48 protein-coding genes and 1 pseudogene (1 of these 49 running past the window's edge) are annotated in these 57170 nt (G+C 68.3%); 28 read left to right on the top strand and 21 right to left on the bottom strand.

What is annotated here, in order from left to right:
* The 3 genes in view from ML01_RS16570 to purE are tightly spaced (each overlapping or abutting the next) and all read left to right on the top strand, a layout consistent with a single transcriptional unit that may run on beyond the window.
* Positions 1-100: the final stretch of a LysR family transcriptional regulator gene (locus ML01_RS16570; RefSeq protein ID WP_058556513.1), read on the top strand. 932 nt of this gene lie to the left of the window's left edge; only the last 100 of its 1032 coding nucleotides appear in the window; its start codon lies beyond the left edge, outside the window; its stop codon occupies positions 98-100.
* The gene (gene purK, locus ML01_RS16565) at positions 97-1263 is read left to right on the top strand and encodes a 5-(carboxyamino)imidazole ribonucleotide synthase (protein ID WP_058556512.1); all 1167 of its coding nucleotides are present in this window, start codon (positions 97-99) and stop codon (positions 1261-1263) included. The genes ML01_RS16570 and purK overlap by 4 nt, the downstream gene beginning before the upstream one ends.
* Positions 1260-1808, top strand: a complete 549-nt coding sequence (purE, locus tag ML01_RS16560; RefSeq protein WP_058556511.1) for a 5-(carboxyamino)imidazole ribonucleotide mutase — start codon at positions 1260-1262, stop codon at positions 1806-1808. Before purK ends, purE begins: the two co-directional genes overlap by 4 nt.
* An 88-nt stretch (positions 1809-1896) precedes the next feature.
* Here the strand turns inward: purE and ML01_RS16555 are convergent, their stop codons facing one another.
* The gene (locus ML01_RS16555; protein ID WP_058556510.1) at positions 1897-2307 is read right to left on the bottom strand and encodes a DUF6858 family protein; all 411 of its coding nucleotides are present in this window, start codon (positions 2305-2307) and stop codon (positions 1897-1899) included.
* Positions 2308-2499: 192 nt separating this feature from the next.
* Here ML01_RS16555 and ML01_RS16550 point away from each other — a divergent pair, with 192 nt between their 5' ends.
* Together ML01_RS16550 and ML01_RS16545 are read left to right on the top strand one after the other, a co-directional pair.
* Positions 2500-3174 carry a cysteine hydrolase family protein gene (locus tag ML01_RS16550; RefSeq protein WP_058556509.1) on the top strand — a complete coding sequence of 225 codons (675 nt, stop codon included), beginning with the start codon at positions 2500-2502 and terminating at the stop codon, positions 3172-3174.
* Between the two features lie 12 nt (positions 3175-3186).
* A complete protein-coding gene (locus ML01_RS16545) occupies positions 3187-3747 on the top strand; it encodes a hypothetical protein (protein WP_058556508.1) in 561 nt (186 codons plus the stop codon).
* Between the two features lie 93 nt (positions 3748-3840).
* On the opposite strand, the gene ML01_RS16540 is transcribed toward ML01_RS16545, so the two are convergent.
* Positions 3841-5019, bottom strand: coding sequence for an ATP-binding protein (locus ML01_RS16540; protein WP_058556507.1), 1179 nt, complete (start codon positions 5017-5019; stop codon positions 3841-3843).
* Between the two features lie 429 nt (positions 5020-5448).
* Here ML01_RS16540 and ML01_RS16535 point away from each other — a divergent pair, with 429 nt between their 5' ends.
* The gene (locus ML01_RS16535) at positions 5449-6594 is read left to right on the top strand and encodes a DNA methyltransferase (RefSeq protein WP_173865188.1); all 1146 of its coding nucleotides are present in this window, start codon (positions 5449-5451) and stop codon (positions 6592-6594) included.
* A gap of 27 nt (positions 6595-6621) precedes the next feature.
* Here ML01_RS16535 and ML01_RS28905 read toward each other — a convergent pair whose 3' ends face one another.
* Positions 6622-6765 carry a hypothetical protein gene (locus tag ML01_RS28905; RefSeq protein ID WP_156427783.1) on the bottom strand — a complete coding sequence of 48 codons (144 nt, stop codon included), beginning with the start codon at positions 6763-6765 and terminating at the stop codon, positions 6622-6624.
* Between the two features lie 256 nt (positions 6766-7021).
* Positions 7022-8662, bottom strand: coding sequence for an MFS transporter (locus ML01_RS16530; protein ID WP_216819208.1), 1641 nt, complete (start codon positions 8660-8662; stop codon positions 7022-7024).
* A gap of 245 nt (positions 8663-8907) precedes the next feature.
* Here ML01_RS16530 and ML01_RS16525 point away from each other — a divergent pair, with 245 nt between their 5' ends.
* A complete protein-coding gene (locus tag ML01_RS16525; RefSeq protein ID WP_058556506.1) occupies positions 8908-10242 on the top strand; it encodes an alpha/beta hydrolase in 1335 nt (444 codons plus the stop codon).
* A gap of 268 nt (positions 10243-10510) precedes the next feature.
* Here ML01_RS16525 and ML01_RS27485 read toward each other — a convergent pair.
* Positions 10511-10848: pseudogene (locus ML01_RS27485) on the bottom strand (integrase core domain-containing protein); the annotation flags it as partial.
* 187 nt (positions 10849-11035) lie between these two features.
* Between ML01_RS27485 and ML01_RS16515 the strand changes: the two are divergent.
* From ML01_RS16515 to ML01_RS16505, 3 genes are all read left to right on the top strand, one after another.
* Positions 11036-11290 (top strand): type II toxin-antitoxin system VapB family antitoxin, encoded by a 255-nt coding sequence (locus ML01_RS16515; RefSeq protein WP_058556504.1) that lies wholly within the window; start codon positions 11036-11038, stop codon positions 11288-11290.
* Positions 11287-11667, top strand: coding sequence for a type II toxin-antitoxin system VapC family toxin (locus tag ML01_RS16510; protein WP_058556503.1), 381 nt, complete (start codon positions 11287-11289; stop codon positions 11665-11667). Before ML01_RS16515 ends, ML01_RS16510 begins: the two co-directional genes overlap by 4 nt.
* A 477-nt stretch (positions 11668-12144) precedes the next feature.
* On the top strand, positions 12145-12393 hold the full coding sequence (locus ML01_RS16505; protein ID WP_058556502.1) for a hypothetical protein: 249 nt from the start codon (positions 12145-12147) through the stop codon (positions 12391-12393).
* 46 nt (positions 12394-12439) lie between these two features.
* Here the strand turns inward: ML01_RS16505 and ML01_RS16500 are convergent, their stop codons facing one another.
* Together ML01_RS16500 and ML01_RS16495 are read right to left on the bottom strand one after the other, a co-directional pair.
* A complete protein-coding gene (locus ML01_RS16500; protein WP_082674354.1) occupies positions 12440-13048 on the bottom strand; it encodes a YceI family protein in 609 nt (202 codons plus the stop codon).
* Between the two features lie 82 nt (positions 13049-13130).
* Positions 13131-14702 carry a mechanosensitive ion channel family protein gene (locus tag ML01_RS16495; RefSeq protein ID WP_082674353.1) on the bottom strand — a complete coding sequence of 524 codons (1572 nt, stop codon included), beginning with the start codon at positions 14700-14702 and terminating at the stop codon, positions 13131-13133.
* Between the two features lie 193 nt (positions 14703-14895).
* On the opposite strand from ML01_RS16495, the gene ML01_RS16490 reads away from it, so the two are divergent.
* The 5 genes from ML01_RS16490 to ML01_RS16470 all read left to right on the top strand — a co-directional run bounded on the left by ML01_RS16490 (position 14896) and on the right by ML01_RS16470 (position 21740).
* The gene (locus ML01_RS16490; protein WP_058556501.1) at positions 14896-16374 is read left to right on the top strand and encodes a hypothetical protein; all 1479 of its coding nucleotides are present in this window, start codon (positions 14896-14898) and stop codon (positions 16372-16374) included.
* A gap of 308 nt (positions 16375-16682) precedes the next feature.
* Entirely contained in the window at positions 16683-17867 is a 1185-nt protein-coding gene (gene proV / locus ML01_RS16485; RefSeq protein ID WP_058556500.1) for a glycine betaine/L-proline ABC transporter ATP-binding protein ProV, read from the top strand.
* 442 nt (positions 17868-18309) lie between these two features.
* Positions 18310-19347, top strand: a complete 1038-nt coding sequence (gene proW, locus ML01_RS16480) for a glycine betaine/L-proline ABC transporter permease ProW (RefSeq protein ID WP_058556499.1) — start codon at positions 18310-18312, stop codon at positions 19345-19347.
* Between the two features lie 251 nt (positions 19348-19598).
* On the top strand, positions 19599-20615 hold the full coding sequence (gene proX / locus ML01_RS16475; RefSeq protein ID WP_058556498.1) for a glycine betaine/L-proline ABC transporter substrate-binding protein ProX: 1017 nt from the start codon (positions 19599-19601) through the stop codon (positions 20613-20615).
* 402 nt (positions 20616-21017) lie between these two features.
* Positions 21018-21740: a hypothetical protein gene (locus tag ML01_RS16470; RefSeq protein ID WP_058556497.1), complete on the top strand. Its 723-nt coding sequence runs from the start codon at positions 21018-21020 to the stop codon at positions 21738-21740.
* A gap of 17 nt (positions 21741-21757) precedes the next feature.
* Here ML01_RS16470 and ML01_RS16465 read toward each other — a convergent pair whose 3' ends face one another.
* The 4 genes from ML01_RS16465 to ML01_RS16450 are packed head-to-tail and all read right to left on the bottom strand — an operon-like array spanning position 21758 to position 30054.
* Positions 21758-27988 carry a PAS domain S-box protein gene (locus tag ML01_RS16465; RefSeq protein WP_058556496.1) on the bottom strand — a complete coding sequence of 2077 codons (6231 nt, stop codon included), beginning with the start codon at positions 27986-27988 and terminating at the stop codon, positions 21758-21760.
* Between the two features lie 19 nt (positions 27989-28007).
* The gene (locus ML01_RS16460) at positions 28008-28445 is read right to left on the bottom strand and encodes a response regulator (RefSeq protein WP_058556495.1); all 438 of its coding nucleotides are present in this window, start codon (positions 28443-28445) and stop codon (positions 28008-28010) included.
* Positions 28446-28481: 36 nt separating this feature from the next.
* Entirely contained in the window at positions 28482-29642 is a 1161-nt protein-coding gene (locus tag ML01_RS16455; RefSeq protein ID WP_058556494.1) for an EAL domain-containing response regulator, read from the bottom strand.
* 31 nt (positions 29643-29673) lie between these two features.
* Positions 29674-30054, bottom strand: a complete 381-nt coding sequence (locus ML01_RS16450; protein WP_156427781.1) for a hypothetical protein — start codon at positions 30052-30054, stop codon at positions 29674-29676.
* A gap of 492 nt (positions 30055-30546) precedes the next feature.
* Here ML01_RS16450 and ML01_RS16445 point away from each other — a divergent pair, with 492 nt between their 5' ends.
* Complete coding sequence (locus tag ML01_RS16445; RefSeq protein ID WP_058556492.1) at positions 30547-31272, top strand: response regulator transcription factor; 726 nt, start codon at positions 30547-30549, stop codon at positions 31270-31272.
* Between the two features lie 46 nt (positions 31273-31318).
* Here ML01_RS16445 and ML01_RS16440 read toward each other — a convergent pair whose 3' ends face one another.
* From ML01_RS16440 to ML01_RS16430, 3 genes are all read right to left on the bottom strand, one after another.
* Positions 31319-32869: a HAMP domain-containing sensor histidine kinase gene (locus ML01_RS16440; RefSeq protein WP_082674351.1), complete on the bottom strand. Its 1551-nt coding sequence runs from the start codon at positions 32867-32869 to the stop codon at positions 31319-31321.
* A 387-nt stretch (positions 32870-33256) separates the two neighbouring features.
* Positions 33257-33934, bottom strand: a complete 678-nt coding sequence (locus tag ML01_RS16435) for a response regulator transcription factor (protein ID WP_058556491.1) — start codon at positions 33932-33934, stop codon at positions 33257-33259.
* A 77-nt stretch (positions 33935-34011) separates the two neighbouring features.
* Positions 34012-35592 (bottom strand): Do family serine endopeptidase, encoded by a 1581-nt coding sequence (locus ML01_RS16430; RefSeq protein ID WP_156427779.1) that lies wholly within the window; start codon positions 35590-35592, stop codon positions 34012-34014.
* A 315-nt stretch (positions 35593-35907) separates the two neighbouring features.
* On the opposite strand from ML01_RS16430, the gene ML01_RS16425 reads away from it, so the two are divergent.
* The 3 genes from ML01_RS16425 to ML01_RS16415 all read left to right on the top strand — a co-directional run bounded on the left by ML01_RS16425 (position 35908) and on the right by ML01_RS16415 (position 37567).
* Positions 35908-36093, top strand: coding sequence for a hypothetical protein (locus tag ML01_RS16425; RefSeq protein ID WP_058556489.1), 186 nt, complete (start codon positions 35908-35910; stop codon positions 36091-36093).
* A 250-nt stretch (positions 36094-36343) separates the two neighbouring features.
* Complete coding sequence (locus tag ML01_RS16420) at positions 36344-36844, top strand: DUF1269 domain-containing protein (RefSeq protein WP_058556488.1); 501 nt, start codon at positions 36344-36346, stop codon at positions 36842-36844.
* Between the two features lie 66 nt (positions 36845-36910).
* On the top strand, positions 36911-37567 hold the full coding sequence (locus ML01_RS16415; RefSeq protein WP_058556487.1) for a MarC family protein: 657 nt from the start codon (positions 36911-36913) through the stop codon (positions 37565-37567).
* Between the two features lie 95 nt (positions 37568-37662).
* Here the strand turns inward: ML01_RS16415 and ML01_RS16410 are convergent, their stop codons facing one another.
* From ML01_RS16410 to hisI, 4 genes are read right to left on the bottom strand one after another with little or no spacing between them, the layout of a single operon-like run.
* Entirely contained in the window at positions 37663-38148 is a 486-nt protein-coding gene (locus tag ML01_RS16410) for a DUF3368 domain-containing protein (RefSeq protein WP_058556486.1), read from the bottom strand.
* The gene (locus ML01_RS16405) at positions 38141-38392 is read right to left on the bottom strand and encodes a UPF0175 family protein (protein WP_058556485.1); all 252 of its coding nucleotides are present in this window, start codon (positions 38390-38392) and stop codon (positions 38141-38143) included. Before ML01_RS16405 ends, ML01_RS16410 begins: the two co-directional genes overlap by 8 nt.
* Positions 38393-38398: 6 nt before the next feature.
* On the bottom strand, positions 38399-38611 hold the full coding sequence (locus ML01_RS16400) for a DUF433 domain-containing protein (protein ID WP_173865187.1): 213 nt from the start codon (positions 38609-38611) through the stop codon (positions 38399-38401).
* 43 nt (positions 38612-38654) lie between these two features.
* Positions 38655-39116 (bottom strand): phosphoribosyl-AMP cyclohydrolase, encoded by a 462-nt coding sequence (gene hisI / locus ML01_RS16395; RefSeq protein WP_058556484.1) that lies wholly within the window; start codon positions 39114-39116, stop codon positions 38655-38657.
* Positions 39117-39349: 233 nt separating this feature from the next.
* On the opposite strand from hisI, the gene ML01_RS16390 reads away from it, so the two are divergent.
* The 8 genes from ML01_RS16390 (at position 39350) to ML01_RS16365 (ending at position 50292) form a co-directional block, all read left to right on the top strand.
* Positions 39350-40690: a dihydroorotase gene (locus tag ML01_RS16390; RefSeq protein WP_058556483.1), complete on the top strand. Its 1341-nt coding sequence runs from the start codon at positions 39350-39352 to the stop codon at positions 40688-40690.
* Positions 40691-40849: 159 nt separating this feature from the next.
* Positions 40850-41449, top strand: coding sequence for a hypothetical protein (locus ML01_RS16385; RefSeq protein ID WP_058556482.1), 600 nt, complete (start codon positions 40850-40852; stop codon positions 41447-41449).
* A gap of 1018 nt (positions 41450-42467) precedes the next feature.
* Positions 42468-44009: a class I SAM-dependent DNA methyltransferase gene (locus ML01_RS16380; protein ID WP_058556481.1), complete on the top strand. Its 1542-nt coding sequence runs from the start codon at positions 42468-42470 to the stop codon at positions 44007-44009.
* Between the two features lie 530 nt (positions 44010-44539).
* Entirely contained in the window at positions 44540-44863 is a 324-nt protein-coding gene (locus ML01_RS16375; RefSeq protein WP_058556480.1) for a HigA family addiction module antitoxin, read from the top strand.
* An 85-nt stretch (positions 44864-44948) separates the two neighbouring features.
* Positions 44949-46118: a restriction endonuclease subunit S gene (locus ML01_RS27480; RefSeq protein WP_082674350.1), complete on the top strand. Its 1170-nt coding sequence runs from the start codon at positions 44949-44951 to the stop codon at positions 46116-46118.
* Positions 46119-46121: 3 nt separating this feature from the next.
* Complete coding sequence (locus ML01_RS28895) at positions 46122-46505, top strand: hypothetical protein (protein ID WP_156427778.1); 384 nt, start codon at positions 46122-46124, stop codon at positions 46503-46505.
* 171 nt (positions 46506-46676) lie between these two features.
* Complete coding sequence (locus ML01_RS16370; RefSeq protein WP_058556479.1) at positions 46677-46874, top strand: DUF2283 domain-containing protein; 198 nt, start codon at positions 46677-46679, stop codon at positions 46872-46874.
* A gap of 16 nt (positions 46875-46890) precedes the next feature.
* Positions 46891-50292 (top strand): DEAD/DEAH box helicase family protein, encoded by a 3402-nt coding sequence (locus ML01_RS16365; protein WP_058556529.1) that lies wholly within the window; start codon positions 46891-46893, stop codon positions 50290-50292.
* A 131-nt stretch (positions 50293-50423) separates the two neighbouring features.
* On the opposite strand, the gene ML01_RS16360 is transcribed toward ML01_RS16365, so the two are convergent.
* From ML01_RS16360 to ML01_RS16350, 3 genes are all read right to left on the bottom strand, one after another.
* Complete coding sequence (locus ML01_RS16360; RefSeq protein ID WP_058556478.1) at positions 50424-52475, bottom strand: DUF3488 and transglutaminase-like domain-containing protein; 2052 nt, start codon at positions 52473-52475, stop codon at positions 50424-50426.
* A gap of 5 nt (positions 52476-52480) precedes the next feature.
* A complete protein-coding gene (locus ML01_RS16355; protein WP_058556477.1) occupies positions 52481-53506 on the bottom strand; it encodes a DUF58 domain-containing protein in 1026 nt (341 codons plus the stop codon).
* Positions 53507-53578: 72 nt separating this feature from the next.
* Complete coding sequence (locus tag ML01_RS16350) at positions 53579-54523, bottom strand: MoxR family ATPase (RefSeq protein ID WP_058556476.1); 945 nt, start codon at positions 54521-54523, stop codon at positions 53579-53581.
* Positions 54524-54657: 134 nt separating this feature from the next.
* On the opposite strand from ML01_RS16350, the gene mnmG reads away from it, so the two are divergent.
* Positions 54658-56583 carry a tRNA uridine-5-carboxymethylaminomethyl(34) synthesis enzyme MnmG gene (gene mnmG, locus ML01_RS16345; RefSeq protein WP_058556475.1) on the top strand — a complete coding sequence of 642 codons (1926 nt, stop codon included), beginning with the start codon at positions 54658-54660 and terminating at the stop codon, positions 56581-56583.
* Positions 56584-57170: the final 587 nt, after the last annotated feature.

The raw sequence follows: 57170 nt of genomic DNA, 5'->3' as shown, positions 1-57170 counted from the left end.
CGCCTACGAGCCGGAGATCCAGGTCCGGCTCGCCATGGCCAAGGCCGCCTTCGAGGAGACCCGCGAGCGCCTGCGGCGCGAGGCGGGCGCCAGCACATGAGCATCGGCGAAGATCGCTACCCCTACCCCGTCGCGCATATCGGCATCATCGGCGGCGGCCAGCTCGGGCGCATGCTGGTGGCCGCCGCCAAGCGCATCGGCTGCGTCTGCACCGTGCTCGACCCCTACCCGAACAGCCCGGCGGGGCAGCTCTCCGGCCAGCAGATCGTCGGCACCTACCACGACCCGGCGGCGCTGCGCGAGCTGGTCACGGCCTGCGACGTGACGACCTTCGACATCGAGGATATCGACACCGACGTGCTGGCCGAGCTGTTGCGCGAGGGCCATCGCATCTACCCCTGCCCCGGGCTGCTCGCGGACATCCAGGACAAGCTGCGCCAGAAGCAGGTGCTGGCCGACGCCGGCATCCCGAGCGCCGGGTTCGAGGCCGCGGATGCGCCGTCGGCCGAAGCCTTCGCGGCCTTCGGCTATCCGCTGGTGCAAAAGGCCCGTCGCGGCGGCTACGACGGCCGCGGCGTGCAGGTGATGCGCGAGGCCGCCGATTTCGCCAAGCATCTGCCGGTGCCGTCGCTGGTGGAGCGCTTCGTGCCGGCGCGGCTCGAGCTGGCCGTCATGGTCGCCCGCGGGCAGGACGGCGGCACCGTCGCCTATCCGGTGGTGGAAATGTGCATGCGCCCGGCCGAGAACGTGCTGGACCTGCTCATCGCGCCGGCGCGCATCGATGCCGCCACCGCGGCGGCGGCCCGGCGGCTCGCGGTGGACACCGTGGAGGCGCTGATGGGGGTCGGCATCTTCGGCGTCGAGATGTTCCTGACCGAGGCCGGCGAGCTGCTGGTCAATGAGGTCGCGCCGCGCACGCACAACTCCGGCCACTACACCATCGAGGCTTGCACCACGGACCAGTTCGAGCAGCACCTGCGCGCGATCGCCGGCCTGCCGCTCGGCGCGACGGACCTGCTCTGCCCGGCGGCGATGCTGAACCTACTCGGCGAGCCCGGCTTCAAGGGCCGGCCCGTCATCCGCGGGCTGCGCGCGGCGCTCGCGATCCCGGGCGTCTCGGTGCACCTGTACGGCAAGGCCGAGACCCGCGCCCATCGCAAGATGGGCCACGTCACCGTGCTCGACGCCGACGTCGAGCAGGCCCGCGCGAAGGCCGAACAGGTGCGCGCGCTGATCCGCATCGAAGGAGAGGAGATCGCATGAGCGACCCCGCAGCATCGGCCCCGCTGGTGGGCATCATCATGGGCAGCGACTCCGACCTGCCGGTCATGCAGGCCGCCGCCGACGCGCTGACGGAGCTCGGCGTGCCCTTCGAGATGACCATCGTCTCCGCGCACCGCACCCCAAAGCGGCTCTACGACTATGCCGCGAGCGCCATGGACCGCGGGCTCAAGGTCATCATCGCCGGCGCCGGCGGCGCCGCCCATCTGCCGGGTATGGCCGCGGCCATCTCGCCGCTGCCGGTCATCGGCGTGCCGGTGAAGAGCAAGGCCCTGTCCGGGCAGGACTCGCTCCTGTCCATCGTGCAGATGCCGCCCGGCGTGCCGGTGGCGACCGTCGCCATCGACGGCGCCCGCAACGCGGGGCTCTTGGCGGCGCAGATCCTCGCCGTCGGCGACGCGGCGCTGCTCGCGCGCGTCGCGCAGTTCAAGCGCGACCTGGAAGCCCAGGTGCTCGCGAAGGTGGAGCGGATGGCGGCGGGGGAGATTACCGCCGAGACCGTGGCGAAGGGGCGCGTCGGGGCCTGATCGGCGGCGGGCGCGGGATTGCTCGCGTCCAGTCTCGATTCCGATCTCGGTCCGGGTGCGGCTGAGGCCGCACCGGTTTGGCCGGTGGTCAGGCTGCGGCCACGTCGGCCTGCGACACCATGGCCTTCACCCACGACTCCATGGCGTTGTTCGCGAGCGGCATCGGCGCCTCCAGGAAGCTCAAGACGAAACGATCGCCCATGTCCGCGACGCCGATAGAGCGCGGGCGCACGGCCATCACGTGCGGGTTCGGCAGGTGCGTGCCGAAGCAAAACACGACGTGCTTGGCGGCCTTGATGTCGCCTGCGATCTCGCCCTCCGGCAGCGCGCTGGTGTGGGCGTGATGGTCAAACTCGGCGATCATCTGCGCCACCGGGTGCGCCTCGACGCAGTCGCGCAGATAGGTCAGGATCGCGTCGACGTCGGCATAGCGGCACTCCTCCTTCGGCACTTCCAGCGTGTAGACGGGGTACTTCTCTTGGAGCAGGGTCTGTTTCATCGTCGTTCTCGTCGGAGCTTTGGTCGCATGGGTGATAGTGCAGCGGAATTCTAGGGATTCGCGCACCGAAGGCATTGAAGATTCGCAGCGCTCGCGAGCCGCATGCCGGCGGCGTGTGACCGGCGCCCTGTGCCCGCCGCGCGCAATCTGGCACAGTGGGGCGCTCCCGAAGCCCGCGCACAGGAGACGCCCATGTCCTGGAAAACCCGCCACCGCTCCTTCTACTACCAGGGCGCACCAGAGCCCGAGGAGCTGCACCTGCCGCCGGCCGAGACCGCGCTGCTCTGCATCGATGTGCAGAACTACGGCATGGCGCTGCATGATGATCCCGCCGAGCGCGCGCGCTGGGCGCCGTTCCACGAGCGCATGCGCGGCACCGTCATCCCGCGCCTGCGCGCGTTGCAGGACAGCTTCCGTGCCAATGGCATCGACGTGATCCATGCGCGCATCGCCTGCCTGCTGGAGGACGGTCGCGACCGCTCCTTGAGCCAGAAGATGCCGGGCTGGAACAACCTGCTGATGCCGCTCACCACGGAGGCATCGCAGATCGTGCCGGAGCTCGCGCCCGCGCCCGGCGAGATCGTCGTCACCAAGACCACGGACAGCGCGCTCACCGGCACCAATCTGCGGCTCGTGCTCGGCAACATGGGCATCCGCAACGTCATCGTCGCCGGCATCTACACCGATCAGTGCGTGAGCTCCACGGTGCGCAGCCTCGCCGACGAGAGCTTCAACGTCGTGCTGGTGGAGGACTGCTGCGCCGCCGGCACCGACGCGCTGCATGAGCAGGAGCTGGCCATCATCAACATGATCTACTGCCACGTGGTCACCAGCGCGGAGCTTCGCGCCATCATGGGCCTCGCCTGAGGAGCCGCCGCCATGCCCAGCACCAACCTCGGACGCTCTCTGCCCGCCCTGCTGCTCGCCGGCGCCTTTGCCGTGGCGGGCCTTGCCGTCGGCGCCGGAGACCTTGCCCGCTTCGAGCTTGACGACGGCAGCGTCGTCGTCGGCGAGCCGCTCAGCCTTGCCGACGGCGTCTATCGCATCCGCACCCCCGCGCTTGGTGAGGTCACCGTCGACGCCTCCCGCGTGCGGCGCATGAGCCGCGCCGACGATACGGGTGGTGGTGCCGCGGGTGCTTGGGGGGCTGCGCCCGGCGCACCGACGGGCGCCGATCCGGCCGCGGCCGTCTCGGCGGCCGACATCGAGGGTCTGCAACGCCGCCTCATCGGCGATCAGGGTGTGATGGAGTCCATCATGGCCTTGCAGCAGGATCCCCAGCTTAAAGCCGCGCTCGCCGACCCCGAGCTCATGGGGCTCGTCATGTCCGGCAACATCGAGGCCCTGCGCAACCATCCCGCCTTCGGGCGGCTCATGAACCACGAAGGCATCCGCGCCATCATCGAGCAGGTCGTCGGCCCCGACGGCCAACTGCGCTGACCCCGGGTACGCCGGCTTCAGCCGGCCCGCGCGGGCAGGAGCCGCGCCCATCTCGGTCCTCGGCACCAGCTTCCGTACGCGCCCCGGCGGCCATCAGCTCTCGGTCGTCCCCCCACTCAACAGTCCAACCATCTCCCGCAGCCCGACCGCCTCGACACTCTCCGCGATCGGATAACGGTCCTCGCCGGCATGAATGACGAAGGCCTTCGCCGGTTGGATGTCCTCGACCGCGTTGTAGAAGCCGCGCTGGGGCTTGGCCGCGAGGCTGCGCTTGATCTCGACCGCCCAAGTGCCCCGGCTGCCGCCAAGCTCCAGGAGCAGGTCGATCTCGGCGCCGGCTGCCGTGCGGTAGAAGCTGGTCTGGGTTCGGCTTGGGGCAGCCGTGACCAGGTTCTCGATGACGAAACCCTCCCAGCTCGGGCCGGACACGGGGTGCCCGAGCAGATCCTCGACAGTCTCGATGTTGAGTAGTGCATGCGTCAGGCCGCTGTCCCGGACATAGGTCTTCGGGGATTTGACCAGACGTTTGCCCACATTGGCATGGAACGGCGGCAGTCGGCGTACCAGAAGCAGGTCCACCAGCAGGTCGATGTAACTGCTGACGGTTGGCGCCGACACACTCAGGCTCGAGGCCAGGCGTGAGGCGTTGAGCAGGGTGCCCTGGTTGTGCGCCAGCATGGTCCAGAGGCGTCTCAGGGTCTCCGCCGGGATGCGCGGTCCGAACATCGGCACATCGCGTTCCAGATAGGTGCGGACAAAGCTCTCGCGCAGCGCCAGGCTGTCGTCGTCGGTGGCCGCCAAGAAGCTGTCGGGGAATCCGCCGCGCAGCCAAAGCTGCTCGAGGTCGCCGCGGTCTACTTCGTCAACCGTCAGCGGGGCGAGATCCACATAGGTGATTCGACCGGCCAAGCTTTCCCCGGACTGGCGCAGCAGGTCGATGGTCGCCGATCCCAGGATGAGGAAGCGTCCTGTACGGCGTCCGGCGCGCCGGCCGGCGTCGATGATCCCGCGGAGCGCCTCGAACAGGGCAGGCACCCGGTGGATCTCGTCGAGAATGACGAGCTTGTCGACGTGTCTATCCAGGAAGAGCACCGGCTCGGAGAGCTTGTCCCGGTCCGCCGCGGCCTCGAGGTCCAGGTAGATGGACGGCCGAGTCTTGGCGATCTCGTGGGCGAGGGTGGTCTTGCCGACCTGGCGCGGCCCGATGAGGGCGACCGCGGCCTGGCGTGCCAGGGCAGCTTCGACTTTTGAGCGAACGGCGCGAGGTATCATTGTTGCAAACTAAAAGTAACGTTTTAGATATACAAGGATACCCGCCGACATCGATTCTTTCACATGCGAGATTTTCCGGAGTTTTCGCGTCTCCCAAGGGTCGGGCTGGCACCACCGGATACTGCGGCTCCTGCATCAGCGCCCGCAGCAAGCCGGAAGCAGTTCCCCGGGCCGCCGCTCCGCCACGCCTTCGGGCCGGACATGAGCCACGCGGGCATCCGCGCCATCATCGAGCAGGTCGTCGGCCCCGACGGCCAACTGCGCTGACCCTGGGTACGCCGGCCTCAGCCGGCCCGCGCGGCGGCCCGCCGCGCTCATGCCGGCGAATTGGCCGGCGCCTTCCCATTCGCGCCGCACCCCGATCGCAGCACAATTTCGCGGTCGATGTTCCCTGTTGACCCTAGACGTCCCGACGTCTAGACTCCCGCCATGAGCGAAACGCTACCCAGAAAAGCCCCCGGCACGGTCCGCGACGCCATCGTCTACGTGATGGCGCTGACCTCGAAGCCCCTGACCGTGCAAGAGATCGAAGCGCGCGTCCGGAAGATTACAGGGGATACGCCGCCGTCATCGATTCGCTCCTATCTCCGGTTGAATACGCCGGAGTTGTTCGTGCGCGAAGAGCGCGGCGTCTACCGGCTGCGTCACTCGCCGCAAACCCCGGTCCAGCGCGAGCTGCCGGCAATCGATGACTGGGCACCGCCGTGTGACCTCGGCGGAGTCATGCTGCACCATGCGGACTGTTTCGACTGGATCGAGAGCCGGGAACCGAACAGCCTGCATGCGGTGGTCACCGACCCGCCCTACGGCCTGCACGAATACTCCCCGGAACAGCAGGCCAAGCTGCGCTCGGGCAAGGGCGGTGTGTGGCGAATTCCTCCGTCATTCGATGGCCATCAGCGCTCGCCGCTGCCGCGCTTCACAACGCTGACGCAGGACCAGCTTGAAGAGCTGCACGGCTTCTTCTTCACCTGGGGGCGTCTGCTCTTGCCCAAGCTCGTGCCCGGCGCGCACGTGGTGGTTGCCTCCAATCCCCTCGTGTCCTACATCGTGTCGCAGGCACTGTCCGGCGCGGGCTTTGAGCGAAGGGCCGAGATCGTCCGGCTGACCATGACCATGCGCGGCGGCGACCGACCGAAAGCGGCGCACGAAGAATTCAGCCAAGTCAGTGTCATGCCGCGCTCCATGTGGGAGCCCTGGGTGGTGTTTCGCAGGCCGATCGAGGGCAGGGTGCAGGACAACCTTCGCAAGTGGAAGACGGGTGGCTTTCGGCGTCCGTCCAAAGACAAGCCGTTTGGTGATGTCATCGCGTCCGCACCGACCCGCAAGCAAGAAAGAGCGCTCGCGCCCCACCCGAGCCTGAAGCCGCAGCACTTCATGCGCCAAGTGGTTCGCGCGGTTCTGCCACTGGGGGAAGGTGTTGTCCTCGACCCTTTCGCAGGGGCCGGATCCACTCTGGCCGCCGCGTTGTCGCTGGGCTATGACTGTATCGGTGTCGAGAAAGACCGACATTATTTCGACGTCGCCTGTGTGGCGGTTCCGAAGCTCGCGCAGCTCGCACAAGCGAAGGACTGACGCGACGGAGAGATGCGACCGACTGAATCAGGCGCGATAGATCCAGTTCTCGCGGAGCTTCTTGATGCCGTCCTTGTGAAGGGTGGCAGTTCTTGTGCCAAGCTCCCCGCGCGGGTTTCTTCTGAAGTCGTCGATACTGACGTGGCCTAGATAGAGCTCGGTGAAGCTCATAGGGCGTCTGTTGGTTGAATGCTCAGAGGAAACGGAGTTTCTTTCTATAGCCATCGGCGGGCGTCCTGTCTTTCAACGATGGGGTGATCAATGGCGAAGCGTAATCGAAAGTGAGTGACGCCCGCCCCAGCCAGGCGAGTTCCAGGCACGGGCGGCAGCAGCAACGTATCGCAAGCAAACCACCGTCTGGGCGATCGAAATCGCGGCTCGCGCCGCGGAACGCCGAGGGGAGTCGGCGCTCCCGTCCGTGCCCGGCTCAGCCGGCGGTGGCCGCATCCCGAATCGCGAGCTTCTTGCCGGCCAGCCACACCAGCACCAGCACCGGCACGCCGATGAGGGTGGTGAAGATGAAGAAGCCGGGGTAGCCGATACCGTCCACGATGCTGCCGGAATAGCCGCCGAGGGTCTTGGGCAGCAGCGTCATCAGGGACGAGAAGATGGCGTACTGAACAGCCGTGAACTGGACGTTGGTGAGGCTGGACAGGAAGGCGACGAAGGCGGCGCTGGCGAGCCCTGCGGCGAGGTTGTCGGCGAACACCGTCGCGTACATCAGCGGCACGTTATGGCCGGCGTAGGCGAGGCCGACGAAGGCGAGGTTCGTCGCCGCCGATAGGACCGCGCCGAGCATCAGGATGCGCATGACGCCGAAGCGGGTGGCCAGGATGCCGCCGAGGAAGCCGCCGACGATGCTGACCAGCACGCCGAAGGTGTTCACGGCCTTGGCGATCTCGGGCTTGGTGAAGCCGAGATCCTGATAAAAGACATTGGCGATGACGCCGAGCACGATGTCCGAGATCCGGTACAGCCCCACCAGCGCGAGCAGCAACAGCGCGGTGGCGAGCCCGTAGCGGCGGAAGAAGTCGAGCACCGGCGCGATCCAGGTCTCGGCGGCCATGGCGCGGTCTACGGTGCCTAAGCTCACGAGCCCCCAGCCCACGAGCCCGGCGACGCCGATGGCGAGCGCGAGCCGCACCGCCTCCACCAGCAGGGTCGCGAAGGCGCCGCCACCGACGGCGGCCTTGAGCGCGGCGGCGGCACCGGCGCTGAAGAAGAAGGTGCCCGCGAAGGCGGCCGCGGCGCACAGAAACACCAATACCAGCCGCGCGTAGCTCGACGCGGGATAGGGGTAGGCGAGCTTGCGGCTGCGCTCGGGCTCCGGCACCACCAGGGTGGTGACGATACCCACCAGCATGGTGCCGGCCATGATGTTGTAGGTCAGGCTCCAGGCGGTGAACGAGTAGGACTCCGCGGACGATAGAAACGCCGCCGCCAGAAACAGCGCGCCGGCGCCGCTGGTGACCATGCCGATGCGATAGCCGACGATGTAGGCCGCGGACAGCGTGCCCTGCAGTTCCGGCGGTGCGGACTCGATGCGATAGGCGTCGATGCAGATGTCCTGCGTCGCCGCCGAGAAGCCGAGCATCACCGCGGCCAGCGCCATGCGCACCAGCGCATCGCCGCCCTGGGCGGGATCCACCGACGCCATGAGCAGAATCGCCGCCACGATGGCGAGCTGCGCCAACAGCAGCCAGCCGCGCCGGCGCCCGTAGCGTCGCGTGAGCCACGGCAGCGGCAGCCGGTCCACCAGCGGCGCCCAGACGAACTTGAACGAGTAGCCGAGCGCCGCCCAACTGAAGAAGGTGACGGCGTTGCGCTCCACACCGGCCTCGCGCAGCCACAGCGACAGCGACGAGAAGATGAGCAACAGCGGGATGCCGGCCGAGAAGCCGAGGAACAGCATGGTCACGACGCGGCGGTCGCGGAAGGCGCCGATGGCATCGCGCCAACGGCCGGGCTGTCGGGCGCCGCGGCCAGTGTCCGCGACTGCCGGCGCCGCCGCAGCGGCGGTGCCTGCGATGGGAACGCTGGTTGCGGAGAGGTCTTTCGGCTGGTTCATGCGGCGGTGCTGATCTGCTGACGGGTCAGGGCTCGACTGGCCCGGCATGCTAACCCGAAAGCGCCGGATCTTCGGCGCCGATGTCGGGCGGCGGCGTCCATCCGCGGCGCGGCTTCTCCCCTCCGCCGTGTGCTGATCGCGAGCGTCGGACAATTCCCGGCGGCGCTCGCATAGAATGCGAGAGTGCCTGATCGACGCGACCAGCTCTTCGGCCGCGGAGTCGTTTCATTTCCCCGGAGTACCGCATGGTCCGTCGTCGTGTCGTCGCGTTCAGCGTCCTCGTGCTCGGCCTGCTGCTGGCGGCCGGCTGCGCCACCCCGCCGCGGCAGCTCATGCCGACGCCGGTGGTCTATCTGGAGCCCGACGGTCAGCCGGTGCTGTCGCTGCCGGCCGAGGCCCGCGGCGCAACCACCGACGTGAATCTGCTCTACATCACCGACCGCGCGCCGGAGACCGGCTCCGAGACCGGTCTGCCCTACGGCCAGGAACGCGCCAAGCGCATCGAGTTCGGCACGGCCAAGGTCAAGATCGGCCCCGATGTCTCCTGGTCCGTGCTGGAGCAAGAGAGCCGGCTCGCCGAACGTACGCGCGGCCTCGACCTGAGCCTCGGGCGCGTGCAGCGCATCGGCGCCTTTCCGCCGGAGCCCTACGACATCCGCATCGGTGCCGAGGGCTTCAGGTTCCGCGACGACGCCACGCTGTCGCAGCACCTGAGCGCCAAGCGGCAACTGCAGGAAGAGGTGCAGCGGCGCCTCGCGAGCTCGCCGCGCAACGAGGTCTTGCTCTACGTGCACGGCTTCAACGAGACGTTCGAGACCTCCGCGTTCACCGCCGCGGAGCTCTGCCACTTCCTGGGTCGCGAGCCGGTGTGCGCCTTCTTCACCTGGCCCGCGTCGGCGACGGGCAATTTTCTGACCTCCTACACCAGCACCACCGAGTCCGCCGACTACGCCCGCAACCACCTGAGGAAGGTCATCCGCACGCTGGCGACGACGCCCGGCGTCGAGCGCGTGCAGCTCCTCGCCCACAGCCGCGGCACGGCGCTGCTGCTCGGCGCCGTGCGCGACCTGTTCTCTGAGGTGATCTCCGCGGGCAAGGAGCCGGCTGAGGTGCTGAAGGTGGACAACATCGTGCTGTTCTCGCCGGACATCGACATGGAGGTCGCCGCACAGATGATCACGTCCTTCGCGTCGGACCCGGACGTGTTCACGGTCTGGCCCAGCGGGCGCTTGCCGCGCGCCCTGCGTGGTCGCTTCACCGTCTACTCGTCGCCGCAGGATAGGGCGCTGCTCGTTTCCCGCATCCTGTTCCGCAGCCAAAGCCGCGTCGGCAACCTGCGGCCCGAGGACATCAAGCAGGCGTCTCAGGACGACCTGAAGCGGCTCGGCCAGATCGACGTGATCGTCTACGAAGGCGAGCGTACCGACGCCTTCGGCCATGCCTATTTCACGACTAACCCGCTGGTCAGCTCGGACGTGATGGAGCTGTTGCGCTACGGCAAGAAGCCCGGCGAGCCCGGCCGCGAGGACCTCGTCCAGGTCGGGCCCATCGTCTGGACGTTCCCGTCCGAGAGGCGGTAGCAGGGCACTGGGACCGCCGGCATCTTGCCAGCGATTGGTCCTGGCCGCAGACGCGGAGCGGGACGGGTGGGGGCGTCTCGGCGGCGAGGGATTGGCCCGAGCCTATACCGACAGCGAGCCGGATTACGGTCCCAAAGACGTGAGGCGTCCGTGACGGAGGGCGACGTGCTGCTCACTCCGCTGCCCCAGGCGGACAGCCGCGTAAAGAACCGCCCGTGCATCGCCTTGCGCCAGATGCCAGGCTTCGGCGACTGGCTGGTGTGTGGGGTCAGTACGCAGTTGCATCAGGGGGTTCCGGGATTCGACGGGTGTCAAGTCCCGGGAGATTATAGGGGCGCTTCCAGAACAGGTCAGGGCGTTCGTGGCACCAGCGTTTGAGTGCTTCGATGGGGGCGGAGTGCTTGAGGGCGCGCTGGGGGATCTGTTGGTTGTAGAGCTTGACGTAGCGCTTGAGGGTATCGCGCAGGTGCTCTCCCGAGCGGAAGCGGGTGGTGTTGAGGATCTCGGCGATGCGCCCGTTGAAGCGTTCGACCATGCCGTTGGTCTGGGGGTCCTGGGCTTGATGAGGCGGTGGTCGATGGCGTGCTCGGCACAGACCTTGTCGAAGTGAACCGGCATCAGCAGACGGTGCAGGGCAGGGCGACTTGCCACTATAGATTGAGCCTGGCCCCTGTTGTTCTCGCCCGACGGCCATGTCGGTGTCCGTTGGAGTCTGGCGCGTAAGTTGTTCCTCGACCGTTCCCAGCCAAAGGTATAGAATCTTCGCCTGGTTCTACCTGCCCGGAACAGCAAGATGGCGATCAGCATCAAGAACCGCGAAGCAGAAACCTTGCTCCAGGAGATTCAGGCCGTAACCCGTCGCGGGAAGTCCCAGATCGTCCTTGACCTTCTGCGGCACGAGGTCGCCAGACTGCGGCGCAGCCACCAGTTCGAGTCCCGTCGCCAGAAGCTTGAATCGATCGCCGAACGCTACGCCGCACGCCTGCCGCAACCAAATCCTTCGCCTGACGAGGTCATCGGCTACGATGAGAACGGTCTACCTCGATGATCGTCGATACATCAGCACTGATCGCCATCCTACGCAAAGAACAGGGATACCAGTCTTTCATCGAGACCTTGTTGAAGGCCGAACGCGTGCGGCTATCGGCAGCCACTCTGCTTGAATCCCGGATGGTGGCAAAACGCGACAACGGCCTTGCCGAGTTGGCGGAGCTGCTGGCCACCCTCGATGCAGAGATCATTGCGGCGGATCAGGCGCAATCTGACGTCGCCTTCGAAGGCTTCCTGCGATACGGAAAGGGGCAGCATCCAGCGGGACTGAACTTCGGAGATTGCTTTAGTTATGCGCTCGCGAAGGTCTACAACGAGAAGTTGCTCTTCCAAGGAGACGACTTCCCACGCACCGACATAGATGCTGCAATCTGATGCCGGCAGGTTGCACGAGTGATTGATAGGCGTGCGCGGAAACGGTCACCGTACCCTGTAGCTTCCGGGGAAAAGGGGCCCCGGGAGAAGGGTCCAGGCTCAATATCCCGCAGCCAACGGAAGGCCCCCAACTCCTAAAGCTGCTCTGGGTCGGTAGCTGTCGCCTCGACACACCTTGTCGTCCGTCCGCACCGGGACTCCAAGCTGTCGTCCACTGTCGGTCGGTTGCGGACAGGCGGCTGCCGGTGGCTTCCACGCGCCGGTAAGGGACAGGCTGCCAGGGGCACGCGGACGATCCGGTCGCTCGCGGGCTTGCCGGCTCGCGGGTGCGAGACGCCCCCACTCCCGGTGGTCGGCGACGCCGGACCCCAAAGTCGGCAGCGGTTGACGAGCGTTTGTCCAGGTGCGAAGCTCCGCATTCGTCGAAAGCGGAAGCATTGAACAACCACGGACGTCGATCTGCAGGAGTTACCACCCATGACCCGATGCAAAGACTGCGGCGCGCGCTGGCCGTTCGCCTTCGCGCTCGCCCTTGCCGCCCTCGTCAGCTTTCCCGCGTGGGCAACGCTCAACCTGATGGTTGCAGACCCTGTGATGCAACTCGCCGGCACGGTGATGGTGTTCGGCATCGCGGGCACCGGCTTCGTGCTCTACGTGCGCTGGTGCATCCGGCGCAACTGCACGCTGCGGCGGGTCGCGCAGGCGTTTGTGACCGCGCCGCGCTGACGCTAGAAGCAGCGCCGGCAGCCCACGCCGCCGGTGCTTCGGCCGATCATTCCACGTCCACGAAGGTCATCACGAAGGTCACCGGCACGGCATGGCTGATGCTGTCCAGGCCGGCGATCTCGCGCAGCTTCTCGACACCGTCGGTGAGGCCGAACTTGGCGGCATCGACGATGAGCGGCTTGCTGCTTGCCACCATCACGGTGCCGCCGTCCACCTTCGCCGCCTGCATGCTCAGTATCATCGGCTGCGTCGCGCCGTGCAGCGACAGGTTGCCCTCGGCCGTGATCTCGCGGATCTCGCCCGGCTGCATGCCGGCGATGATGGCGGGGTCGATCTTCGCGGTCAGTGTCGCGTCCTTGTAGTCGGCGGTTTTGAACAGGAGCTCGCGCATCCGCTCGTTGCGGATCGGGATCAGGGTTTCGACGCTGTCGAGCGCCATGGACACGGTCACGGCGCCGTCGTCGCCGATGCTGCCAGACATCTCCTGGAACGTGTTCACCTCGCCCACGTCCTTCGCCTTGATGGACACGAAGGCGAGGTGCGAGCGCGCCGGGTCCATGCTCCAGCCGGCGGTAGCGGGGCCGGCGATGGTGGCGCCGAGCAGGCAGGCGGCGAGCGCGGCCGGCAGATGCGCTGTGCGGATGATCTGGGTCATGGAAAGTTCTCCGTCGGTTGTTAAGGAGACGGCATGACACCCGCGCCGACGACGCTTTGCAAGAGTTTTCTCATCGCAACGGCTACCGGGACTCGCGGGGCTGGCGCAGCCGGCGCTCGATGCCGACGCGGATGTCGCGCAGCGTGAGCCGCCGCGAGCGCCGCCGGCTCTGCGCCTGCGTCGCCTCGGCCAGATCCCAGCGGGCCTTCACCAACTGCACCAGCTTCTCCTTCAGCTCCGGGCGCTTCTCGACGAAGGGGCGCAGCGCCTCCAGGTCCACGCGGATCAGCGTTACGTCGCTCTTCGCGACGAACTCCTCGAAGCTCGGCTCCGTCGTCAGCATCGCCGTGAGCCCGAAATAGTTGCCCGGCCCGAGCGTCTCCAAGAGTCGCCGGGAGCCGTCCGGCAGCAGCACGTTGCTGTCCACGAGCCCGCCCGCGATGACGTAGAAGGCGTCGCTGACGGCGCCCTCCGCCAACAGTACGCCGCCGGCGTTGAAGTGCCGGTACTCGCTGCGGGCGGCCACCTGTGCGAGCTCATCGTCGCTGAGCTCCCCGGCGAGCTCCAGGGAGCGCAGCGCGAGTGCGAGCGTCGGCGGCTCCGCGCTGGTGATGTGCGCGCGGCGGGTACGCAGCTCATGCACCGCGGGCGAGACCTCGATGCCGGACTCCTTGAGCGCGCGGTGGATCTCGCGGAACAGTTCCTCGCGGGCGCGAAACATGGCCGGGTAGTTCTTGATGTGCACCCAGACCATGTAGCTGTAGGGCAGGCTGCCGCCGCCGGCGAGCCGCACCACCGGCGGCGGCAGCTTGAGCACGCTGTCGCAGCGCATCGCCGCCTGCAGCAGCAGCTCCGAGGCGTAGCGCGGGTCCACCTCCGCGGGCAGCTCGATGAAGTACCAGGGGGCGTAGACGTGACGCTCGCCGTGCAGGTTCTTGAAGCTCTGGCTTGCCAGTGTCGAGTTCGGCACCACCAGGGTCGAGTTGTCCCAGCCGCGCAGCCGCGTCGCGCGCCAGTTCATGTCCACCACCTCGCCGAGCCGCCCGTCGTGGAGCTCCAGCCAGTCGCCGATGCGAAACGGCCGCTCGATGCCGAGCGCGATACCCGAGAACAGGTCGCCCAAGGTCTTCTGGAGCGCCAGGCCCAGCACGGCGGCGAGCACGCCGGTGGAGACCCAGACGCCGGTGAACGAAAAGCCCTGCTGGTGCAGGAAGAGCCCGAGCCCCACCAGCATCAGCAGCAGGTAGACGAGCCCGATGATGAGCTGCGGCACGCGCTCGCCGTCGTGCTCCTCGGCGCGCAGCAGCACCTGCACCTCCACCAGTCGCGCCAGCGCCCAGCCGGCGGCGAGGTAGGCCGCGAGCGCCGTCAGGGACTTGAGGGTCGGGTCCAGCGCCGGCAGCCCGACGGCGCGATTTGCGACCCGCACCAGCGCGCCCGCGAGGAGCCAGCTAATCGGCAGCACCAGCACGTCCAGCGCCGCCGTGATGCGCGGAAAGTGATCGAACAGCGGCCGCTCGCCCACCACGCGGGTGCCGATGCGCCAGAGCACCACGAGCGCAAGCGCCGCGAGCAGCAGGTGCCAGTAGCTGGACGAGAGCTCGTCCATGAAGCGCAGCAGCGCGGTGGTCGCGGTGACCGTCTGGTCTTCCATCGGCAGGGGCTCAGGCGGACCGGATGCCGGATCAGTATAGCGGTCTGCGGCTGGTTTGGCTGGGTGGTAGAAGTGTCACTGCGCAACAGTAAGTGTTGTGCAGCAGCAACGTCAGTGGTACTTTCTTAATACTTCGTGTCCAAAGCAATGTCTTGGTCGCGAATGTGCATCACTATTCGCACGGAGAGACACCATGACCCTACGCGCGCACAGCACCCGCTCGACTCCCCGCTCGACTCCCCGCTTCGCCCGGCTCGCCGCCGCTCTCGCCGCAGTGCTGCCGCTGCTCGCCGCCCCCGCCGCGCTCGCCGCAGACACCGCCGCGCTGGAACGGCGCATCGCGGCGCTGCAGGCCGAGCTGGACCAGGCGCGGGCGGCCCTGATCGAGGCGAAGGAGGCCTCCGAGGCCGCCTATACACGCGCCTCGGAGGCGGAGCAGCAGCTCGCCGAGGCAGGCGCGCCGTCGGCCGACAAGATCACCTTCGGCCCGCTCACCATCGGCGGCGCGCTGCGGGCCAACTACGTGCTCGGCAGCTATCCGAACCGCGGCAGCTCCGGCGCCTATCCCAACACCGGCCCGTCCCGCGGCGGCAACGGCGGCGATTTCGAGCTGGAAACGTTCCGCATCAACATGGATCTCCAGTACGAGAACCTCATCGGCAAGCTCGAATATCGCTGGTACAACGGGTACAACTTTCTGCACACGGGCTGGCTGGGCTGGGCATTCGACGACGGCAGCCGGATCGAGGTCGGCCAGAACCGCGTGCCCTTCGGCCCCGGCCCCTACGGCGTCTCGCAGAGCTGGTTTTTCGACCAGCACTTCTATGTCGGCCTCGCCGACGACATGGACTTAGGTCTCAAGTACAGCACCAACCTCGGCGACTGGGCGCTCGACCTCGGCTACTACAACCGCGCGCAGTGGGACGGCAACGGCAAGAGCTTGGACAGCGCCCGCTACGACTACGACATCGTGCCCTGGACCGGCGGCGTCGCGCCGGATGGCACCGTCAGCTACAACATCGAGCCGAACGGCTGGGAAGAGCGCAACCAGTTCAACCTTCGCGCCATCTACAAGCTTGATGAGGTTGCGGTACCGACGGAGATCGGCACCTCGCTGCAATGGGGCCAGCTCAAGGGGCGGCGCACCGACGACGGCGAGCACTGGGCCGCGTCCGTGCACATGAAGAACAGTTGGAACAACTGGCTGCTCGCCACCCAGCTCACCCGCTACAAGATCGAGGTTGACGACAACCCCTTCCTCAGCACCGATGCCCTGGTGCCCATGGGCGCTTACGACTTCCCGTGGCCGGTGGCCACCGACGCCTGGATACCGGCGGTCTCGCTCAGCTACCTGTGGGAGACGCACGGCATCCCCTGGCTCGATTCGGTGCGGCCCTACGTGGAGTACAGCAGCATCGTCAAAGAGGACAGCGACTTCAACGACAGCCAGCTCGTGGTCCTCGGTGCCGCCTGGGCGCGCCGCGGTTGGTACATCTACACCGATCTGGCCTTCTCGGACGGCAACCTCTTCGTCGGCAACGAGACGAGCGCCGGCACGCCGGAGGGCTACGGCAACCTCTTCGACCCGACCCTCGGCGCCGGCGACTTCGGCGCCAACGCGAACGACCACTGGAACTACCGGCTCAACATCAACTTTGGTTATTACTTTTAGGAAGGGGCTAGGAGCTAGGAGCTAGGAGCTAGGAGCTAGGAGCTAGGGGCTAGGAGCCAGGTGCTAGCCCCTAGCCCCTGATTTGACACGGATCGGGCGGCGCCTTAGGCTGCACTAGTCGTTTCGGACCCTAATCATTGTCGGCTCGGCACAACAGGGCGCCGTCGCCTCGATGCATCGCCTCGATCCATCGCCGCAAGGGTTTCGGGCCTTTTTTCGACGCGGCACGCAGCGCATCCCGGTGCGCCGCTGCTCGCGGGCAACAACCGATCGCACCCCGTCGCGGTGGGGCGCGCAGGCGCAAGACCATGCAACACAAAGTCGTCGTCCGGCACCTGTACAAGGTCTTCGGCGAGCACCCGGAGGTGGCGCTGCGACTGCTGGAGCAGGGCGTCGACAAGGACGAGATCTTTGCTCGCACGGGCCAGACCGTCGGTGTCTGCGACGCGAGCTTCTCCATCGACAAGGGCGAGATCTTCGTCATCATGGGGCTGTCCGGCTCCGGCAAGTCCACGCTGGTGCGGCTGCTGAACCGGCTCATCGAGCCGAGCGCAGGCCAGGTCATCGTCGACGGCCGCGACATCGCCGCGATGAACGATGCCGAGCTGATCCAACTGCGCCGGCGCGACATGAGCATGGTGTTCCAGTCCTTCGCGTTGATGCCGCACCTGAGCGTCGGGCGCAACGCCGCCTTCGGGCTGGAGCTCGCCGGCGTCCCGCAGGCGGAGCGGGAGGTGCGGGCCCTCGCCGCGCTCGATCAGGTCGGGCTCAAGTCCTGGGCCGAGAGCTGGCCGGACGAGCTCTCCGGCGGCATGCAGCAGCGCGTCGGCCTCGCCCGGGCGCTGGCCAACGACCCGTCCGTGATGCTGATGGATGAGGCCTTCTCGGCGCTGGACCCGCTGATCCGCAGCGAGATGCAGGAAGAACTGCTCAAGCTCCAGGAGCACAGCGAGCGCACCATCGTGTTCATTTCCCACGACCTCGACGAGGCCATGCGCATCGGCGACCGCATCGCCATCATGGAAGGCGGGCGCGTGGTGCAGGTGGGCACGCCGGACGAGATCCTGAACAACCCGGCGGACGACTACGTGCGCTCCTTCTTCCGCGGCGTCGACGTAGCGGCCGTGTTCAAGGCCGGCGACATCGCCCGCAAGACCCAGGTCACGCTCATCGAGCGGCACGACGACGGCATCCGCGCCGCGCTGAGCCGGCTGCGCGAGCACGACCGCGAGTTCGGCTACGTCGTGGACAAGGGGCAGCACTTCCACGGCGTCGTGTCGCTGGACTCCCTGCAGCGCGTGCTGCGCGATCCCGAGCCCCGCATCAGCCAGGCCTTTCTGCCCGACGTGCCGGCGCTGCCCGTGGACACGCCCGTGAGCGAGCTGCTCGGCACCGTGGCCGCCACCCCCTACGGCGTGCCGGTGGTGGACGACGCGAACCGATACCGCGGCGTCATCACCAAGGCGGCGTTGTTGGAGACGTTGGATCGTTAAGAAGTACGGAGTACGGAGTACGAAGTACGGAGGAAGAAGGACGAAGTACGGAGGAAGAAGTACGGAGTACGGGAAGAAGTACGGAGTACGGAGTACGGAGTACGGGACGGTCGACGCCATTCCCGTAACCCGAGCGCCTCAAGATCGGCAGGATAGTACGGAGCTCGGGCTACGCAGCACGGACCTAACGGCACGGCCCCCCGTACTCCGTACTCCGTACTCCGTACTCAGTACGGAGTACGAAGTACGGAGGAAGAAGTACGGAGTACGGGAAGAAGTACGGAGTACGGAGTACGGGACGGTCGACGCCATTCCCGTAACCCGAGCGCCTCAAGATCGGCAGGATAGTACGGAGCTCGGGCTACGCAGCACGGACCTAACGGCACGGCCCCCCGTACTCCGTACTCCGTACTCCGTACTCTCCCGCCCAAGAGACCCAGCCATGGCCGAACAATCAAACCCCTGGGGCGCAGCGCCGCCCGACGCGGCCGGTTCCGCACCCACCCCCGGCGACTGGCTCGCCGGCAGCGGCGCAGCGGATGCTGACACGAGCCCCATCGATTGGCTGCACCCGTTCCAGGAGCCGGTTATTCCGCTCGGCGACTGGGTGGACAGCGGCCTCGACTGGCTCGTCGCCAATTTCCGGCCGGTATTCCAGGCCGTGCGCTGGCCCATCGACGGCACGCTGACGGGCATCGAGACGACGCTGCTCGCGATTCCGGACCTGGCGATGATCGCCATCATCGGGCTGCTCGCCTGGCAGGCGGGCGGCAGGCGGCTCGGCATCGGCGCCGTGATCTCGCTCGCGCTGGTCGGGCTCATCGGCGCCTGGGCGGAGGCCATGGTCACGCTCGCGCTGGTGCTGACCTCGGTGGTGTTCTGCATCGTCATTGGCCTGCCAACGGGCATCTGGCTCGCCCGCAGCGACCGCGCCGCCGCCAGCGTGCGCCCGGTGCTGGATGCGATGCAGACGACGCCGGCCTTCGTGTACCTGGTGCCGGTCGTGATGCTGTTCGGCATCGGCAACGTGCCGGGCGTGGTGGTGACCATCATTTTCGCGCTGCCGCCGCTGATCCGGCTGACCAACCTCGGCATTCGCCAGGTGCCGGCGGACCTCGTGGAGGCGGCGCGCTCCTTCGGTGCATCGCCGAAGCAGCTTTTGTTCAAGGTGCAGTTGCCGCTGGCGATGCCGACCATCATGGCCGGCGTCAACCAGACCCTGATGCTGGCGCTGTCCATGGTCGTCATCGCGTCCATGATCGCCGTCGGCGGCCTGGGCCAGATGGTGCTGCGCGGTATCGGCCGGCTCGACATGGGCCTCGCCACCATCGGCGGCGTCGGCATCGTGCTGCTCGCCATCATCCTCGACCGCATGACTCAAGCCGTCGGCCAGTCCGACCGCGACAAGCCGGCCCGTCGCTGGTACCAGTCCGGCCCCGTCGGTCTGGTGCGGCGGTTGTTCGTCACCAGTGCCGTCTAGATTGCTTGACGGCGCCAAATGCTTGCAGATGAGTCAAGTTTCGAACGGGGCGTCGGACTGGCTAGGTGCGTCGGGATCGGGATCGGGATCGGTCGCCACTCGGTTCGATTTCGATTTCGATTTCGATAGCGATGAGCGGGACTCGTCGGTTTGAGGCGAAGCCTCGCGAGCAATAGCAGCCAACCATACCCAAAACCATACCAACCGAACATACCCAAAACCATACCAACCGAACCCCAACGGAGAAGCCCATGCATGCCAACCTGCATCTCAAGCCCCGCGCCCGCGCCGCCCTCTTCGCGGCCCTGACGGTCGCCGCCGGCGCTGCGCTCGCCAACGACAAGCCGGGCGCGGGCGTGACAGTTCAGCCCATCAAGTCCTCGATCGCCGAGGAGACCTTCCAGACCCTGCTCGTGATGAAGGCGCTGGAAGCGCTCGGCTACGAGGTCAAAGACATCAAGGAGATCGAATACGCCGCCGGGCATGTGGCCATCGCCAACGGCGACGCCACCTTCATGGCCGCGCACTGGGACCCGCTGCACGTGGACTTCTTCGAGGAGGCCGGCGGCGAGGACAAGCTCGTGCGCGAGGGCGTTTACTCCTCCGGCTCCATCCAGGGCTACCTCATCGACAAGGACACCGCCGAGGCCTATGAGATCACCAACATCGAGCAGCTCAAGGACCCCGAGATCGCCAAGCTGTTCGACGCCAAAGGCGACGGCAAGGCCGACCTCGGCGGCTGCACGCCCGGCTGGGGCTGCGAGAAGGTCATCGAGCATCACCTGGACGCCTACGGGCTGCGCGACACCGTGACCCACAACCAGGGCAGCTACTCGGCCATCATCGCCGACACCATCGCCCGCCACGAACAGGGCGAGCCGATCCTGTACTACACCTGGACGCCCTACTGGGTCAGCGGCGTGCTGGTGCCGGGCGAGGACGTGATCTGGCTCCAGGTCCCGTTCAGCTCCCTGCCTGGGGAGCGCGCGGACGTCGATACCGCGCTGCCGGACGGCTCGAACTACGGCTTCCAGGCGAATGAGCAGCGCATCATCGCCAACCGTGAATGGGCCGAGGCCAACCCTGCCGCGGCGGAGCTGTTCAAGATCATGCAGGTCAGCAACAACGACATCAGCGCGCAGAACTTGGCGATGCGCGACGGCCAAGACAGCGAGGCGGCCATCAACAAGCACGCCGAGGCGTGGATTGCGGCCAACCGCGAGACGTTCGAGCGCTGGCTGGAGCAGGCCCGCGCCGCGGCGGAGTAACCGCTGTGCCTCGGCCCGCCGTTTCGCGGCGCTGTTGGACGCGGGGCTTCCGGCTGGACACCGCTGCGGGGGACTGAACGCGCCGGTTCCATGGGAGCGGCGTCCTCGCCGCGCACCGGGGCGCCGGCTGCTTGCGCAGCCGAGCACTCCCCTTCGTGCTGTCCCCGGCGCGTGCTGCAAAGCCGCGCTGATCACCCCGAGGAGCCCTCCTCGCCGCTCTCCGCTCGCTGCTCGCCGCTCTCCGCTCTCCGCTCTCCGGCATCGGTCTTCGGCGCTGATCCACGAAGCTTTACCGACATTTACAGTCTTTGCGCCGCCGCGCCGATAGCATGGCTGACAACGACAAACAGCCGTGGCCACAACACCGGCAATGGTGCCGGCCGCGAGAACGGTCTGACTGCAATGCACTATCTCAGCCACAGACTCGGCGGACCTGCCGCCGCCGTCGACGATGACGCCGCAGCCCCGGCGCCGGTGCCGGCGCTGCGGCCGGTCAGCACACTGCCCGGCGCGTCGGCGCCGGGAACAGCATGGACCGAGCCGTTGCGCGGTGCCGCGTTGGCGCCGCCGGTTCAGCGGCCGAAACGCCGCCGCTCCGCGTCTTGGAGCCCGGAGCGCTCGCGCACGATCCTTCGCTACCGCCTGGCCGTCGGGGCGCTTGCGGGTCTCCTGCTTTGGAGCGGCTCGCTCATATTCGTCCTGTGGGCGCAGCGCGGCGCGGTGGAACGGGAGCTCGACACGGCGCGTGCGGACGCCCGCACGGCGCTGCATGTCCTCGCCGAGCTCGGCGTCGATCGCCCCGTCGGCGCACACGTCTACCGAGCCAATGCGCCGATCCTGATCGAGGATGGCCTGGTGCAGGACGTCCTGTTCGTTCCCGCGCCGGACGCACCCACGCTGTCGGCACGGCTCACGCTCTTCAACAGCCAAGCGGTCGAGCGGCCGGTGGACCTCAAGGTGACGCTGTACGATTGGCTGGGGCTGGAGCTCGGCAGCGGCCGGCCCGCCCCCGAGTATGCCCATCCGCTGCGGCCCGGCGAGCTGCGGACCTATCAACTGGACATCCGGCTCAGCCGCAGCGCCGAGCCCGCCTGGTTCAAGGTCAGCGTGGAAGGCAGGGGCTAGGGGCTAGGGGCTGGGGCCTAGCCTGGTCCGCCGGCCTCGCCTGACCGGCCCGTCAACGCCCTGATGGCCGCGTAGAGCTCCGCCGGCTCCACGGGTTTGCGCAGCGTCGCCTGTTCGGAGCCCGTATCGTCCGCCACCGCGTCGCTGTGCTGGCCCGTCATCAGCAGCACCGGCAGTCCCGGGTGCTCCTCGCGCACGCGTCGGCGCAGTCCCGCACCGTCGAGCACCGGCATGGCGATGTCCGTCAGCACCAGATCGATACCCGGGGCCTGCGCGAGCCTTGCGAGTGCCGCTTCGCCGTGCTCCGCGAGCGCCGTATCGACGCCCTGGATGGCGAGCAGCCTCGCAACGGCATCGCGCACGCGCGGATCATCGTCCACCACTAGGACTTTGAGCCCGGCGAGCGATGGCGCCGTCTTCTTGCCGGCGGTCTGGGCCGGGGGGGTGCCGCTCGCCACCGGCGCCTGCCTAGGCAGCAGCAGCCGGAACCGGGTGCCGCGCCCGGCGGCCGAGTCCACCAGCATGCCGGCACCGGCGCGCAGCACGAACTCCCGGACCATGAACAGCCCGAGACCATGACCGCGGCCCTTCGCCTTGGTGGAGTAGAGCGGCTCGAAGATGCGCCCGAGCACGTCCGGCGCGATGCCGCTGCCGCTGTCGTCCACCGCGAGCTCGACATAGTCTCCCGCCGGCAGCTCGCCCACCAGCAGCGCGCCGCCGTGCCAGCGGCAGGTTGCCGCGGCAATGCGCAGCCGCCCGCCGCCCGGCATCGCGTCGCGGGCATTCAGCGCCAGGTTCAGCAGGGCGGACTGCAGGAAGGCGCTGTTGGTCCAGGCCGCGATGTTTGGCGGAACATCCGTTTCCAGCGCGACGTAGTCCGGCAGCAGATGCCGCAGGATGCGCACCAGCTCGTCGATGCTCGCCGCGAGTTGCACCTGCGCGAGCGGCACCCCGCCGGCCCGGCTTAGCGACATGATGCCGGAGGTGACCACGCGCGTCTGGCTCAGCGCGCTCAGCGTCTCCTCCATCGCCTGCGCCAGCTCCGGGTCGCCGCAGGCGCAGTCGGCGAGTGCGTCCTGCATGAAGAACAGGTTTGCGCCGATAACGCCGAGCAGGTTGTTGAAGTCGTGCGCGACGCCGCTTGCGAGGTGGCCGATGGACTCCCGCTCCTTCGCCTGCACCAGATCCTGCTGCATCTGCGCCTGCGTGCGCACGGCGGCGATGCGTTGCGCGATGAGCCGCAACTGCTGGCGCACGGGCTCGTCGAGCACCAGCCGATTGCGCCGGCCCCAGAGCACGAGCATGAGCTGCACCGGCGCGGTCGCGGTGTCGTCCGCGCCGGCCAGCGCCAGTGCAACGCAGCAGCCCAAATCCGCCGCCTCCGCCGCGGCGCCCAAGTCCTCACAGGCGGCAACGGGCGCGCCACGCGTCGCCAACGCCGCATCCAGCAGCCGCGCCGGCGGCGGCGGTGCCGGGGCGGGCAGATCGCTCGCCACGGCGAGCGTCTCCGGGGCCTGCGGCACGGCGGCCTCCACCAGCGCCAACTGCGCCGACTCCATCGTGAGCGCGCGGCGCGCGAGCGTGAGCAGCGCCGTGATCTGCGCCTCCGCCGGCTGCGACAGGTTCACCAGATCCAGCATCTCCTCCAGCCGCGCGGTGTAGGCCGCGAGGGTCGTTTCCAGCTTCCGCCGCTGCTCCTGCTCCAGGTGCAGCTCGGTCACGTCCTCCACCATGGCCAGCGGTGCCGGCGGCTCGCCCGGCGCCGTCGGCAGCAGCACGATGCGCTGGTCGCCCCAGACGACGCGGCCATCCGTGCGCACGAAGCGCCGGGTGATGCGCACACTCCTGCTGTGCCCGGCGAGCAAATCGTCGAAGCGCCGGCGCGCGAGGCGCAGATCGTCCGGATGCGTGACCTCATCGGCCGAGCGGCCCGTGAGATCCTCGACGCGCGCGCCCACCAGCGCCGCCAGCGCCTGGTTCACCAGCACGAGCCGGCGTTCGGCGTCCAGCAGCGCCATGCCGATGGGGGCGTTGTCGAAGACGGCGGCGAGGCGCGCGCGGCTCGCCTTGAGCGCCTGCTCGGCCAGATATTGCTCCGTGATGTCCTTGTCGGTGCCGCGGTAGCCGGCAACGCGCCCGTCCGCGTCGAGGATGGGCACGCCGTTGGTCAGCACCCACAGGGTGCTGCCGTCGCGACGGCAGCCCGGGAAGACGAAATCCTCGATGACTGCCGCCTCGGCCAGCCGCGGTTCGGTCGATGACCTTTCGGCCCGCGCATCCGTCCGCAGCAGATCCGTGCGGCAGCGCCCGAGCAGCGCCTCCGGCGGCTCCCCGTACACCGTAATGCTCGCACTGTTGACGTAGGTGTAGCGACCGTCCGGGTCCACCTCCCAGGCCATGGTCCGGCTTTGTCGGGATACGTCCTCGTAACGCGCATTGGTGATCCGCAGCGCCGCAAGGATCTCGGCCCGCTTGCGCGCCGATGCCAGGATGTTGGCGAAGACTTGCAGGAAGTGGCGCTCCACTTCGGTCCAGACGCGCGGCGCACGCACCACGTCGAAGCCGACGACCCCCCGCAGTGCGCCGGCGCCGTACACCGGTGCCAAGAGCAAGGCCTTGATGTCCTGGCTCAAGAACAGCTCCCGCTCCCGCGTCCACGTCGGCGGCAGCTCGTCCACGCTGGCGACGGCGACGGGTTCCTGCCGGGCAAGCGCCGCACCGATCGCCGGTATCGCGGCGAGCGGCAACTGCCGGCACGCCTCGATGGTTGGTGCGATGCCGTCCGCGGTCCACTCCAGCGGCATCGAGAAGACCTCGGTGACCGGGTCGTAGTCGAACAGGTAGGACCGATCCGCGCCGATGCTGGCGCCGATGCGCGCAAGGGCGCCCGCGCTGACGCGCTCGATGTCGGTTTCGTCGGTGTCCACGAAGTCGGTCGCCACGCTCAGCAGCTCGCGCAGCATGGCCTCGCGCTCGTCCAGCTTGAGCTCCGCGAGCCGCCGCTCAGTGATGTCCTGCACCGTGCCGCGGGCGAGCACCGAGCCGCCGGCGGCGTCGCGGACGAAGTGGGCGCGTTCGTGCACCCATTTCACGTGCTCGTCGTGCAGCAGCAGGCGGTGCACCAGTTCGTACTCCCCGAGCGTTGCCTCGGCGGTGCGGTAGGTCTCGACCAGATGCGCACGTTCATCCGGGTGAACGACGCGTTGGAAGGCCTCGAACGATGCGCCGAAGACCGCCTCGTCCTGCTCGAAGATGCGAAACACCTCGGGCGACCAGGTCAGGCGGTCGCGCGCGCTGTCGTACTCCCAGGAGCCGATGTGGGCCAGCGCCTGCGCGTCCAGCAGCGCCTGGCGGCTGTGCTCCAGGGCGCGGCGGCTCTCGTACTCGAGGGTCGCATCGCTGAAGAACGCGGTCATGACCTGGGCGCTGCCGAGGCGTGCGAGCCCGGGCGCCACATTGCAGTAGAAGCGGCTGCCGTCGCGCCGTCGGCAGGGCACGTAGGCGAGCAGGCCCGGGCCGTGTCGGTCCAGGTTGTCGCCGGCGAGATCGATCTCATCGACCAGCACCGCGCTGGCATCCGGCGGGTAGAGGGCGGCGATGGACCGGCCGATCAGCTCGTCGCGGCCGTAGCCGAAGAGCTGCTGCATCGCCTCGTTGCACCAGCGGATCTCGCGACTTGCCACATCCACCGCGATGATGCCGTGCGGAGAGCTGTCGACAATGGCCTGGAGGCGCTGGCGGGTCTCCAGCAGGCTGGTGATGTCGGCGAAGGTCACGAACACCCGCTGCGGCCGGTCCGCGCCCGGCGGCCGCTCGACATGCGCTTGCAGCAGGCCCCAGCGCACGGTCTTGCCGACAACGAGCCCGAGCACTTGCGGCTCGGTGCTGCGGCCGGTGGCGAGCGCGATGCGCGACGGGTACTCATCGACGCTGAGCGGTGTGCCCTCTTCGGTGATCAGATGCCCCCGCTGATCGTCGGGCGGAGTGCCGATCAGCGCCTCGCGCGCGATGCCCATCATGGCCACGCCGGCGGGGTTCACATCGACGACGCGGCCGTCGGCATCGTAGTAGACCACGCCTTCGCCGATGGTCTCGAACAGGGCGCGGAAGTGCTGCTCGCTCGCACGCAGGGCCTGCTCGGCGGCCTTGCGCTCGGTGATGTCGCGGCCCAGGCCGACGATGCCGACGACTTGGCCGGCGGCGTCCAGCACGGCCCGGTCGGACCACTGCAGCCAGCGCTCGCCCCGCACCGTCTCGACCCGCTGCTCCATCGTCACGGTGTGCGGCGGTGCGAAGAGCCGCTCCATGGCCGCGGCCGTCGCCGCGCGATCCTCGGGGTGCACCAGCGGCATGAAGGTCCGGCCGATCAGCTCCGCCTCGGTCTTGCCGAACAGGCGGCAATAGGACGGGCTCACGAACTCGAAGCGCCCGTCCGTGTCCACGCGCACCAAGAGATCCTCCAGGTGTTCCACCACCATCCGGTAGCGCTCCCGCTCGGCGCGCAGTGCCCGCTCCATGCGCCGCTGCTCGGTGATGTCCTGCGCCGTGCCGGCGATGCGCAGCGGCCTGCCGTCGGCGTCGAAGTGCACGCGGCCGCGGGCGCGCTGGATCAGCTCGGCCCCGTTCGGACCGCGCACGCGGAACTCGGCCTCGTAGTGGCCGTCCGGGTGTTTCTGCGCGGCGGCGATCGCCTCGTGCACCCTGTCGCGGTCCTCCGGGTGCACGACGGCGAGGAAGCTCTCTAAGGTGGGTATGACCGCGCCCTGCTCGTAGCCGAGGATCTTGTAGGTCTCGTCGGACCAGGTGAGTGCGCCGGTGCCGATGTCCCACTCCCAACTGCCGATGTGGGCGATGGCCTGGGCCTCCGTGAGCCGCGCCTCGCTGACCCGCAGCAGTGCCCGCCCGCGCGCCTGCTCGTCGCGCTCTGCCGCCAGCGCGTCGAAGCTCTGGCGCAGCGACGCACCCATGGCGTTGACCGCGGCGCTGAAGTCGGCGGATTCCGCGAACAGCCCCGGCGTGGCCTGCGGTGGCGCGCGGCCTTCGCGCAACGCCGTCGGCAGCGCGCGTGCCACCTGCGCCAGGTCGTTCAGGGGGGCGACAATGCGCCGGCTCAGGGTGCGCGCCAGCAGCACCGCCGCCAGCGCCAGCAGGAACAGCGCCACGAGCGGGCGCAATAGGCGCTGCTGCACCAGATCGATAAGCGGCTCGGCGCTGATATCGATGACGAGGTCGTGGCCCGCGGCGAGCGCGTCGGCGCGCAGCGCGATGCGATAGCGCGTGGCCCGCCAGCGCTGCATGGCCGAGGATGTCGGCACCGCGGGCAGCACCAGCAGCATGTCGGGCACGGCGCTCTCGATCACGTCTCCCGTCGGCACCGCGTCGCCGAGCAGCGGCATGCCGGTGTGTCGGTTGGCGATGAAGAGCCGCGGCGCGGCGCCGCGGTGCAGGCGATCGCGGGCGATGTCGCCGACGCGCGCGAGCGCTGCTGCCAACGGCTCGGGTCCGGACGCGGACGCTTGTGCCAGGCGGTCCAGCGCGACGCCGCCGAGCAGGCGCAGGTTGTTTGCCGCTTCCTGCTCCTGCCAGTCCTTCAGGTCGCTGTTCTCCCAGGCGGTGATGACCAGCGCGGGCACCAGGGCAGCGGTCAGGAGCAGGCTGAACAGCAGCTCGTCGAGCCGCGGCAGACCCCGCCGGGCTTGCAGCAAGGCGCCGGCGAGCAGCAGGGCGCTCGCCAGCGCCGCGTTCAGGATGCCGTTGACGGCCTGCTTGGCGGCGACGAGCGCCGTCGGCAGCCAGCCCAGGCCGAGCAGGCCCTGGTAGAACAGGAGCACCAGCGGGATGCCGAGCAAGAGCCAGTACAGCGCCGCCGATACCGCCAGCGGCGCTGGCGGCTCGCCGCGCCGTGCCGCCCAGTCGCGGTGCCAGCCGATGGCGGTGACCTCCAGCACGAAGATGACGAGCGCATAGGGATGGTGCCAGAGCAGCAGCGTGTAGGAGCCGCCGACGCCGGCGACGACGATGCCCGGCACCGTCCCGAGCCGGGCGACGGCAAGCAGTGCGGCAACCGAGCCGAACAGCATCTCGACGCCGAAAAAAAGCGTCATGCTGAAATAGTTGCCGAGCAGCGCCGCGGCGGCGAGCAGCAGCGTCTCGCCGAGGCGCCGCAGCCGCGGGTGCCGATGCCATGGGCCGCCGGACGGCGCGCCCGCTGTGGATATCGGATCGGGGGCTGGCTGTGCAGCGGGCATAGGCTTGTCGGTGCGGGGATCAGTCGGGAGGCGCGTCCGCTGCTGCCGCTGCGGCCGGCAGCAGCCGGGTCAGCGTCGCGCGCAGCCTTTCGGGGTCGATGGGCTTGTGCAGCGTGGCGTCGGCGCCGAGGTGGGCGCTCATGCTCAGCACGTGCGTGGGCATGCCGAGAATCACATCGCCGGACATGGCAACGATGCGCATTGCAGGCGCCAGACGCCGGGCGCGGGCAATGACCTGGAAGCCATCCAGGTCCGGCATGTAGATATCCACGAGCAACAGGTCCGGCGGCTCCCGGGCGATGGTCGCGAGCGCCGCACGGGCGTCGGCAAAGGCCTCGCAGCGGTAGCCCCAGCGCGGCAGGAGCCGCAGGCTGGCCTGCAGCAGGCGCGGTTCGTCGTCGAGCACCAGCACGCGGGGGTGGCAGGCGGCGTCGGGAACAGGTTCGTCGAGGGTCATGGCGGTGGCCTCCGGGCCGGTGGCCGGCCGGGCGGATCAGGCCGCGCGGCCGAAGCTCTGCATCAGGTCCGCAAGCGGCATCGGTGCGCCGAACAGATAGCCCTGCAGCCGGTCGACGCCGGCGGCACAAAGCCAGGCGCGCTGCGCCTCGGTCTCGACGCCTTCGGCGATCACGGTGAGGCCCAGGCTCTCTGACATGACCAGCATCGCGCCGAGCAGGCGCTCCGCCTTGTGCGAGTCGAACAGCTCGGCGACGAAGGACAGGTCGATCTTGAGCGTGTCGTAGGGCAGCTCCGCGAGGGCGCGGATGCTGGAATAGCCGATGCCGAAGTCGTCCATGGCGAGCGACGCGCCGAGCAGCCGTAACTGCGCGCCGAGCTTGCGCACCGCCTGGGAGTCTGACAGACAGGAGCTCTCGGTCAGCTCCACGCGCACGCGGCAGCAGCCGGCGAGCCCGTCCACGAGGCGCCGTACCAACGCCGTGGTGAGCGCCACGTCGAGCTGCGCGACGCTCAGGTTCACCGATAGGTGGTCGAGCCCGAGGCCACGGAGCGGCTCTCGGGCCGCGAGCAGGCGCTCGAACAGCGCCTCGGTGAGCGGCAGGATCAGGCCCGCGGACTCGGCCAGCGGAATGACCTGCCCGGCGCCGAGCACGCTGCCGTCGGATAGCCGAATGCGCGTCAGCACCTCGGCATCGCAGATGCGCCCGTCGCAGGCGACGATGGGCTGGAAGAAGGGCTCTACCTGGCCGCCCGCGATCTGCGCCGCGAGGCCGTCACTGTCCGGGGTGTCGGTCAGTATCGCCTGCCCCTGCGCGGCCGGTGCCGGCGGCGGCACAAAGTCCGCCAGGAGCGGCGGCAGATCGCGCACCATGCAGGCCTTGTTCACGGCCCCCTGCACCGTCAGGCCGCTGGCACTCGCGATGCGCCGGGCGGTGTCGAGTAGCTCGTCGCCATGCCCGGACAGCAGCACCAGCGGCGCGCGGACGCCTTGCTCCGCGAGCCATTGCACCACCGCGAGGCCCGTCTCCCGGCCCAGCTCCAGGTCGAGCAGGATCAGGTCCGGCGCATGCCGCAGAACGTCCTCTTTGAAGGCCGCGCTGGTGGCGTGGTAGCGCAGGCCGTGGCCGAGCTGCCCGGCGAAGCGCCGCAGCGTGCGCTCCATGCGCGGGTCGTCGTCCAGACAGGTGAGGTTCATCGCGTCGGCCCCAGTGCGTCTGCCCCGGGGCTCATGATGCGATTGCCATGGCGCCCCTGTCGTCGATATCGGCCGCGGCGAGGACGAGTGCGGCTAACAGCTCCGCCCCGTCCGGCGGCGCGGACAAGAGGTAATCGACACCCAGCAGCCCGCGCAGGGGGCTGAAGGTGCTGCACTCGCCCGAGCGGATCGCCGCGGACAGGCCGATGGTGCGCAGGTGCGGCCAGCGCGCCCGCGCCGCTCGCAGCCAAGCGCGGTCGCCGCCGGGGCCGATGACGATGATATCGGGCGCGGCGCGATTGACCCTGAGCGCGGCTTCGGCGTCGGCAAAGGCCGTGCTGTCGATCCGCGCTTTTCGGAGCAGGGCGCAGAGCCGGGTCCTGAGCGGCTGGTGCGGGTCAACAATGTACACGCGGAGGCGTCCGGCCGCCCAGCGATCGAGTCCGGTCATTATCGTACGGTGGGATTCTGTTTTCGTGACCTAGAGCCTAGTTCTGGTCTCGGATATGCGGTGTAAATAAATGTAAAATGGGGTGATTGGTGCGGGGTTTGGTGCCGGTTATCGTGTCAGCCCTTGACAGGCCGAGTGGCAGCGGCTGGGGAAGCCCCTGGTCCGTGTCGGCTGGTCCTGTCGGGAAACATTGATCTGCCAGGCGATTCCGTCAGCGACTGCCACTGACCCGTCTCGGCCGGATGCTGGGCCGGTCGGTCGAGATGCGGGCTCGAAGCATCGATGCGGGTGCAGCATCGCCCCCGGGCGGGCAGACGACTGCCATGGCCGGTGGCGCAGGCTGCAACCCGCAGCGAGGGACAAAGCCCGCGGGCAGGCCTGCCGACGGCGGAGCCCTGCGCCAAGCCGTCGGAGAACAAGGGCGCCCGATCAGGGCGCCGCATGGGAGCAGCCATGACCGCGGATGCACGCATCATCATCGTTGAAGACAACCTGTTGCTGGCCAGGGCGGTCGCCCGCTGGCTCGGCGCCCGGGGCTACAGCACCGGACTCGCCGGCGGCATCGCCGCCTATCGACGCCTGGCCGATACCATGCTGCCGGATCTGGTGCTGCTCGATCTGAACCTGGCCGATGAAGACGGCCAGGTGTTGGCCGAGGAGCTCGGGTGTCAGGCCCATATCGGGCTCATCGTCGTGAGCGGCCGCGACGGTCTCGCCGACCGGGTCCGCGCACTGGACGCCGGTGCCGACGACTATCTGGTGAAGCCCTTTGCGATGGACGAGCTTGGTGCGCGCGTGCGCGCGGTGCTGCGTCGGCGCCAGCTCATGCCGGACTCGGCGCGCAGCGTGCGGCTGGGGCCGGCACAGCTCGATCTCGTCAGCGGCGAGCTCCGCTGCGACGGGGTGCCGGAGCCGATCTCGCTGACGGAGCGCGAGCGCGACATCCTGCATCGCCTCATCGCGCGCACCGGCGCGGTCGTAGAGCGCGCGCAGCTCGTGCCTGGCCAGTACTGGGAGCCTGGCGACCGATCCGTGGACGTACACGTTGGGCACATTCGGCGCAAGCTCGCCGAGGCGGGCGTCGACATGCTGAGCATCACCTCGGTGCGCGGGCGTGGCTATCGGCTGGTGCTCGTCGACCCCCCCCACACCGAGAGGGCCGGCAGGCGCTTCGGCTGAATCCCGTCGGCGCTTATTGCGTCGGCTTTCGTTACGTCGACGGTGATCAGGTGTGCCCGCGAGCTGATGCTGCGCGCGGCGCGGCTTCGAGCCGGTGCTCTACCGGGACCTCCGGGACCTCCGGGACCTCCGGGACCTCCGGGACCTCCGGGGTCGGGTGCTTGCCCGGTGGCGACGGCGATGTCGCGCGCGTGGACGGAAAGCACAATGCGACCCGCAGCCCCGGCGCCGCATCCGCGAGCACCAGCTCCGCGCCGTGTAGCTGCGCCACCGCCTGCACCAGGCTCAGGCCCAGGCCGTGGCCGGGCGCGGAGCGGCTGGCGTCGATGCGGTAGAAGCGCTGCAGCACCTTCTCGCGCAGCTCCGGCGGGATGCCGGGGCCGGAATCGCCGACGCTGAGCGCGAGACCCCGGGGCGTCAGCGCCGCTGCGAGATGAATGTCGCCACCGGCCGGCGTGTACTTGATGGCGTTGTCGAGCAGGTTCGCGAGTGCCTGGAACAGCAGGTCGCGGTCGCCGTGCAGGTGCAGCGCGCTCGCGGGTGCACCGGTGCCGCCGTCCTCGGGCAGCGGCGGCGACACCGTCAGGCGTTGCGCCTTGTCCGCGGCGAGCGGCTCGTAGAGCTCCGCCACGTCGTGCAGCAGCACCACCGGGTCTAAGTCCGCGAAGGCGGCGCGGCGGCTGCCGGACTCCACGCGCGCGATGCGCAACAGTGCGTTGAAGGCGGCAAGCAGCTCCTCGGCGTCGGCGATGGCCGCGTCGATGCCGTCGGCGGCCGCCCCGGCCACGCCCGTGTCGCGCAGCTCGCTCAGCTTGGTATGCAGACGCGACAAGGGGGTGCGCAGATCGTGGGCGATGTTGTCCGACACCTGCCGGACGCTCGCCATGAGCGCCTCGATGCGCGCGAGCATGCGGTTCAGGTTCACCGCGAGCTGATCGAGCTCGTCGCCGCTGCCATCCGTCGGCACGCGCCGGGACAGGTCGCCCTCCATGATCTCGCGGCCCACTTGGTTCACCGCCTCGATGCGGCGCACGACGCCGGCACTCATAAGCCAGCCGCCGGCGAGCGCGAGCGCGACGGTCATGGCGAGCCCCCAGCCGAGGGTTTCGCGGATCAGGGCGCGGGCCGCCGTCAGCTCGCGCACGTCGCGGCCCACCAGGAGCCTGAGCCCGCCGCGCAGGCGGAACACCTTGCCGCGGGCCGCGTGCTCTTCGCCGGCGGCGGCGCCGTCGGCCTCGCGCAGCCGGAAGTCGATCCAGCCGGCGTGGTCCGGCTCCACGTCGGGCCAGGCGTTGATGTTGCCCACCAGCGGGCGGTAGTCGTCATCGGCAAGCAGATAGACGCCGGCGCCGGTGGGCGCGCGGGCGCTGCGCTCGGCGAGCAGCGTGGTGAGGCCGCCGAGGCCGCGGCGGCGATACTGCTCGGCGAGGCCCTGGATCTCGGCCTCGATGGTGGCGTCGGTCTGCCGGCTCATGTAGCCGGCGGTGGACCAGTAGATGAAGCCGAGCAGCATGATCACGGAGCCCGCCAGCAGTAGGGCGTAGAGCAGCGCAAGCCGGAAGGTGAAGCTGGCGAGGATCTCGCGGGGGCGAGTCATTTTGTGAGGGGCTAGGGGCTAGGGGCTAGGGGCTAGGGGCTAGGGGGGCAGAGCTTCAGAGCGACCAGGGCACGGAGCGTATTCTTGCGTAGCCCGCTCGTTGGCGCATTGAATCAAGGGCCGAGGGCCGAGGGTGGCTCCCTTGGCCCTCGGCCCTTTTCCCTGCAACCGCCTTGTCGCCGCGAAACTGGACTCATCTGCAAACCTCATCTGCAACCTCATCTGCGAACCTCATCTGCGAACCTCATCTGCAAACGTTCGGCGCCATGAAGCAATCGAGCGAGGCTTCCGGCCGGAGAGCCGACCTCCCGGCCGGAGAGCCGACCTCCCGGTCGGCTCCGCAGTCGCGACAGCACTGCATCCCGCACTGTGGTCGTGTTGAGCCGCTCAGCCGGCCCGAATCACATAGCCCGCACCGCGCACGGTGTGCAGCAGGGGCGGGTCGAAGTCGCGATCGATCTTGCCGCGGAGCCGGCTGACGTGCACGTCGATGACGTTGGTCTGGGGGTCGAAGTGGTAGTCCCAGACGTGCTCCAGCAGCATGGTGCGCGTGACCACCTGGCCCGCGTGGCGCATGAGGTATTCGAGCAGCCGGAACTCCCGCGGCTGCAGCGGGATCTTCTTGCCGGCGCGGGTGACCTCCCGCGTCAGTAGATCCAGCTCCAGGTCGCCGACGCTGAAGTGGGTCTCGGGCACGTCGCCCGGGGTGGCGCGGCGCAGCAGTGCCTCGATGCGCGCGTGCAGCTCCGAGAAGGCGAAGGGCTTGACCAGATAGTCGTCGCCGCCGGCGCGCAGGCCCTCGACGCGGTCGTCCACCTCGCCGAGCGCGCTCAGGATCAAGACCGGCGTGCGGTTGTCCGACGCGCGCAGCGTGCGCAGCACGGCGAGCCCGTCCAGCGACGGCAGCATGCGGTCGATGACCAGCACGTCGTAGTCGTTGCCCGCCGCGAGCAAGAGCCCCGCGCGGCCGTCCGCGGCGTGGTCGACGTTGGCGCCGACCTCGCGCAGGGCCTTGCTCAGATAGGCCGCGAGCTGGGCGTCGTCTTCGATGAGGAGAATGTGCATGGGGAAGGTGCTAGGGGAAGGTGCTAGGTGCTAGGTGCTAGGCCCTAGCACCTAGCACCTAGCCCCTAGCCACTCACTTAAGCGAACGGGACTGCCACAAACCGCTGCTCGCCGTTCTGCTCTACCCGCAGCAGTATCGACGGGCGGTCCTGCTCGGCGGCCTCGCGCACGGCGCGGGCGATGTCGTCCGGGTGCGTGACCGACTCCTGGCCGACCATGCTGATGAGGCTGCCGGCCTTGATGCCGGCGCGCTGGGCGGGGCTGCCTTGTTCCACCTGGGCCACCAGCACGCCGGGGTCGTCGGCGTCCAGGCCGCGCTCCTCGCGCATCTCCGGCGTCAGCGGTGCCAGGAAGAGTCCGATGCGCGGGCCGGTGTCCTCAGCCTCCTCGCCGGGCTTGGTCATGGCGAGATCGTCCTGCGGCATGCGGCCAATGGTGACGTCGAGGCTCCGCACCTTGCCGCCGCGCACGATCTCCAGCGCGACCTCGGTCCCCGCGTCGATGCCGGCGACGAGCTTGGTGAGGTCGCGGTACTCCTCCATTTGACGGCCGGCGGCGCGCAGAATCACGTCGCCGCTGCGCACGCCGGCGGCCATGGCGGGGCTGTCCGGCAGCACATCGGCGATGAGCACGCCCTTGGCCTCATCCAAGCCCAGGCTGGCGGCCACCGCCTCGGTCACCGGCTGGATCTGCACGCCAAGCCAGCCGCGCTCGACACGGCCGGACTCGCGCAGCTCCCGCACGATGTCCGCGGCCGTCTCCGCCGGGATCGCGAAGCCGATGCCGATGTTGCCGCCGCTCGGCGAGTAGATGGCCGTGTTGACACCGATAACGCGCCCGCGCGCGTCGAACAGCGGCCCGCCCGAGTTGCCCCGGTTGATGGGCGCGTCGATCTGCAGGTAGTCGTCATAAGGGCCGGAGTTGATGTCCCGGCCGCGCGCCGAGATGATGCCGGCGTTCACCGATCCGCCCAGGCCGAAGGGGTTGCCGACGGCGAGCACCCAGTCGCCGATGCGCGCATCGGCGCTGTTGCCTAGGTCCACGTGCGGCAGCGCCGGCGCGCCTTCGACCTTGATCAGCGCGAGGTCGGTCTTGGGGTCACGGCCGATGACGCGGGCCTCGAACAGGCTGCCGTCGTTCAGCGTCACCTCGATGGTCTCGGCGCCGTCGATGACGTGGTTGTTGGTGACGATGTAGCCGGCCGGGTCGATGATGAACCCGGAGCCCTCGCCTTCGCGCTGGCGCGGCATGTCGAGGTCCGGCGTGATGCCGAAGTGCTCGAAGAAATCCTTGAGCGGCGAGTCGTCCGGCACATTCGGCAGCCCGCGGCCGGGCATGGACATGCGCTGCAGCGGCTTCTGCGCGACCGTGACGTTGACGACGGCGGGCGTCACGCGCTCGGCGACATCGGCGAAGCTCGGCGGACCCACCGGCTCCGCGAGCGGGGCTTGCGCCGACGCCGCGGCGGCGCGCTCGGCCTCGGCCGCATCCGCGTTGCCGATGGCGACGAGACCGGCGCCGGCGCTCAAGGTCAGGGCGACGGCGGTGGCGAGCGCGGCCCGGCGCCAAGCGTCGGTGTGCTCCGGCTGTGCGGCGGCGGCGCGCGGTGCGCGCGAGCCGGTCATAGTCTGCTGACGAGAGCGGATTGAATCGTGCATGTGAACCCTCCGGGGGTGTGTCGCCGCGGGGCGCCGGCGCAAGGGGCCGGGGCCGGGCGGCCTGCTGATAATCGCTGGCGATGTATGATCCGGGCGCCGGGGTTACTGCGTGCTTGCGGCGGCATTACGCTTTGGTCATGCGCCCGGGCCCGCCGCCCGCCGCCCGTGCACGACTGCTTGCGGTGCAGGCCATGGATGCGTAGGTTGTCCCGTCGGCGCGCAAGATAAAGACGGCGCCGGCAGCCCGAGCATCCCGCAACGACATCGCCGGCGCGCGGCAGCCGCCCGTCGGCACACCACACGGGGAACATCACCATGGCCGACCTGGAGCATGTGGAAATCGCACGTTATCGCAAGGAGCTGGAGGACGACGTCCGCCACCTGGCGAAAAAGTATTGCCGCATCATGAGCTGGGAGGTGCCGGAGCTGGACGAGGCCGCGGCCCGCGGGCTCATCTTGCAGGCCCTGCGCCACGCGCTCGACCAGGTCGAGCAGGAGTAGGCGCAGCGCCCGCACGCCGCCGGCCTTGCGATCGCACCCGGGTCGCGCAGTGCCGCGCGCACAGGCGAAACCGTCATCATCGTCGGCTATCTTTGCCCGCTCGACGGCGCCGGCGTGGCCGGGGCACCGTCATCAATAGGGGCGCCGACCGCATGCGGTTCCAGCGCGTGCCGGGGGCGTCCGCGCCGCGGGGCATCAACCAGGGCCGCGTCGAGTCGCGGCCCGATATCCACCACTTGGAGCATCTGTCATGAGTGATTTGGTCGTCGTGTCCTTTCCCGATCAAGAGACCGCGTTCCAGCTCCGCGCCGAGCTCGCGCGGATGCAGAAGGAGTACCTGATCGACATGGAAGACGTCGTCGTCGTCACCAAGGACGACAAGGGCAAGGTGAAGCTGCACCAGGCCGTGAGCCTGACCGCGATGGGCGCCGTCGGCGGCGGCTTCTGGGGCATGCTGATCGGCATGCTGTTTCTGAACCCGCTGCTCGGCGCCGCGGTTGGCGCGAGTGCTGGCGCACTGTCCGGCAAGCTGTCGGACATCGGCGTCAACGATGAGTTTATGAAGGATCTGGCCGCCAACTTCCAGCCCGGCTGCGCCGCCGTGTTCGTGCTGGTGCGCAAGGCCACGGGGGACAAGGTCATTGAGGAGCTCAAGCCCTTCCACGGCAAGGGCAAGGTGCTCAAGACCTCACTCAACAAGGACGAGGAAGCGGCGCTGCGCGAGGTCATCGAAGGCAACGCCGCCGCCTGACGGCGGTGGGCTCCGCCCGCGCGGCGCCGGCAGCTCCGCCGGTGCCGCGCGGGCGCACCATGCATCATGGACTTCTTTACCTTCGACAAGGCCACCGTCGGCCACGTGCTGTCGGTCTTCATGGGCTTCTTCGCGATCATGAACCCGATCGCGAACACCCCCGTGTTTCTGGGGCTGACAGCCGGTGACGATGCGGCCACGCGCCGCCGTATCGCCCTGCAGGCGCTGCTCGCGGCCTTTCTGATCATCCTCGTGTTCAGCCTGCTCGGCTCCGTGATCTTTGATCTATTCGGCATTACGCTGCCCGCGTTTCGCATCATGGGCGGCGTGCTGGTGGCGCTGATCGGCTATCAGATGCTGCACAGCAGCCCATCGGCGGTGCACCAGCCGAGCGACGCGGACATGGCCGCGAGCCGCAGCGCGGCGCTGTCGGTGGCCATCAGCCCGCTGGCACTGCCCATCCTGGCCGGCCCCGGCACCATCGCGACGGCGATGAGCTTCGCCGCCGCCGGCGGCACGGCGGAGCTTGCCATCACCATCGGCGCCTTCGCGCTGCTCTGCGCCATCACCTATGCGTTCTTCGTGTTCGGCGAGGGGCTGACGCGCTTCCTCGGCCAGAGCGGCGTGAACGTGATTACGCGCATCATGGGCCTGATCCTCGCGGTCATCGGCGTGCAGATGCTCGTGGACGGGCTAAAGGGGGCGTTTCCGGTGTTGGGGTGAGGTGTAGCTATCGTCGGACGCATGTCCATGTCGAGCCGCAGTGACGTCGGTTTGATGAGACTTGGCGAAGGGGTGACCGTCTCCATCGGTTGGGGCTACTCGCCGACCCGGCTGAGCGCGGCGTCGAGAACCTTCTGCGACAAGTACAGGCCGGCCGACACCATGCTCTGGATGACAGGTCGCGCCAAGCGGATAGCGCCACGCTGCTTGGCAACCAATACGATGCCTAGGGTGCCGCGCAGTGGAATGGACAGGGTGGCGGCGCATCGTCGCGCGGCCAGATCGTCGATGATCGCGTCGGTGCCGGGGTGCTCGAGTGCGAGCGCAAGAACACTGGATTCTCCGGCGCCGAGTCGCCAATCTGCTATCGATCTCGGAACGCTCGGCGCCGGAACGCCGGACAGCCAATGGGTCGTGTCCAGCATCCTTGCGGTGATATCTCCCGGTCCGCGCTGGCGGATTTCGCCGGCCACCGGCTCGGGCACCCAGATCTCGCTGGCGAAGATGCGAAGCAGGTCCAGGTGACCGGCGCGTGAGAGAAAGATCGACGGCGATGCGTTGATGATGGCCCGGTCAGCCACGGGCCAGCTCGCGGTCCAGGTCCTCGAAATCGACTACGAAGGAGTCCTTGTTCATGCGCGCGAGTGCCAGCAGGAAATCCGTGCGGTCCATGCCGGCGATATGCGCGGCCCACTCCTGCGAGATGCGGCCCTGCTGGTACCACTGGGTTGCCGCGGCCAAACGCAGCTCCCGGTCCAGCTCCTCCGGCGCGCAGTGCAGCACCGAGGTGACCGCGTCCGGTAGGTCGACGCGCACCTGTGTCATAGCTGGTTACCTCTTGGGAAAGCGCAGGCACGCGTCGATGTCATCGGGCACGAGCGAGGGATACCGGGCGAGGATCTCTTCTCGCGTGTCCCCGGCACTCAAGAAGCCCAAGATGGTCTCGACGGTAATGCGCAGCCCTCTAATGGCGGGCCGGCCGTTGCAGAGATCCGGGTTCACGGTGATCTGCCCGTCCAGATAGGTCAATATCTCGTTTGTCATCCGGGTGCCTCGCTGCAACCCTCCGCAGGGGGCCAACGGTGGTTCACTTGTACAACTGCTCCGGATCGATCAGCGGCTCGGCGATCACCTCCACGCGGTCTCCGCGCAGGGCGTTGTAGAAGCAATTGCGCCGGCCGGTGTGGCAGGCGGGGCCGGTCTGGTCGACCAACAGCAGCAGCGTGTCGCCGTCGCAGTCGAACCGCATCTCCTGCAAGTGCTGGACTTGGCCGGAGGATTCGCCCTTGCGCCAGAGCTTGCCGCGGGAGCGCGACCAATAGCAGACGCGCCCGGTGGCGAGCGTTTCGTCCAAGGACTCCAGGTTCATCCACGCCATCATTAGCACCTCGCCGGTGTCGTGCTGCTGCGCGATGGCCGGGATCAGGCCGTCCGCGGTCAGCTTGAGGCTCGCGCGCACGTCCGCCCAGGGCAGGGAGTCGCCCAGGGCGGCGCGCTCGTTCGCGGAAATCCGATGTGTCGGAAGGCCATGTTCCTCGTGCTCGCTCATGTGGTTGCTCCGGCTTCTCGCTAGACTGGCAAAGGCCGGCAGGTTAGCAGAGCCGGCCTGCCTCTCGCCCTGACCCGGCACAGCAAGGAGACCAAGGGGCGAGGGCCGAGGGCCGAGGAGGGCGCCCTCGGCCCTCGGCCCTTCGGCCCTCGGCCCTTCGGCCAAGTGTCGATGGAATTGACTCATCTGCGCCGATTTGTCGCCTTCCTGGTCCAACCCCCTCGGAGCAAGCCATGCCCAGCCTCCTCATCACCAACGCCGTCGTCGTCAACGAAGGCCGCCGCTTTGAGGCGGACGTGCTCGTGCAGGACGGACGCATCGCCGCCATCGGCGGCGACCTGCAAAGCCGGCCCGTGGACCGCGCCATCGACGCCGCCGGCCGGCTGCTGCTGCCCGGCATGATCGACGACCAGGTGCACTTCCGCGAGCCGGGCGTCACCTACAAGGCGGACATCGAAAGCGAATCCCGCGCGGCCGTCGCCGGCGGCATCACGAGCTTCATGGAGATGCCGAACACCAAGCCGCCGACGCTCGACGCCGAGCGGCTCGCGGCCAAATATGCCCGCGCCGCGGAGGTGTCGCGGGCTAACTACGGGTTCTATCTCGGCGCGAGCAACGACAACATCGAGGCCATTCGCACGCTTCGCGTCGGCGACGCCTGCGGGGTCAAGGTGTTCATGGGCGCGTCCACCGGCAACATGCTGGTGGATGACCCCAAGGTGCTGGATGCGATCTTCCAAGACAGCCCGGTGCTGATCGCCACGCACTGCGAAGATACGCCGATGATCCTCGCCAACGAGGCCGACTATCGCGCCCGCTATGGCGACGACGTGCCCATGGCCGCGCATCCGCTGATCCGCTCCGAGGCCGCCTGCCTCAAGTCCTCGACGCTGGCGGTGGACCTCGCCCGCCAGCACGACGCCCGCCTGCACGTGCTGCACCTCACCACCGCGCGGGAGCTTGCGCTGTTCAGCGCAGGGCCTGTCGCAGGCAAGCGCATCACCGTCGAGGTCTGCGCGCATCACCTGTACTTCGACGAGGGCGACTACGCGGACAAGGGCGCGCTCATCAAGTGCAACCCGGCCATCAAGCGCGCCGAGGACCGCGCGGCGCTGCTGTCAGCCGTCACCGAAGACCGCATCGACGTCATCGCCACCGACCACGCCCCGCACACGCTTGAGGAGAAGGCCGGCAAGTACTTCCAGTCCCCCGCCGGTCTGCCGCTGGTGCAGGACGCCCTGCCGTCGCTGTTCACCCATGTGCGCGCCGGCAAGCTGACCCTGGAGCAGCTCGTGCACAAAACCAGCCACGCCGTCGCCGACTGCTACCACGTCAAGGAGCGCGGCTACATCCGCGAAGGCTACTGGGCCGACCTCGTGCTCGTGGACGCCGACGCCCCCTTCACCCGCACCCGCGATCAAGTCCTGTACAAATGCGGCTGGTCGCCCTTCGAAGGCCGCGAGCTCGGCGCCACCATCGTCGCCACCCTCGTCAACGGCGAGCTGGCCTACGACAACGGCCAGGTCAACGACGTCGTGCGCGGCCGGCGCCTGGAATTCGGCCCGACGCGCTGAGACGAGCGCGGCCCGGACGCCGATCCTTGGCGCCCCCGGGGGCGTCGTTTGCTATGCGTCCGATCAGGTCCAAGCAGCGCCCTCGGCACGCGGCCGTCTCCCGTTGTCGATACCATTGCCGTTGTTGGCCACCAGACCCCCAGCACGGAGAACCGACCGATGACCGAGCACTTGCCCATTCAGGACCCCGATGATTGGCCGCCCGAGCTGTTGATGGACATGGCCGAGGCCCTGTTCGCGCCGCTGACGCCGGTGTCGGAGCTTGAGCGCATCTGCATGACCCTGGCGCATCTGCCCACCGAAGACGCGCAACGGCTGCTCGCCCGCTTCAAGGCGTCGCCGCGGGCAGCGGAGGTCTCTTGGCTGGAATGCGCCATCGACGAGGGCGCTTGCTTGCTGTTGGAGCCGACCAACGAACTGGAGGAGCGGGAGTTTCTCACCCTCAAGGTGATCGAAGACCTGGAGTACGAGACTGCCGACCTCGATGGCGAGCTGAGCGTGGCACAGTTGTCGCTGGATAAGGCAGACATCCGCCTCGGCGCGCTGCGTGCGCTGGTGGAGACCGGCCGCGCGCCACCGGCCGCGGCGGAGGCCTTGCTTGCGGACATCGCCGATACTGGGCGTCGGCGCGACGCGCTGCTCGCCGACATCGCGCAGCACGAGGCGATGATCGAGCACTTGCGGGCGTCCATCACCACCCCCCGCTACCGCCGGGCCGATCCGGACGTGCTGCGGCACATCCACTTCGACGGCGAGTGACATCGCACTAGATTGCTTGGCGGCGCAGAATGCTTGCAGATGAGTCAAGTTTCACGACGACACGGCGCTTGCAGGCAAAAGGGCCGAGGGCCAAGGGCCAAGGGAGCCCGCCTCGGCCCTTGGCCCTTGGCCCTTGGCCCTGGGTTCAATGCGCCGACGAGCGGGCTGCGCAAGACGAGGCGCCGTGCCCTAGTCGGTCTGAGGCTCTGCCTCGCTAGATTGCTTGGCGGCGCCGAACGTTGGCAGATGAGTCAAGTTTCACGACGACAAGGCGCTTGCAGGCAAAAGGGCCGAGGGCCAAGGGCCAAGGGAGCCCGCCTCGGCCCTTGGCCCTTGGTTCAATGCGCCGACGAGCGGGCTGCGCAAGACGCGGCGCCGTGCCCTGGTCGGTCTGAGGCTCTGCCTCGCTAGATTGCTTGACGGCGCCGAACGTTGGCAGATGAGTCAAGTTTCACGACGACAAGGCGCTTGCAGGCAAAAGGGCCGAGGGCCGAGGGCCGAGGGAGCCCGCCTCGGCCCTTGGCCCTTGGCCCTGGGTTCAATGCGCCGACGAGCGGGCTGCGCAAGACGAGGCGCCGTGCCCTGGTCGGTCTGAGGCTCTGCCTCGCTAGTGCTTCGCTGCCAGAATCCCAAGACCGTGGTTTCGTCGCTGTCTTTGTCTTTGTCTTTGTCTTGGTCGTAATCGAACGTGCGCAGTGTTGACGGGCGTTGACTGGAGTGTTGACCTCCAGGTCAACACGGCGACAAAGCGGGATGCACGTTGTCGCGACTGCCGAGCCAACCGGGAGGTCGGCTCTCGGCCCGGCCCCGCCCGCGATGACCCAAGACGGTCTCAAGACTTCCGCGCCGCTGCCCTAGACGACTGTCTCACTCGCCGACGTCGCTTGAGCGGGTTTTCCGCGAAAGTGCCGTGTAAAGTAAGCGGCAGCTCCATAATTTTTGCTGGAATCATCTCCGGCGTGCGTGCGCTGCACAGACACGTCGCGCCCGTGGCAGGCCCGAAGGAAAGACCAAGAACATGCTGACAGGCGACATCCGCAACCAGGTTGACCGCATCTGGGACGCCTTCTGGTCCGGCGGGGTCTCGAACCCGCTCTCCGTCATCGAGCAGATCACCTACCTGCTCTTCATCAAGCGCCTGGACGACCTCCAGACCCTGGAGGAGAGCAAGTCCCAGGCGCTCGGCATCCCGCTGCAGCGGCGCATCTTCCCCGACGGCGCCGACGACAAGGGCTGCGCCTACGCGGACATGCGCTGGTCGCGCTTCAAGCACTTCGAGGCGCGCGAGATGATGGACGTGCTCGCCGACCACGTCTTTCCGTTCCTGCGCGGCCTCGGCGAGGAGGGCTCCAGCTACGGCCGGCACATGGAGGGCGCGCGCCTGGGCTTTAGCAACGCCGGGCTGCTGGCCAAGGTCGTCGAGATGCTGGACAAGGTGCCGATGGACGACCGCGACACCAAGGGCGACCTCTACGAGTACATGCTCGGCAAGATCGCCTCCGCCGGGCAGAACGGCCAGTTCCGCACGCCCCGGCACATCATCCGGCTCATGGTCGCGATGGTGCAGCCGAAGCCGGATGATGTGATCTGCGACCCCGCCGCCGGCACCTGCGGCTTTCTGGTCGCCGCCGGGGAATACCTGCGCACGCACCACGCGGCGCTGTTCCGCAACGAGGCGCAGCGCCGCCACTTCCACGACGGGCTCTTCCACGGCTTCGACTTCGACGCCACCATGCTGCGCATCGGCGCGATGAACATGACGCTGCACGGCGTCGAGAACGCCGATGTCAGCTACCGCGACAGCCTCGCGCAGGACCACACCGCGGATGCCGGCACCTACTCGCTGGTGCTGGCCAATCCGCCCTTCGCCGGCTCGCTCGACTACGAGAGCACGGCCAAGGACCTGCAACGCATCATCAAGACCAAGAAGACCGAGCTGCTGTTCCTAGCACTCTTTCTGCGCCTGCTGAAAACCGGCGGCAGGGCGGCCGTCATCGTGCCGGACGGCGTGCTGTTCGGCTCCTCCAAGGCGCACCAGGACCTGCGCCGGATGCTGGTGGAGGAGCACAAGCTCGACGCCGTCGTGAAGCTGCCCTCGGGCGTGTTCCGACCCTACGCCGGGGTCTCCACCGCGATCCTGTTCTTCACCAAGACCGGCGTCGGCGGCACGGAGCACGTCTGGTTCTACGACGTGCAGGCAGACGGGCTCTCCCTCGACGACAAGCGCACGCCGCTGCTGCCGCCCGAGCAGCTCGGGCCGGTGCCCCAGGCGCCCTTGAGCGACGCGGAGCACGCGAAGAACAACCTGCCGGACGTGCTCGCGCGCTGGCAGCAGCGCGATGCGGCCGAACGCGAGCGCCCGCGCACCGCGCAGAGCTTCTGCGTGCCGAAGGCGGACATCGCCGCCACCGGCAGCTATGACCTCTCGCTCAATCGCTACAAGGAGATCGAGCACGAGGAGGTCGAGCACGAAGACCCGAAGGCCATCATTGCCGAGCTGCGGGAGATCGAGGGGGAGATTTCTGCGGGGCTGGCGCGGTTGGAGGAGATGTTGGGATGACAAGGTCGCTGCCTAGACATCATAGATTCAAGGCGTGCAGCCACGGAGCAGCCTGCGAGGAGCAACTACGAAACACGCGAAAAGCGCGAAAGGGTCGAGGCCCGTGATGAACCCGCCACCTTTCGCGTGTTTCGCGTATTCCGTAGTTCCAAAAAGCTGAATCTCTCCAGCGGGGCTGCGCCTTGATCCGACGGGCCATGATTTCGCTGCGCTGCACAGAAAATCGAAGTCATCTGGAAACGTTTGTCGCTGTCCAGAACTTCAGGCTGAACGGCCTTGATCATCGTACCGGCCGCGATGACCCGAGGTCCTGCTCGTGACACCGCTCCTGCGGTGTCACGCGCTCTTCGGCGCTCTGCGCCCCGCGGGGTGTGACGGGGCGACGAGGTCGGCAGCGGCCTTGGGACACCGAGCGCGGCGGGTGGGCGCGGAGCGCCGGGAGGCGGTGACACCGCGGGAGCGGTGTCACCAGAGAGAACGAAGATGCCGTCCGCGTCGATTATCTTGATCACCATTAGAGAGTCCTGCCCATGTCGAGAATGTTCAACCCCCCACATCCGGGCGAGGCGTTGCGTGAGGATGTGCTGCCCGCGCTCGGCCTGACGGTCGCCGATGCGGCACGGCAACTTGGCGTCTCGCGCTCGGCCTTGGCACGGGTACTGGATGGACAAGCGGCGATCACCCCGGATCTCGCGCGCCGTCTGGCGCTGTGGCTCGCAACGGATCGCGAAGGCCCCTCCGCGGAGAGCTTTCTGCGCGAGCAGCTCGCCTACGATCTATGGCAGCTCGAGCAGTCCACGCCGCCGCCCGCCGTGCAGCCGGCCCGGCGTCCAGCGGACCAAGAGCCGACATGATGGCTGATGAAATGTGCGCTTACGGCATTCGCGAGATCGAGGGGGAGATTTCTGCGGGGCTGATGCGGTTGGAGGAGATCTTGGGATGAAGACGGCCACGTTGGCAGAAGTGACAGAGTTCATCATTGATGGTACGCATGGTTCGCCTGAACGAGCACAAATCGGCGTTCCAGTCCTGAGTGCTACGAATGTCAAGAATGGGCGTTTGGACTTTAGTACGGAACGATTCGCGCCAGATCGTGAGCATGAGCAGTTCAAGAAGCGTTATGTTTTGACCACTGGCGACGTTCTTCTGACAATTGTTGGTACCATCGGTCGCGCTGCTATGGTTGCTGAAACACGTCCAGCAATATTCCAAAGGAGCGTGGCTATGCTTCGCCCTAGGCGTTCCGTCATAGATTCTAGATTTCTCTACTATGCAACACAGACGGAGGAGTTTCAATATCAACTGGGCAGACGCACGAACCAATCTTCTCAAGCAGGTATCTATCTCAATAAGCTCAAAGAGGTTCCCGTCCCCCTCCTGCCCCTCGAAGAGCAAAAGCGCATTGCGGCGATCCTCGACCAGGCGGACAGCCTGCGCCGCCTGCGCCAGCGCGCCATCGACCGCCTGAACACCCTCGGGCAGTCGATTTTCTATGAGATGTTTGGTGATCCAAGAGCCAACCCAAAAGGGTATCCCCGGCGTCGCTTCGGGGAACTAGGCGAAATTCTCCTGGGTAAGATGTTAGATAAAAAGAAGCATCGAGGCGACAAATCTCTACCGTATCTTCGGAACGCCAATGTTCAGTGGTTTTCGTTTGATATGAGCGATGTTCTAGAAATGGATTTTTGGGAGCGGGAACTTGAGAGGTACAGAGTTTTGCCTGGCGATCTATTGATTTGTGAAGGTGGTCAGCCTGGTCGTTGTTCCATTTGGAAAGATGGTGCGCGGGAAATCTACTACCAGAAGGCCCTTCATAGAGCCAGATTCAACGAAAAGGTAGCGCGGCCAGAGTACGTGGCTTATTGGCTTCGTTGCGCGGTCGATTTGGGAATGCTCGTGGATTCTGTTTCTTCCGCTACCATCGCTCACCTCACCGGTGAGAAGATCAAGCAGCTCCAATTGATGTTACCGCCAATATCTGAGCAAATTTCTTTTTCCAGAACGCTTGCAGAGCGGGAAAAGGACTTAAGCAGCATGCAACGTGCCCAACACTTGAGCGCCGAGATGTTCTCTTCCCTCCAACACCGAGCCTTTCGCGGAGACCTATAGAAGATGCTCGTGGGCTCCACATGCACGACGACATTGCGAGGACCGATCCTCCAGCGCGGCTTCCGGCTCCATGTCTGGCAGGTGGAGATTCCCAAAGGAGAAATGCTCGATCTCGAACGCACCGCCGACAACGCCAGCCCGCACGCGACCACGCGCTACGCCCGCATGGGCGCACATCCGGCGGGCTCGAAGACCCGGACGGCCATGCGCGGTGACGTGCCGAGCCGGGGCGACAGACCGGGAGCCGCGCCACCTTTCGCCGGAGGCGCGCAGTTGTGGAGGCCGGCGCGCTTTAACGCCGCCTGTCTGGGTCAGACGCAACATGTTGACCCTGACCTGTGGCCCGCGCCCAATCGCAAGGGCTTGACCGACCCGGCGGCATGGTGAGGAACGGGCGGCTTTAACCCCGGCTGCTTGGTTAAAATATTTGCCGCATAATTTTAATCTCATCCGCTTGCGTTAAAGTCCGGCACAATCGTGGACCAGAACCGCTTCACAGACAGACGCTTGGGATGGCGAGACGGTTCACAGTGCCTTCTTCGATCGGGGTTACAAAGCATGAAGGTCAGCTACTTTGAAGACACCGACACCCTGTATGTCGCGTTCTGCGAGGGTGCCATCGTCGAATCTCGGGACCTGGACGCGAATACGGTGATCGACGTCGATGCGAACGGCAACATCTGCGCCATCGCCTTCGAGCACGCGAGCGAGCGCACCGATGTAAGTCGCGTCGTCGTGGAAGGGATGGCGGCCTGACGGGATGGTCTCGGCGGTGAGCCAATTCGCCTTTCTGAAGCCGGAGTTTCGGCCCGTCTACGAGCACGCCCGCAAGGCCGAGGTCATGGCCCTGTCGGACCCGCGCGGTGCCTGCTTTTATGCGCGGCTCGCGCTGGAGACCGGCGTCACCTGGATGTATCAGGCGGACGGCTCGCTGCGGAGCCCCTACGACAAGGCGCTCTCGGCGCTGATCCACGAGCCGACCTTCCGCACGCTGGTCGGCGGTGCGCTCATCGCCAAGGCGCGGCTGATCAAGGATTTCGGCAACCGTGCCGTGCACGACAACCGCAAGGTCTCGGAGAACACCGCGACCGTCGCGCTGCGCGAGCTGTTTCACTTCACCTATTGGTTGGTGCGGACCTACGCCAAGGGCGTCAAGCCCGGGGCCGGTTTGCAGTTCGCCGCCGACGCCCTGCCGAAGACGCAGGTGGTGGAGGCGAAGACGCTGGAGCGCGCCCAGGCACTCGCCGCCGCGCACGCGCAGCAGGCCAAAGCGCTGGAGCAGGCCGAGGCCGCGCGTATTCAGACGCAGGCGCAGCGCGACGCGCTCGAAGCCAAGATCAAACAGCTCCAGGCCGAGATCGCCGCCACCAAGCAGGCGAATCAGAGCGTCCCGGACGACCACGACTACAACGAGGCCGAGACCCGCGACGCCTTCATTGATCTGCTGCTGCACGAGGCGGGCTGGCCGCTGGATCAGGCCCGCGATCGGGAGTTTCCGGTCACCGGTATGCCCAGCGACAGCGGCGAGGGCTTTGTCGATTACGTGCTCTGGGGCGATGACGGCAGGCCGCTCGCGCTGATCGAGGCCAAGCGCACCCGGCGCGATGCGCGCGTCGGTCAGCAGCAGGCCAAGCTCTATGCCGATTGCCTGGAGGCGATGTTCGGCCGCCGCCCGGTGATCTTCTTCACCAACGGCTATGAGCACTGGCTGTGGGACGATACCGCGCATCCGCCGCGGGCCGTGCAGGGCTTTCTCAAGCAGGACGAGCTGGAGCTGCTGCACCAGCGCCGCGGTTCGCAGAAGGCGCTCGCTGCGGTCGCCATCGACAGCGCCATCGCCGGGCGGCCCTACCAGGTCCGCGCGATCCGGCGCATCGGCGAGGCCTTCGAGGCCGACCACCTGCGCAAGGCGTTGCTGGTCATGGCGACCGGCTCCGGCAAGACCCGCACCACCATTGCGGCCATCGACCAGCTCATGCGCGCCGGTTGGGTGAAGCGCGCGCTGTTCCTGGCCGATCGCATCGCCCTCGTGAACCAGGCCATCGGTGCCTTCAAGACCCACCTGCCGAGCGTCGCACCGGTGAACCTGGTCACCGACAAGGACACGGAAGGGCGGGTCTATGTCAGCACCTATCCGACCATGATGGGCCTGATCGACGAGATGAAGAACGGCGTGCGGCGTTTCGGCACCGGGCATTTCGATCTGATCGTCATCGACGAGGCGCACCGCTCGGTGTATCGCAAGTACCGGGCGATCTTCGACTACTTCGACAGCTATCTGCTCGGGCTCACCGCCACGCCCCGCGACGAGATCGACCGCGACACCTACCGGCTGTTCGAGCTGGAGCGCGGCGTGCCGACCGACGTGTATGACCTGGACGAGGCCGTCGCCGACGGCTGGCTGGTGCCGCCGCTGGCCGTCGCGGTGCCGCTCAAGTTCCAGCGCGAGGGCATCCGCTACGACGAGTTGTCGGACGAGGAGAAAGAGCAGTGGGACGCGCTGGAGTGGACCGAGGACGGCGACATCCCGGACCGGGTCGACGCGTCCGCGCTGAACAAGTGGCTGTTCAACGCCGACACCGTGGACAAGGTGCTGGAGCACGTGATGACCCACGGCTTGACGGTGCAGGACGGCGACCGGCTCGGCAAGACCATCGTCTTTGCGAAGAACCATGCGCACGCGGTGTTCATTGCCGAGCGCTTCGATGTCAACTACAAGCATCTCAAGGGGCAGTTCGCGCGGGTGATCGACTTCAAGACGGAGTATGCGCAGTCTTTGATCGACGACTTCTCGGACCAGGCCAAGCCCCCACACATCGCGATCTCCGTGGATATGCTGGACACCGGCATCGACGTGCCCGAGGTGGTGAATCTGGTCTTCTTCAAGATCGTCCGCTCGAAAACCAAGTTCTGGCAGATGCTCGGCCGCGGCACCCGCCTCAAGCCCGACCTGTTCGGGCCGGGAAAGCATAAGGACCACTTTCTCGTGTTTGATTTCTGCCAGAACTTCGAGTTCTTCAACCAGAACCCGAAGCTCACCGACGGCGCGCTCGGGCCGTCGTTGACCGAGAGGCTGTTCATTACCCGCGTCGAGCTGATCGGCGAGATCGAGGACCGAGCCGAGCACGGGGACTTCGGCGAAGCGACCGAAGCGCTGCTGGCGCTACGCGGCGCGGTGGCCGGTCGGCTGCATGAGGAAGTCGCCGGCATGAGCATGGACAACTTCGTCGTGCGCCCCAAGCGGCGCTATGTCGAGAAGTTCCAGGATAAGAGCGCCTGGGAGCGTCTGTGCGCCGAGGACCGCGACGAGCTGGTCCACCACATCGCCGGGCTGCCGAGCGCACTCCGGGACGACGACCTCGCGGCAAAGCAGTTCGACTATCTGGTGCTGCTGACCCAGCTTGCCGTGCTGCGGGCCGAGCCGTCCTTCACCAACCTGCAAGCGCGGATCATCGGCATCGCGGCCCAGCTCGAAGAGCTTGGCAACATCCCGATGGTGGCCAAGGAGCTGCAATTCATTGCCGAGGTGCAGACAGAGGAATACTGGCAGGACATCACGCTGCCGATGCTGGAGCACCTGCGCCGCCGCCTGCGCAATCTGGTCAAGCTGATTCAGCCGGAGGAGCGCAAGATCGTCTACAGCGACTTCGAAGACGAGATCGGCGAGCCCATGGGTGTCGCCTTGGATAGGCCGCTGTACGGTACCGACAAGGGACGCTTTCTGATGAAGGTGCGCCAGTTTCTCAAGCAGCACGAGGACCACATCAGCATCCGCAAGCTGCGGCGCAATGAGCAACTGACCGCGCAGGATCTCGCCGAGCTGGAGCGCATGTTCCAGACCGAAGGCATCGCCGGCGCCGAGGACTGGGAGCAGATCCGGCAGGAGGGCGGGCTCGGGCTCTTTATCCGCTCCCTGGTCGGACTCGACCGCGAAGCCGCCAAGGCAGCGCTCGGCGGCTTCCTGGACGGGCGCACGCTCACCGCCAACCAGATCGAATTCGTGAACCTGGTGATCGACTACCTGACCGAGAAGGGACGGATGGACCCGGCCCGGCTCTATGAGAGCCCATTCACCGATTTCAGCGATCAAGGCGTGACCGGGATGTTTTCACTCGATGACGCCAAGGAGCTCGTGCAGATCTTGACGGTCGTGCGGGAGCGTGCGGCCGCGTGAAGGTATACACGCGCCTCCTGCGCGCATCGGTTCAACGAATCATTGTCTGCGTATGCAGAGGCGGAGCACGCCATGGCCGGGTCGGGGTTGCCGGCTCCGGGTCGAGCGTTGCCCGAACCGCGCCCTTCGGCTCAGCCGCGCTCCGGCGTGGACCCGCCGCGCCACGCCCCCTTGCGCCCCGGCCGAAACCCCCGCACCCGCTCCCGCAGCAGGGCGAGGCCGCTCGCCGTTGGGCTCGCGGGCGCGTAGCGCAGGCGCACGTAGGCCTGCACGACGGGGGCGGCGGTGGCAGCGAGGTCCGGGCGCAGGTGCTCGATGCGCGCGAGGTGGTCGAGCGGCCCTTCTTCCGGGTGCCGGGCCAGCCGGGCGTCGCTGCGGCGGAGCTTGCGCTGGAAGTGCGCGTAGGCGGCGCGCACCGGGTCCGCCGGCGCCGCCGGGTGCCCGAGCCAGAGCCCCCAGGCGAGCATGATGCCAGCGCCGGCGAGCGCCATCAGCGCGACCAGGCCCAGATCGCGCAGCGCGCCGAGGCCGAGGTTGCGCAGTATCTGCTGCTGCTTGAAGTGCGAGAAGCCGATGACCCATTGGCGCCAGGCGACGTTGGCCGCGTCCAGCATCAGGTGCAGGTCGTAGACGGCGCGGCCGAGCACGGAGCGGTCGTCGAGCCGGAAGCGCGCCGGTGCACCGGCACCGAGGCGGGCCAGGGCGCCGTCGGGGTCCACGCGCTCGGCGGCGACGGCCGCGGTGGGGTCCACGCGCGTCCAGCCCTTGTCGCCGAGCCAGACCTCGGTCCAGGCGTGGGCCTCCGACTGGCGCACGATGTAGTCGCCGCTGTAGGGATTGAGCTCGCCGCCCAGGTAGCCGAGCGCGATGCGGGTCGGGATGCCGGCGCTGCGCATCAGCAGCGTGAAGGCGGCGGCATAGTGCTCGCAGAAGCCGACTTGGGAGTCGAACAAAAAATCGTCCATGGCCCGCGGGCCCATGTCCGGCGCGAGCAGCGAATACCGAAAGGGCTGCTCGTTGAAGTGCGCGAGCGCCCGCTCGACGACCGTCTCGGGCGGCGGATCATCGGCGGTCCAGCTCGCCGCGAGCGCGCGCATGCGCGCCGTGACGGTGTCGGGCAGGGCCAGCGCCGCGGCCTCCTCCTCCAGGCTGAGGGCGCCGACGCGGTAGGCCGTCGCCGAGCGCAGTCGGAACATGCGCCGCTCGTCGATGGGCTGGTCCGCAAGCACCTGCCCGTCGGCGGTCAGCTCGGCGCCGGGCGGGGCCGCGAGCGGCCAGTCCAGGGCCGTGATCCAGTGCTGGTCGGTGGCCTCCAAGAGCGCCGTGTAGTCGAGCGGGTCCGCTAGGGGCTCGACGTCCACGACCGCCTCCGGGAAGTCCCCCGGCCGCGCCGGCGAGAAGCGGTTGCCCTCGGCGTGCCAGAGCACGGGGCCGCGCCAGTACATGCGCTCCACGGGCATGCCCGGCGCGCGGTCGAAGCGCACCCGCATCACGTCCTCGCCGGAGACGACGAGATCCTTGATGGAGCCGGGCTCCAGCCAGTCCTTGAGGCCGGTGACGGCGTGCGGGTTCTCGATGCCGAGGTCCCACAGCGGCGCGTCGAGCCGCGGGAAGAACACGAACAGCACCAGCGCGAGCGGCAGCGCCTGCGCGCTCATCACCGCGGCGCTGCGCAGGCTGATGCGGGCGCGTGCGGCGCGCGCCGGCGGGTGCGCGGGCAGCGTCAGGTCCCGCAGCAGCGCGAAGGCACCCACCAGCAGCGCGACCATGGCCGCGAGCCGCCAGGGCGAATCGTCAAACAGGAACTGCAGGACGAGTACGAACCCGAGCACCAGCAGCAGCACGCGCAGGTCGCGCTTGTTTCTCACCTCCAAGAGCTTGAGCGCCACCATCGACAGCAGCAGCGCGGTGCCCGGCCCCTGCCCGGCGATGCCGCGGTAGGCGTCGATGACGTTGAGCCCGCCGACGAGGGTCAGCAGCCCGAGCACCAGCATGCCCGGGCGCAGCCGCGGAAAGCGGATGCCGAGCCCCTGCAGCGCCAGCATGCCGACGATGAAGGCGCTGACGCGGGCATCCAGATCGAACAACAGCGGCAGCGCGCTGAGCCCGAACAGGGCCGTCGCGGCAATGAGCTGGCGCTGGTCCGGCGGGTCGGCGGGCAGGAGGGGCTTGGCGCGGGCCATGGGCGTCAGGCCTGCGCCGAACCGGGCTCGGCGCCGGGCTCGGCGCCGGGCGCGCCGGCGTCGAAGCGCGCCAGTGCGGCGAGACAGCGGTGCTTGTGCCGCCCGCCGCGCTCATGCTCGATGCTGACGCCAGGCAGCCGCAGCCCATAGCTGTAGTTCAGCGCGTCGGCATCGAGCACTTGGCGTGCCAGCAGCGACAGCCGATGCTCTACGTCGGGGCTCGGCACGGCCTCCCAGTCGACCCAGACCCGCGCGGACTGATCGCCGCCGAACTGCTTCACCACCAGGCCCCGCTCGCGGGCGTAGGCCTTCCAGTCGAGCTGCTTCGGCGAGTCGCCCGGCCGATAGGCGCGGGGTCCGACGTAGTCCTCGGCGCCGACGCCGAGATCCCCGCGGCCCTGCTGGTCGAAGCGCGCGAGCATCGGCGGCTGCGGTGCGCGGGCGGCGGGTTTGGGGTACACCAGCACCTCGGCAAAGGGGCGGAGCTCGGTCCAGGCGCGGAACAGGCCGAAGGGGTAGCGCGTCTCCAGGATCACGCGGTCCAGCGCGAGCGGGCCGCGGCGGCGCGTCGGGCGGGTCAGCTCCAGGTGCACCTCGCCGTCGGCAGCGAGCGCAAAGGGCGCGGCGCCGACCACGGCGAGCTGCGGGCGCGCCTTGCCGGCGCTGTCGCGCACGCTGAGCGGAAAGCGCGCGCGCTCGCCGGCGAACACCGGCAGGCCCTCGCGCGCCCGCACGCTGAGCCCAAGGAGCTGGAACCAGCAGTGATGCATGCTGACCAGCGCGGTGGAGATCATCAGAAAGGTCAGGAGCAGGCCCAGGTTGTTCTGATAGTTGAGCGCGCCGAGCAGCGTCGCGAGCAGCACCAGCCCATAACCGAGCCCGGCCTTGGTGGGCAGGATGTAGATGCGCCGGTGGTGGGTGGCCGCCTCGGCGCTGCGCGGCACGGCATGCGGGCGCCAGCCGGTGAGCCGTTGGCGGAGCCGGCGCAGGCGCAGGCGTAGCCCCTGCGCGAGCTGCGAGCCCCGAGGCATGTGAGTAACGGCGGTGTCGCGAGCAGGCACGGCGGGGGCTTCGGTGTCGTCGCCAGGCCGCTGCGGCGCGGCTCAGGTGACCGGCACGGCGTCGAGAATCAGCTCGGCGATGGCCGCGTGGCCGCCCGCCGAGTCATCCTCGCCGGACACGAGCCGGTGCGGCACCACCGCGGGCAGCACGCGCTGGATATCCTCGGGCAGCACGAAGTCGCGCCCGTCGAGCAGCGCCCAGGCCCGCGCCGCGCGCAGCAGCCCGAGCCCCGCCCGCGGCGAGAGGCCGTGCACGAAACGCTCGCTCGCGCGCGTGAAGTGCAGGATCGCGTGGCAATAGTCGATGACGGCGGCGGACGCATGCACCGCCGCCGCCGCGCGCTGCGCAATCACCAGCCCCTCCGGGTTGGTCACTGGCCCCAGCTCCGCGACCCATTCGCGCCGGTCGCGGCCCGCCAGCAGCGCCTTTTCCTGATCCGCCGCCGGATAGCCGAGCGTGAGGCGCATCAGAAACCGGTCGAGCTGCGACTCCGGCAGCGGGAAGGTGCCGATCTGGTAGAACGGGTTCTGCGTCGCGATGACGAAGAAGGGCTCCGGCAGCGGCCGGGTCTCGCCCTCCGCCGTGACCTGGCGTTCCTCCATGGCCTCCAGTAGCGCGCTCTGGGCCTTCGGCGTCGCGCGGTTGATCTCGTCGGCGAGCACCACCTGCGCGAAGATCGGCCCGCGGTGGAAGCGGAACTGCTCGTTCACGCGGTCGTACACCGAGACGCCGATGACGTCGGAGGGCAGCATGTCGCTGGTGAACTGGATGCGCGAGTGCTGGAGCCCGAGCAGCCGCGCCAGCAGGTGCGCGAGCGTCGTCTTGCCGACGCCGGGCACGTCCTCGATGAGCAGGTGGCCGCGGGCCAACAGGCACGCGAGCGCGAGCTTGAGCTCATCGCGCTTGCCGAGGATCACCGCGTCGGCGGCATCGAGCACCGCCGCGAGCGGCAGCTCGGCTTGTTCTCGTCGCAGGCTTTGAAGCATGACCTTGGCCGGCTGTGCGTTCGGCGCCGCCGCCCGCGGCGGGGTCCGGTTATTTGAAACTTCCCTAGCGGCAGGGACTTGAACCCCGCCGCGATTCGCTAGTATAGGGCGTTGCCCGAACCGGATTGCGAACCATGTCCGACTATTACAGTCACGGCGTCCACAATTACGACGTCATCGTCGTCGGCGGCGGCCACGCCGGCACCGAGGCGGCGCTGGCCGCGGCGCGCATCGGCGCGCGCACGCTGCTCCTCACCCACAACATCGAGACCATCGGCCAGATGAGCTGCAACCCGGCCATCGGCGGCATCGGCAAGGGGCACCTGGTGAAGGAGATCGATGCGCTGGACGGGCTCATGGCCCGCGCCGCGGACCGCGCCGGCATCCAGTTCCGCATCCTGAACCAGCGCAAGGGGCCGGCCGTGCGCGCCACCCGCGCCCAAGCCGACCGCGTGCTGTACAAGGCCGCGGTGCGCCGCGCGGTGGAGATGGCGCCGAACCTGTCGCTGTTCCAGCAGGCGGTGGACGATCTGGTGCTGGAGCCCACCGGACAGGGCGAGCGCGTCGCCGGCGTGCGCACGCAGATGGGGCTCGAATTCCGCGCACGCGCCGTCGTGCTGACCGTCGGCACCTTCCTCGGCGGGCGCATCCACGTGGGCTTGTCCAACTACCGCGGCGGGCGCGCCGGCGACCCGCCGTCCATTGCGCTGGCCGAGCGGCTACGCGAGCTGCCCTTCGCGGTGGACCGGCTCAAGACCGGCACGCCGCCGCGCATCGACGCCCGCAGCATCGACTACAGCCGGCTCGAGGAGCAGCCGGGCGACACGCCGGTGCCGGTGTTCTCGTACCTCGGCGACGCCGCCGAGCACCCGCGCCAGGTGAGCTGTCACATCGCCCGCACCACGGAGCGCACGCACGACATCATCCGCGCCGGGCTGTCGCGCTCGCCGATGTACACCGGCGTCATCGAAGGCATCGGGCCGCGCTACTGTCCGTCCATCGAGGACAAGATCGTGCGCTTCGCGGACAAGGCCTCGCACCAGATCTTTGTGGAGCCGGAGGGGCTCGACGGTGGCGAGATCTACCCGAACGGCATCTCCACCAGCCTGCCCTACGACGTGCAGCTCGATCTGGTGCGCTCCATCCCGGGCTTTGAGCGCGCGCACATCACGCGCCCGGGCTATGCCATCGAGTACGACTTCTTCGATCCGCGCGACCTCGCGCCGACGCTGGAGACGCGCTGCCTGCCGGGGCTGTACTTTGCGGGCCAGATCAACGGCACCACCGGCTACGAGGAGGCCGCGGCGCAAGGCCTGCTGGCCGGCGCCAACGCGGCGCTCGCGGTGCAGGGGCGCGAGCCCTGGTCGCCGCGCCGCGACGAGGCCTATCTCGGCGTGCTCGTGGACGATCTCATCACCCGCGGCACCAACGAGCCGTACCGCATGTTCACGAGCCGCGCCGAGTACCGGCTCATGCTGCGCGAGGACAACGCGGATCTGCGCCTCACCGAGACCGGCCGCCGGCTCGGGCTGGTCGGCGACGCGCGCTGGGCACGCTTCGAGGCCAAGCGCGAGGCCATCGAGCGCGAGCAGGCCCGGCTGCGCGACTGCTGGGTGCGCCCCGGCACCGCCGCCGCCGATGCCGTCGCCCTGCACACCGGCGAGGCCATCGGCCGCGAGGCCCGCGCGCTGGAGCTGCTCGCCCGCCCGCACGTGGACTACGCCGACCTGATGCACGCGGACGGCATCGGCCCCGGCACCGCCGACGCACAGGTCGCCGAACAGATCGAGATCCAGGCCAAGTACGCCGGCTACCTGGCGCGCCAGCAGCACGAGGTGGAGCGCAGCCGCGCCGAAGACGCCCGCGCCCTGCCCACGGACCTCGACTACGCCAACGTGCGCGGGCTCTCCACCGAGGTGCGCGAGAAGCTCCTGCGGGTGCGCCCCGCCACCATCGGCCAGGCCGGGCGCATCCCCGGTGTGACGCCGGCGGCGGTGTCGCTGCTGCTGATTCATTTGAAGCGGCTCGGCGCAGAGCCGGGGCTGCGCGAGACGGGCTGAGCCACGCAGCCGCGCCGCCCCGATGACGACCGAACCGCTGCTGCGTGCCGCACGTGCCAGCGAACCGCAGGCTCCTTCACGCCGTTCTCGGTGTGCGATCAATGAACCTGTCCCAGCAGCGTGGGCCTTGATCATCACTCCGACCAGCGCGCGGGGGCTGCTACGGAGCGCGGCGGCTGTAGGGCCGAGGGCCGAGGATGGCTCCCTCGGCCCGCGGCCCTCGGCCCTTCCCCCAGGTGTGGTCGTACACTTGATTCATCTGCAAACTCTCAAACTGAGGTATGCCCGACAAGCGGGCTCGAGACCGCGCCGGCGCCGACTGGGAGCGCCGGCTTTCAGCCGGCTTCGCGTGCCGGGGGCTCGATGCCCCCGGCGCGCGATCTGCGGCGCGGGAGCCGGGGCGATTGCCGATGCCGCGCCGTTGGGCGGACGACTGCGCATGTGCCCTCTGATCAGCTCAGACACCGCCGACGCGGCATCGAGCCGCGCTGGCGGCGAGCCGGCTGGAAAGCCGGCGATCCCAGTCCGGCGCCGACTGGGAGCGCCGGCTTTCAGCCGGCTTCGCGTGCCGGGGGCGTCGATGCCCC

This window comes from Thiohalocapsa sp. ML1 (assembly GCF_001469165.1).
Taxonomy (GTDB): Bacteria; Pseudomonadota; Gammaproteobacteria; order Chromatiales; family Chromatiaceae; genus Thiohalocapsa.
The sequence above is the reverse complement of the archived record's forward strand: the minus strand, read 5'-3'. Positions and strand labels throughout refer to the sequence as shown.

Bases quoted from the DNA above. Each gene is read 5' to 3' on its own strand.
- purK (WP_058556512.1), top strand. From the start codon at position 97: ATGAGCATCGGCGAAGATCGCTACCCCTACCCCGTCGCGCATATCGGC.
- purE (WP_058556511.1), top strand. From the start codon at position 1,260: ATGAGCGACCCCGCAGCATCGGCCCCGCTGGTGGGCATCATCATGGGC.
- ML01_RS16555 (WP_058556510.1), bottom strand. From the start codon at position 2,307: ATGAAACAGACCCTGCTCCAAGAGAAGTACCCCGTCTACACGCTGGAA.
- ML01_RS16550 (WP_058556509.1), top strand. From the start codon at position 2,500: ATGTCCTGGAAAACCCGCCACCGCTCCTTCTACTACCAGGGCGCACCA.
- ML01_RS16545 (WP_058556508.1), top strand. From the start codon at position 3,187: ATGCCCAGCACCAACCTCGGACGCTCTCTGCCCGCCCTGCTGCTCGCC.
- ML01_RS16540 (WP_058556507.1), bottom strand. From the start codon at position 5,019: ATGATACCTCGCGCCGTTCGCTCAAAAGTCGAAGCTGCCCTGGCACGC.
- ML01_RS16535 (WP_173865188.1), top strand. From the start codon at position 5,449: ATGAGCGAAACGCTACCCAGAAAAGCCCCCGGCACGGTCCGCGACGCC.
- ML01_RS28905 (WP_156427783.1), bottom strand. From the start codon at position 6,765: ATGAGCTTCACCGAGCTCTATCTAGGCCACGTCAGTATCGACGACTTC.
- ML01_RS16530 (WP_216819208.1), bottom strand. From the start codon at position 8,662: ATGAACCAGCCGAAAGACCTCTCCGCAACCAGCGTTCCCATCGCAGGC.
- ML01_RS16525 (WP_058556506.1), top strand. From the start codon at position 8,908: ATGGTCCGTCGTCGTGTCGTCGCGTTCAGCGTCCTCGTGCTCGGCCTG.
- ML01_RS16515 (WP_058556504.1), top strand. From the start codon at position 11,036: ATGGCGATCAGCATCAAGAACCGCGAAGCAGAAACCTTGCTCCAGGAG.
- ML01_RS16510 (WP_058556503.1), top strand. From the start codon at position 11,287: ATGATCGTCGATACATCAGCACTGATCGCCATCCTACGCAAAGAACAG.
- ML01_RS16505 (WP_058556502.1), top strand. From the start codon at position 12,145: ATGACCCGATGCAAAGACTGCGGCGCGCGCTGGCCGTTCGCCTTCGCG.
- ML01_RS16500 (WP_082674354.1), bottom strand. From the start codon at position 13,048: ATGACCCAGATCATCCGCACAGCGCATCTGCCGGCCGCGCTCGCCGCC.
- ML01_RS16495 (WP_082674353.1), bottom strand. From the start codon at position 14,702: ATGGAAGACCAGACGGTCACCGCGACCACCGCGCTGCTGCGCTTCATG.
- ML01_RS16490 (WP_058556501.1), top strand. From the start codon at position 14,896: ATGACCCTACGCGCGCACAGCACCCGCTCGACTCCCCGCTCGACTCCC.
- proV (WP_058556500.1), top strand. From the start codon at position 16,683: ATGCAACACAAAGTCGTCGTCCGGCACCTGTACAAGGTCTTCGGCGAG.
- proW (WP_058556499.1), top strand. From the start codon at position 18,310: ATGGCCGAACAATCAAACCCCTGGGGCGCAGCGCCGCCCGACGCGGCC.
- proX (WP_058556498.1), top strand. From the start codon at position 19,599: ATGCATGCCAACCTGCATCTCAAGCCCCGCGCCCGCGCCGCCCTCTTC.
- ML01_RS16470 (WP_058556497.1), top strand. From the start codon at position 21,018: ATGCACTATCTCAGCCACAGACTCGGCGGACCTGCCGCCGCCGTCGAC.
- ML01_RS16465 (WP_058556496.1), bottom strand. From the start codon at position 27,988: ATGCCCGCTGCACAGCCAGCCCCCGATCCGATATCCACAGCGGGCGCG.
- ML01_RS16460 (WP_058556495.1), bottom strand. From the start codon at position 28,445: ATGACCCTCGACGAACCTGTTCCCGACGCCGCCTGCCACCCCCGCGTG.
- ML01_RS16455 (WP_058556494.1), bottom strand. From the start codon at position 29,642: ATGAACCTCACCTGTCTGGACGACGACCCGCGCATGGAGCGCACGCTG.
- ML01_RS16445 (WP_058556492.1), top strand. From the start codon at position 30,547: ATGACCGCGGATGCACGCATCATCATCGTTGAAGACAACCTGTTGCTG.
- ML01_RS16440 (WP_082674351.1), bottom strand. From the start codon at position 32,869: ATGACTCGCCCCCGCGAGATCCTCGCCAGCTTCACCTTCCGGCTTGCG.
- ML01_RS16435 (WP_058556491.1), bottom strand. From the start codon at position 33,934: ATGCACATTCTCCTCATCGAAGACGACGCCCAGCTCGCGGCCTATCTG.
- ML01_RS16430 (WP_156427779.1), bottom strand. From the start codon at position 35,592: ATGCACGATTCAATCCGCTCTCGTCAGCAGACTATGACCGGCTCGCGC.
- ML01_RS16425 (WP_058556489.1), top strand. From the start codon at position 35,908: ATGGCCGACCTGGAGCATGTGGAAATCGCACGTTATCGCAAGGAGCTG.
- ML01_RS16420 (WP_058556488.1), top strand. From the start codon at position 36,344: ATGAGTGATTTGGTCGTCGTGTCCTTTCCCGATCAAGAGACCGCGTTC.
- ML01_RS16415 (WP_058556487.1), top strand. From the start codon at position 36,911: ATGGACTTCTTTACCTTCGACAAGGCCACCGTCGGCCACGTGCTGTCG.
- ML01_RS16405 (WP_058556485.1), bottom strand. From the start codon at position 38,392: ATGACACAGGTGCGCGTCGACCTACCGGACGCGGTCACCTCGGTGCTG.
- ML01_RS16400 (WP_173865187.1), bottom strand. From the start codon at position 38,611: ATGACAAACGAGATATTGACCTATCTGGACGGGCAGATCACCGTGAAC.
- hisI (WP_058556484.1), bottom strand. From the start codon at position 39,116: ATGAGCGAGCACGAGGAACATGGCCTTCCGACACATCGGATTTCCGCG.
- ML01_RS16390 (WP_058556483.1), top strand. From the start codon at position 39,350: ATGCCCAGCCTCCTCATCACCAACGCCGTCGTCGTCAACGAAGGCCGC.
- ML01_RS16385 (WP_058556482.1), top strand. From the start codon at position 40,850: ATGACCGAGCACTTGCCCATTCAGGACCCCGATGATTGGCCGCCCGAG.
- ML01_RS16380 (WP_058556481.1), top strand. From the start codon at position 42,468: ATGCTGACAGGCGACATCCGCAACCAGGTTGACCGCATCTGGGACGCC.
- ML01_RS16375 (WP_058556480.1), top strand. From the start codon at position 44,540: ATGTCGAGAATGTTCAACCCCCCACATCCGGGCGAGGCGTTGCGTGAG.
- ML01_RS27480 (WP_082674350.1), top strand. From the start codon at position 44,949: ATGAAGACGGCCACGTTGGCAGAAGTGACAGAGTTCATCATTGATGGT.
- ML01_RS28895 (WP_156427778.1), top strand. From the start codon at position 46,122: ATGCTCGTGGGCTCCACATGCACGACGACATTGCGAGGACCGATCCTC.
- ML01_RS16370 (WP_058556479.1), top strand. From the start codon at position 46,677: ATGAAGGTCAGCTACTTTGAAGACACCGACACCCTGTATGTCGCGTTC.
- ML01_RS16360 (WP_058556478.1), bottom strand. From the start codon at position 52,475: ATGGCCCGCGCCAAGCCCCTCCTGCCCGCCGACCCGCCGGACCAGCGC.
- ML01_RS16355 (WP_058556477.1), bottom strand. From the start codon at position 53,506: ATGCCTCGGGGCTCGCAGCTCGCGCAGGGGCTACGCCTGCGCCTGCGC.
- ML01_RS16350 (WP_058556476.1), bottom strand. From the start codon at position 54,523: ATGCTTCAAAGCCTGCGACGAGAACAAGCCGAGCTGCCGCTCGCGGCG.
- mnmG (WP_058556475.1), top strand. From the start codon at position 54,658: ATGTCCGACTATTACAGTCACGGCGTCCACAATTACGACGTCATCGTC.